Source organism: Pelagicoccus enzymogenes (assembly GCF_014803405.1).
GTDB lineage: Bacteria > Verrucomicrobiota > Verrucomicrobiia > Opitutales > Opitutaceae > Pelagicoccus > Pelagicoccus enzymogenes.
On record NZ_JACYFG010000035.1, the window covers coordinates 56,698 to 114,368 of the forward strand.

Consider the following 57,671-nt stretch of genomic DNA (forward strand, 5'->3'; position numbering starts at 1 on the left):
TAGACGAAAAAGTCGCCGTCCGCGTCGACGTATACGGGAGCGTAACTCGAAAGCGGCTTTCCACGCACGGAAACCGTGGCCAGCTGGCAACTCCGCACGGTGCGGCGCAGCTTCGCCAATTCTTCTTTCGCCCATTCCAACTCTTCGACTGTCTCTGCGCTCATAGAATCCAATTGTTTCAGTTTCGAACGAGCCTGCAGGCGTAGAGACGCCGCCCTATTCCGGTCACCGCCGCGCCGATTGCGAACAGCTCGCCTCCTTCTTTTAGTCCGAGTTTTTTGCGCAACTCCTCTGCAGTCATGCCGCTATTCCTTGAAATGACGTGCGCCTTCTTCTTCGGGAAGAGCCGCTTGCAGTCCTTGCCACCGATCGGCACGTCCTCGATGATCTCAAACACTCGGCCTTGAAATTCCTCAGGGACTTGATCGCAGCCGTAGAGTCGCGTACGCGGATTCAAAGCCTTCACGTTCCATTTGTTGGATACAGCTTTGAAGCCTCCCGCCTTCATGATCGAAGCGTTTGGCTCCAACAAATACCTGCCCGGAGGAGCGAAGTCACCTTCCGCCTCCTTTTCTTCCGACAAATAAAACGACAGCTGGTCGACGCCACCCCCCTTGCGCAGGTTGACGCAATGAATCTTCGCTTCTCCAACGAAGCCTTGCCGAGCGAGCACGAACAGCTCCTTGCAGTCATTCTCGACCGAAACCACATGGACCGACTCCACGCATTTCAAGTCAGCCAAGACACTCGTCACATCTAGACCGGGCGAAGTCTTGAGCGCCACCCGCCCAGCGCGAGAAAGCAAAAAATCCCAATGCTCCTGCACGTTCGGTTCGCACGACTCCAGTGCTGAAACCCTGAAACTGCGATTGTCCCGACGGGCTGGATCAACGAAAACCAAATCCAACTCACCTTGGTGATCCCTCAGCGCCTCCAAGCCGTCACGGTTCCTCACCGTAACCCTCTCCCGCAAGCCAAACACCGCGAAGTTGTGCGCGGCGATTTCGGCAAGCTCGCCGTCTTGCTCGTGGTAGTGGTAGCGGCTGAACTTTTCCGCCAGGAAACGCCCGTCCACTCCAAAGCCACCCGTCATGTCAAAGGCGGCAGAGCCGCCCGAAACCAGTTCCGCGCGAAATCGAGCGACTCGCTCAGAAGTGCACTGCTCCAAGGCTAGGGATTTGGGAAATACGACATCTTGGTTTTCGTGCCAACTGGGCAGCTTGGAACGCGTGCGTTCCCTGCCTTTGACCTGCTGGGCAATGAACGCCATCGGAAGTTCCGGAAAGCGGTTCGCCATCAAAGCCAGCTCCTCCGGCCGCTTCTTGGAATTCTCGGATATGAATTTCTTGATCTCGGCGTTCAACATGTCGCAATGCTGCAAACACCTGACGGAGCGCCGCGCCAAGGGCAATGCGATTCAACGTGGTCCAAGAATCGAACGCTACGGCAGCCTACGTTCCGATACCGCAAAGACGGCGGCAGCATGCGCCGCGAACACGTTTGCGGTCACATCCCCGAGCATCGCCACCAAGCCCGATGGGTCGCGGATTCAAACCCGTTTTCGATTCAGGCGAAACTCGGTAATAGCACGGTCAGACTGCCTTATCCTCGACAGCTTCGGCTCGCTTTGTACCGTTCCGTCGTAGGTTGGCCCTCAACGGTCACCTTCGCCATTCATGAGGTTTTCACGTCACATATTCGCCTACTCGATCCTAGCGCTAGCCCTCGCTGCTTCGCTTGCGGGAAACTATTTCCTCTTTGAAAAGGCGAAGCTGTTCTACGCGAGGGAAGCCCAAGTCCGCATCGAGCCGATCAGCGATCGCTACGCCGAAGAGAACGCGATGGTGCGTTCGCAAGCGAAAACCAAGCCGCGGATCGTAATGTTTGGCGAGTCTCGCTGCGGAATGTGGAGAGCCTATCCCGCCCGAAACTGGGGAGACGTGGAAATCATCAACCGCGGCATTGGCGGAGAAACAACCCCGCAGATCATGCGACGCCTGGAGGACGACGTCCTCTCGCTCGACCCCGACCTGGTCATCCTGCAAATGGGCGACAACGATTTGAAAACCATGGCGGTGCTGCCGGGAACCAAGTCGAAGACGATCGAGCTCACCTACGAAAACATCACATCCATCGCAAAACGGATAAGCGACCGAGGTATCCAAGTAATCGTTACGACGATTTTTCCGCCGGCTCCCATCGAGATCCTGAGGACACCTCTCTGGTCAGACGAGGTGAACGAATCGATCGACCTGGTTAATCGACGCTTGATTTCCTTTTCTTACCCTCGGGTTCAGGTAGCCGACTGCGACCCCATCTTGCGACAGGGGAAATACATCAAACCCGAGTATTCCATCGACACCCTGCATCTGAAGCAAGCTGGCTACGAGGCCCTCAATTCAGGACTTGAGGATCTTGTTAAGTCATCTTTGGCGAAATCGCAGTCCCGCTAGGCAATCGCTCTCCAAGCGACGCGAACCAACTCTCGACCCTCTTGTAGAATCCTCCCTTCGAAAAGAGCGCCTTCGGCCACCGCTCCCACGCCCTTGGGTGTACCAGACATCACGATGTCATGCTCTTCGAGGTCGGTGAGCTTGGATATCTCAGCAAGTATTTCTGCCGGTTTGAAGATCATCCCCGGCACGCCTCCCTCCTGAATCAAGTCTCCATCAATCCGAAGTTCCAGAGACAAGGTTTCAACCGCTCCTTCAAAGGGCACGAACGTGCTGAAAAGCGCCGAGCCACGAAACGCTTTGCAACGCTCCCAAGGCAATCCCTGACTTTTCAAGCTCCCCTGAAGCTGCCGCTTGGTCAGATCTAAGCCAAATCCAACGTAGCGAAAACGTCCCGACTCCACCCCAAAGCAAATCTCCCCTTCATAATGCAGGACCTCATTGTCTTTTGCCTTCAACGCGCGACCGATCGCAGCGTTTGGCTTGAAAAACAAGACCATCTCCTCAGGCACCTTGTTCTCTAGCTCCTCGATGTGCTCGAGATAGTTGCGTCCCACGCAGACGACCTTGGAAGGAGCCCTCTGCACGCCTGCGAAATCGACCGTTTTCATGGCCCGAAGCTAAACGAAGCAAAGCTCCAGCTTCCAAGGCATTTTTGGAAAAGTATCCAGAAAAGCGTCAATTTTCCTGACATCCGGAAATTACTCAGCGAAGATGAACGACATTACTCAAAACCACCTTAACGCCTCATTTCCAGCAACTTACAGACCTCGAAACGGGACTCCCTTTTTCTGGCGCACCGACTGCACAATCGAATGCGTGGGACCGCTTATCCCACGAATTGCTTAGGAGAAAAATCATGCGCCTTACTTACCCAATAAACGTTTCCAACTACACTGCTCTCGCATTTGCGGGGACGATCGCCTTCGCTTCCTCCGTTTCCGCGCAGGTCCGCTACGAGCTCGTCGTACCGGAGGTCATGGGAACCCCCGTCAATCACGTCAGCGCCCAAAGCAACGAGATAAACGAAAACGGCGAAACCCTCCTCAATCGCATCTCGACTTTCGCTGTCTGGAATGACGGAGCCATCACCCATATCGCCAGCGGCTTGAGCGAGTACCCAGCGACCTTCTCCAGCATCAACGCTTCTTCGATCAACCCGTTCCAACAAGTCGTTGGGTCCAAGACTTACCTGCATCGCGACGAAAGCGGCAACCACTTCGACACCTTCCCCTTCTACTGGGACCCGAGCAACGGTTTGGTCGATCTCGACGAACTCGGAGCAAGGACCGCGAACGGAGCGGGCAACACTGTCCTGTACGAAATCAACGAGGACGGACTCGCCCTCGGCTCCACGCAACTGGTTGCGGAAGACGGGCGCTCCGGCAGCCAAGCTTTCACCTGGTCTTTCGCCCAAGGTCGCGCCGACATCCAACCGCTGCATTCCTTTGAAAACCACAGCGTCACCACTCCCCACGGACTGAACGCGCTCGGCACCGTGGTTGGCGTTTATCGCCAATTTAACGGCTCCATAGACAGCTACCACGAACGAGCATTCATCTTCGACTCAGCGAACGGGTCTCGCGACCTCTCCGAGCTCGATTCGAATTTTTTCCAGTCTGACCACTACACCGCCCGTGACATCAACGACAGTGAAAACCTCGTCGGCGAACGGGATCGGGTTGCCTACTTCTACGATCTGCAATCGAAAGTCGGGCTCGAGATAAGGCTGAAGGAAGATGCTCACCGAGCCACCAGAGCCTTCGCCCTCAACAACAACGACGTAGTCGCTGGAACGGTCGAAAACGACTCCGCATCCGCCTCAAGCGGATTCGCGCCCTTCATTTGGACTCGCAACTCTGGCGCCGTCGAACTCCTGCCCCATTTCATGAGCGCCTTGGAGCAGATCCTCCCAGCCGGCGTGGACCCAATGGCCTGCAGGATCACTCCCAAATCGATAAACAGCAGCGCCACCCTTTCCGCTAGCTTGCAAACGCCAACGAGCTTCAGCAGGGAGATCGTCCTAAAACCCGTCCTCGATTTTCGTTGGAATTCGAATCAGGTAGTTGCTGAAAACGGCGTCGCTGGCGTGAAGTACACGCACGACAAAGAAGATCTAAACGGATCGATCCCCGCAGCCGCCCTCGGTTATGAAATCGCCTTCGAATGTAGCAGCGACATGAAGACTTGGCACCCAGTGTCTTCGGAAAACAACGGAATTCGCCACCTGGAAACAGAGACATCGATCGAGCTATTCCTGCCCTTCGCCCAGTGCACATTCGTTCGCCCCGTCCTCAAGAGAATCCAAGAAGGCGAACCTACCGGCTACTAAAACGCGGAGACAAAACTCACCCAACGGCGCGCCGAGCTGAGCTTCGTTCTGACGAGCGAGAGCAATCTCCCCATTCACTCTAGGCTCCATCCGCAAAATCGTCTGGGAAGACGGTCAATTACCGATAATGAGCCAATAACCAAAGCGGGTACCTAGACGCCTCTCTCTTTGAAGGCGGGAATTCAAAAAGTTTACGAATGGCGACAAAACAATCCTCATGCAAAAAGAAGCGCGGGCTCACCATCATCGAGCTCGTTGTCGTCGTCACCATCATCGGCCTCATCGCTGCCATCGCCATCCCCGCATACACCACTTCACGGAGAAGCTCCATCGCGGCCAAAACAGCCAACGACATGCGAAAGTTCGCCGACCAGTTCAACCTCTACAACCTGGAGAACGGTGCTTGGCCGAGTGACGGCTACCCCGCCACCATCCCCGGCGGCATGGAAGATTACCTCTCGAATGGAGTATGGTCGCAAAAGACGCCAATCGGAGGCTATTGGGACTACGATAACTCAGCGTTCGGGTTCACTTCTGGCGTTTCCGTCGACTCTGCTACCATGGGAGACGAGACATTTGCTGCGATAGACGCCCTCCTCGACGATGGAAACCTCACCACTGGCTTCATTGTGAAAACAGCCGGCGACCGCTTGTCCTACATCCTAGCGCCCTAGAGGCAGCCCCTCTGCCCTATTGACGGGACAACAATCCCACCCCATTGAAAGGGGTGCGTCGTCTTGCGAAATTCAACTTCAGACGGTGCTTAGCTACCGTGAATTTCCATACCCGAGTTTCCCTACCTGCAGCCAAGCGACGGTATTCGCATGCCCACCGGTTCGTAAGCCTTGGCTCATGTTTTGCCGACGAAATCGGGAAACGACTTTCTCGATCGCTTTTCGGCTGCGCTACAAACCCGCTGGGTAACCTCTTCAACCCGCTCGCCGTTTCGGAAATATTGATCCGTGCCACGGAGGGGCGGGACTTTCGAGAGGATGAATTCTTCGAGCACCAAGAGCTTTGGCGACACTTCCTCGTGCATAGCTCCCTTGCCTCTACCGATCGCGAACGAAGCATACAAACCGCTAACCAAGCGATCAAAATACTGGGCGAAAATCTGCTGTCATGCGATTTGCTCATCATCACGCTCGGCTCAGCATGGGTGTACCAAAAAAAGGAATACGTCGGCGCCATTGGCCATAACCACAAGCTTCCGCTTTCAAGCTTCAGCAAGAGAAGGCTATCGCCCGACGAAGTCTCAATCACCCTAAAACGAGCGATTCAACTGCTGCGAAAAGAAAACAAAAAGTTGGAAGTATGCGTCACAGTCAGCCCAGTCCGGCATCTGCGCGACGGCTTACACGAAAACAACCTCAGCAAAGCCTCCCTCCTTCTCGCTGTCGACCAAATGGTCGAAACGTGTCCAGAGATCCCATATTTTCCAGCCTACGAACTGCTCCTCGACGAATTGAGAGACTACCGCTATTTCGCAGAGGACCTCACCCATCCTAGCAATTCAGCAACGGAATATATCTGGTCTCAATTTCGAGAATCTTATTTTGACGACAAGACCACGGAATTGATTAGCGAGCTAGATCAAGTGCTCGCCATGCTAAACCATCGTACCCTCCACACGGATACGTCACAGTACGCCGCATTCAAGGCAGCCTTGCAAAAACGCATCCATTCGCTAGCGAACGAAATTCCTCAGGCCCAAAGCTTACAAGATGCCTTTCAGCAACTCCCATGAGCGATAGACGCCTTCCCAAAGAAATCGAGCTTTCGATCGATCGAAGCCTAGCCAAGCCAACACGCATTCACAAAGTAGCAACGCCATCCGCTTCACAGCTCTGGATCAAACGAGAGGATGAGCTCAGCTCAGGCATCAGCGGCGGAAAAGTACGCAAATACGCGAGCTTGATCCCTTATTTGAAGCAAAACGGCATCGATCTGGTTGGCATGATCGGAGGCCCGAACTCGAACAATCTCGTAGGCCTCGCCCAGCTTCTCAAGGAAAACCAGATAAGCCCATTCGCATTCGTGCGGGAAGCTGCCGCGCCAAACATCCATGGCAATGCCCTGCTCCTCGCAATGCTTCTTTCTGAGGAGGAAAGAATGCTCATCCCACGAGACAAATGGGATGCTGTAGAAAAAATAGCCTCGGAAGTCCTGCAACAACGTGAATCGCGCGGGCAGCACACACATTTGCTGAGGGAAGGTTGTTTCGGCGTTCCGGCATTGCTTGGATCCCTCACTCTCGCGGAAGACATTTTACGCAACGAATCTGAACTGGGACGAGCCTTCGATAGGATCTATATTGACTGCGGTACCGGCCTTAGCGCCATCGGCCTCGTACTCGGACTGCAAATGCTTCTAGGCGAAGCCGCGATCGAGCGAGAAATAGTCATCACCTTGATCGCCGAAACGGAAGCAAGGTTCTTGGAAAAGCTGAATTCCATAAAGATGCAGCTACACGCTTTGTATCCTATTGCTGCTTACAAGCAGGCGAACCTTCGCTTTCTCAAACCTGTTCTTTCACCTCGGTTTGGCTCCGTCAACAAAAGCCTGTTCCAGTCCTGCTGCAATGTTGCGAGAGAATCAGGCATGCTCATGGACCCCACATACTCCGCAAAGCACTTCGCAACCGCGCTGCAGGATCAAGCGAGTGCCAAAGCCCCGCTCCTTTCGCTATTCGTGTTCAATGGTTCAGCACTCGGCCTGATGGGCTTTCAAGATCAGATAGCTCGCTCTTCCATGGAAGGCATCTAAAAGTCAGTCCAATGGTACATACTAGTGGACGTGTCATGCATCAAACGTAGTGCCGAGCTTTAGCTGGCGTCCGCGCTGCAGGATTTGATCTCTGCGGTCGCTGGCTGAAGCTCAGCGCTACGTCGCATGCGACATTGGACGCGTGACAGGACACTAGCTAGCCTCTTCTGAGTAGGGCTGCAGCTTGCTGCAGACCGCAGCGCAAACCCGTTCACAACACGACGCGGTCTGGCCCAAGGTCCAACCCTGCAAATACTCGACTAATTGGACAGATTCTGAGGAACGAGGGCAAGGCTTAGCGATCACTCCCGAGTGGTTTGCCTCACTTCCTTGGTCCAGGTCAGCGGGTCGCTATCCTTAATGCGCGAAGGTACCGCTTCCGACTGACGCGAAGCATAAGTACCTAATCCGTCTTGCACGGCACACCAAAGACTTTGGTAAAACATTTCTCAATTTTCGCATACCTCTGGTAATTAGAAACTTAAGCATGTATAATTCGACCAAGCAACGCAGAGATGCACCCCCTCCCATACAACATACGCATGCTCGCAGCTGCTTTCGCGGTGTCGATTTCCCTCACCGCAAGCGCTGTGCACGGCACCCTCGAAGGCGAAGACTTAGCTACCGTCAAAAGCTGGCTGCCCTACTATCATAGTCGTCTGCAGTTGATCTTTGAATACGACGCAGAGGATCCAGCTAAATCTGGCAAAAGCTCGGAACATCTGCATGCATCGGTCGATCGTGCCGGCCCTACCGTCGTCATTCTGGAAGTTCAAACGCCTTACCACGATGAACCGCGACTCATTGGCGGCTACAATCCCTACAAATGGAAAACGTGGACCGGGCGGTACGAAAGCAATCCAGGCCGCTTCATTTTCGATCTCGATAAGGACAAAAAATGGGAGCGGACCGAAAAACGAAAAGGTAGTTTCCGAGCCAATACGTCTGAGTACGGCCTTCAGTTCGGCAACGGCGATCTCATCATCCATCCAGACCTTCGGAGCGGTAACGCTCAGAACCAAACCTTTGCTCCCCCTTCCAACCAATCCGTTCTCGTGGGACAAGCCGGTGACTTTCTCATTAACAACTTGAGAGTCTACAAAGTGATTAAAGAGCAAGACCCGGCTCCGCAACCAGCACCCTTGCCTCAGATAAGAACATACGAACCAATCGGCCCAGTCAGCCCCGTACCGGACCATGCGGGCTTTTTATTCGAGTGTTCTGCCGCCCTCGTTGGCCTCGCCCTCTTCACTTTGATTTTTCGCAGAAGTTAGGACTGTTGAACAAGTTAGAGGCTCCTTCGGCAAGTTGAGTGGAGATTCTGAGCAGGGATACGCGGCACATCGCAAGCGACGGGCAACAGGTAAACAGCCATTCCTCTGCTGTTGATGAACCTAAAAAAAGCGGCCCCGGAAACCGGAGCCGCTTGAGAGTAATGATTGAGCTGCGTATCAGAGCAGGGACTACATCATGCCGCCCATGCCACCCATACCGCCCATGCCACCCATGTCGGGACCGCCAGCAGCTGACTTCTCTTCCGGTAGATCTGTGATCATACACTCAGTCGTGAGAAGCAGGCCGGAGATCGAAGCAGCGTTCTGCAGCGCGGAACGAGTCACCTTTGTTGGGTCAACAACACCCGCCTTGAGGAGGTCCTCGTAAGTGTCTGTCGCAACGTTGTAACCCATGTTGCCTTCTTGCGAGAGAACTTCCTTGACCACGACAGAGCCTTCAACGCCAGCGTTGGCGCAAAGCTGACGGATCGGACCAGCAACAGCAGTCTTGATGATCTGGGCGCCGATCGCTTCGTCGCCAGTGAGTTCAAGGGCGTCGATAGCCTTGGCAGCACGGATGAGAGCGACACCGCCACCTGGAACGATACCTTCTTCAACCGCAGCACGTGTCGCGTGGAGAGCATCCTCAACGCGAGCCTTCTTTTCCTTCATGTCTGGCTCAGTCGCTGCGCCAACATTGATGACTGCAACACCGCCAGCGAGCTTGGCCAGACGCTCTTGGAGCTTTTCGCGATCGTAGTCGGAAGACGTTTCTTCGATCTGACGACGGATCAGCTTTACGCGGCCTTGGATGTCGTTTGCGGAACCAGCGCCTTCAACGATAGTGGTGCTTTCCTTGTCCACGGTAACGCGCTTTGCAGTGCCGAGGTCGGAGAGCTGAACGTTCTCGAGCTTGAGTCCGAGATCTTCAGTGATGCAGCGACCACCTGTGAGTACCGCGATGTCTTCGAGCATTGCCTTGCGGCGATCGCCGAAGCCAGGAGCCTTAACCGCACAAACGTTGAGGGTGCCGCGGATCTTGTTAACGACGAGAGCCGCAAGAGCTTCACCTTCGATGTCCTCAGCGATGAGGAGGAATGGCTTGCCAGTCTTCGCAACGGCTTGGAGCAGTGGAAGCAAGTCGTTAAGGTTGGAGATCTTCTTCTCGTGGATGAGGATGTATGCATCCTCGAGTACCGCTTCCATTGTCTCACTGTCAGTAGTGAAGTATGGAGAGAGGTAGCCCTTGTCGAACTGCATACCTTCGACAACGTCGAGGGTCGTTTCCATCGACTTGGCTTCCTCGACGGTGATTGTTCCGTCCTTGCCAACCTTGTCCATCGCGTCGGCGATGATGTCGCCAATGGTGGCGTCCCAGTTTGCGGATACAGTCGCGACCTGCTTGACCTCTTCGCGAGACTCAACCGCCTTGGAGATCTTGGCGAGTTCGGCTACGCAGGCTTCAACAGCCTTGTCGATACCGCGCTTGAGGTAGATCGGGTTGCTGCCAGCGGTTACGTTCTTGAGACCCGCACGGTAAACGGACTCAGCGAGAACAGTCGCCGTAGTAGTACCGTCACCAGCGGAGTCGGAAGTCTTAGACGCGACTTCGCGAACCATCTGGGCGCCCATGTTTTCGTATGGATCTGGGAGCTCGATTTCCTTGGCGACAGTAACGCCGTCCTTGGTTACGTTTGGAGATCCGAACTTCTTGTCGATAACGACGTTACGACCCTTGGGACCGAGAGTTACCTTTACCGCCTTAGCGAGTGTTTCCACACCGCGGAGAACCGACTGACGTGCCTTTTCGTCGAATAGCAATTGCTTAGCCATTATAGTATACTTTTGTAATTGATTGTTGGTTACTTAAGGAACGAATCGAACTTAACCCTCGATGACACCGAGAATGTCATCTTCGCGAACGAGAAGGTAAGTTTCGCCGTCGATCTTCACCTCTGTACCGCCGTACTTGCTGGTGAGAACCTTGTCGCCGACCTTGACGTTGAAGGCGATAGCCTTGCCGTCCGCGTCCTTGGCGCCAGTGCCGAGAGCGATAACTTCCGCCTCTTGTGGCTTTTCCTTGGCAGAGTCTGGGATGTAGATACCACCACGGACTTGCTCGTCTTCTTCGATGTGCTTGATCAGCACGCGATCACCTAGGGGTTTTACTTTCACTGATGTTGATGCGCTCATATTTTGAGTTAACAGTTAGTTAGATATGTTTGGTTAATTGAACGAATAGAAAGGGACGCCTCGAGCACTCTCGAAACGTCCCAAAAGTTTGAATACTAGTCTTTCTTTTTGTCGTCGTCGACGACTTCGAAGTCAGCATCCACTACGTCAGCTTGCTTCGGGTCCTTGTTGCCGCTGGATTCGCCGCCACCCTGAGGAGGTGGCGGAGCGCCCGCTCCTGCGGGATCGCCACCCGCAGCCGCTGCTGCCTGCTGGTAGAGCTCAGCGCCTACCTTGGTCAGCTTTTCAAGGGCAGCCTTGATCTCGTCGTTGTTGTCGGACTCGAGAGCCTTCTTGCCTTCAGCGATAGCCCCTTCGATCGGAGCCTTCTTGTCAGCAGGGAGCTTGTCTCCCGCTTCGCCCAACATCTTTTCCATCTGGTAGATAGAGGAGTCGAGCTGATTGCGGTTTTCGACCGTCTCCTTGCGCTTCTTGTCCTCTTCGGCGTGAAGCTCAGCGTCCTTGGTCATCTTTTCGACTTCGTCTTCGGAAAGGCCACCCGAACCAGTGATCGTGATCTTTTGGTCCTTACCTGTGCCCTTGTCCTTGGCGGAGACATTCAAGATACCGTTGGCGTCGATGTCGAAAGTAACTTCGATTTGAGGCGTTCCACGCGGAGCTGGCGGAATGCCGTCGAGGTGGAAGGTGCCAAGCACCTTGTTGTCCGTCGCCATCTGACGCTCGCCCTGCAACACCTTGATCTCAACAGACGGCTGGTTGTCAGAGTAAGTGGAGAAGGTTTGAGACTTCTTGGCGGGAATAGTCGTATTTCGTGGTATCATCGCTGTGGATACACCACCCGCTGTTTCAATACCTAGCGTCAGCGGAGTAACGTCGAGAAGAAGAACGTCACGCACGTCACCCTTCAGGACAGCGCCTTGGATCGCAGCACCGATAGCAACCACTTCGTCAGGATTAACGCCCTGATTCGGCTTCTTGCCAGCGAGTTCCTCAGCAATCTGCACCACCTTCGGCATACGTGTCATACCACCTACGAGGACGAGTTCGTCCACTTCGGAGGTGGACATGTCAGCGTCGCGCAAGCAGTTCTGGAATGGCACCTTCAAGCGGCTGAAGAGATCGTCGGTGATCTGCTCGAGCTTCGAGCGTGTCATGGAGATGTTCAAGTGCTTGGGACCTGACGCGTCAGCCGTGATGAACGGAAGGTTGATGTCGTAGGTCGTGGAGGAGGAAAGCGCGATCTTAGCCTTTTCCGCTTCTTCCTTCAAACGCTGGAGAGCCATGGGATCGCCCTTGAGGTCGATGCCGTTCTCCGCCTTGAACTCCTTCACGAGCCAGTTGATGATGTGCTCGTCCCAATTATCACCACCGAGCATGGTGTCGCCGTTGGTAGACTTTACTTCGAAAACGCCGTCGCCGATTTCGAGAATCGAAACGTCGAATGTACCGCCACCCAAGTCGAACACGGAGATTTTCTCTTCCGACTTTTTGTCGAGACCGTAGGCCAGAGACGCAGCGGTTGGCTCGTTGATGATGCGAAGGACATTCAATCCGGCAATCTTGCCGGCGTCCTTGGTGGCCTGACGTTGGCTGTCATTGAAGTACGCAGGTACAGTGATAACCGCTTCCGTGATCGTTTCGCCAAGGTAGGCTTCCGCATCCGACTTGAGCTTCGCCAAGACGAAAGAGGAAATTTGCTGAGGAGCGAACTTCTCGACCTTGTCGCCTACGTTACACTCGATGTAAGCATCGCCGTTTTCTGCTCCAACCACCTTGTAAGGAAGATTTGCGGCTTCCTCACTCAGCTCGGAGAAGCTGCGGCCAATCATTCGCTTGGCCGAAAAGATGGTGTTCTTTGGATTCGTAACTGCCTGGCGCTTAGCCGCCTGGCCCACGAGCCGTTCACCTGTCTTGCTAAACGCAACGATTGACGGAGTCGTACGTGCGCCCTCCGCGTTCGGTATAACGACTGGCTCATCGCCGTCCATTACTGCCATGCAGGAGTTTGTTGTTCCTAGATCTATGCCTAATACACGTCCCATGCCAACGCAGGAGCAAGCGATATACCAACCCGGCTTGATTTTCCTCAAACACCTGCTTATGTGTTACTTACAAACCTAAACCGCTAATTAACGCTATAGCTGCCCACTCAAAGCCAAAGCCGATGTCCCATATTCTGTCTCACTTTTTTACATTTATGAGACATCGCCCCCTTCCGCTGTCCCAAGTGTGACATGCGACGACGAAACCAGCATTCGCGTCGAAACATTATTTCGCTGAATCAATCTCAAAGCCTATGAACATCCCCGAGGAAGTGCCCGCAATGATACTGCCGGGCACCGTTTTACTCCCCAAAACCATCATGCCGCTGCGCATCTTCGAAGAAAGGTACCGCCGGATGCTGGCCGACTCCCTAGGAAGCGATCGCGTCTTTGCCATATCGGCCAGCCTTCCGGGAGAACCGAGCCTGCCTTTCCCTTCTACCAATGACGCGTGCGAACCGATTGCCACGGTCGGCCTGATTCGCATGAGCTCGCAAAATCCGGACGGCACCTCGCTGCTGATGCTGGAAGGAACCGAACGAGTGAGGATCGAATCCGTTGTGCAGCGAGAACCCTATCCCCTGCTCCGAGTCACCAAACTTCCCTCAACCCACCGTCCTCAGGACGAGTTCGAGGCTGAAATCGTTGTGGACCTGCTCGACAAGGTGGACGTGATCGACGAGATGCTGGGAGCTGAAGGCGGCGACGCCGCAGTCGCCTGCCATGCCATCGACGACCTAGAAATGCTGGCCCACTTCATAATGCAGACTTATTGCACGAGCGAAGAGACGCTGCAACGCACCTTAGAAACCACCAACATTATCGAAAGATGCAAGATCGTCTCCGACTACCTGCAGCTGCAAATCATGCTGATGAACGACTCCGAGGAATGAGCAGCTCCCACCTCGCCGCTAACTCTTGAGCCGCTCCAAAGCGGGACGTTTCTTGGCGAACGCCTCTTTCACCTCGGCCAAGCTCAATGTGTTGAATACATTGGCCGCGCTGAGCCAACCCTTGCGGGCGACGTTCACGCCAGCATCAACGAAATCGAAATGTTCCGCTCGATGCGCGTCCGGGTTGATGCTCGTCATCAGCCCCTTCTCGGCCGCCCGTCTCCAAAACCGCCAGTCCATATCTAAACGTCGCGGGTTAGCGTTGATTTCCACGATGACGTCGTTCGCAATCGCTGCATCCACGACCTTCGCAACGTCCACCTTGTAGCCTTCACGCTTCAGCAGGATCCGACCTGTCAAATGACCCAACATCGTCGTCGCCGGATGCTCGATCGCCCGGATCAGGCGCTTGGTCATCTCGTCCTCCGATTGACTCATCGAGATGTGCACAGAAGCGACGACGTAATCGAGGGCCATCAATGTGCTTTCCTCCAAGTCGAGACTTCCGTCCCCTAAAATGTCGCACTCGATTCCAGCAAAGACATGAGTGGAAAACTTGCCGGACGCATTCAAAGCCTCGATTTGTTTCAACTGCTCGAGCACACGTTCGTCATCCAAGCCGTTCGCCTGAAAGCTGGCCTTCGAGTGGTCTGCAGTCCCCCAATACTCCCATCCCTTAGCCTGAGCAGCCTCCGTCATTTCCTCGAGAGAACAACGCCCATCCGATGCGGTAGTGTGGTTGTGAAACACACCTCGAATCGCCTCCGGCTTCAGGAGCTCCGGAAGCTTCCCTTTTTCGGCGGCTTCAATCTCGCCCGAGCCTTCTCGCAGCTCCGGCAAGATGTATTCAAGATCCAAGCACCGGAAAAGCTCTTCCTCCGAAGCGATGACCTTGCTGTTGGAGAAATCCTCGTCGTCGACTGGCTTCAATCCCCACTCGCTCAAACTCATTCCGCGAGCCAAGGCTCTCTGCCGCATCGCAACATTATGGTCCTTGGACCCTGTGAAATGGTGCAGGGCGAAATAAAACTGCTCGGGAGGAACCACGCGTAAATCCGCCTGCAAGCCGCTATCGAAACGCACGCTCGACTTCGTTTCGCCATGAGCCGTCACCTCCTTCACCCCTTCCTGGCCAACAAACCAATCCATGATCGGCTTTGCGTCTCTTGAACCCACGATAAAGTCCAAATCGCCCACCGTGTCGCGCTTGCGACGTAGACTGCCAGCATGAGAAGCCTCCTCCACCTCCGGCAACTGCTTCAGGCCCTCCAGGATCGGCTTCGCAACTTCATTAGCGTCCCACCAGAGGTGACGCATGCCGTAAGCCTCCCGGTTTTCGATACCAACAAGAATCTTCTCGGCGGTCTTTTTGCCAAAGCCTTTCAAAGCTGCGACTTCTCCGTTCTCGCAGGCCGTCTTTAGCTCTTCGATACTGGCAATGCCAAGCTCTTTGTGCATCGCCTTGATTTTCTTTGCCCCCAAGCCTGGTATTTCCAGCATGGATACAAGCCCAGGCTCGACGGATGCCTTCAGCTTCTCGAAGAACTCTAAAGATCCCGTTTCGTGAAGCTCAGTAATCTTCTGCACGAGAGCGTCGCCAAATCCTGCGACCTCCTTGAGCTTTCCCTCCGCCACGAGTTCGCCCAAATCTGCGTCGAGCGTCTCTAGCTTTCGGGCTCCGTTTTGGTAGGCTCGAATCTTAAAAGGGTTCTCTCCCTTTATCTCTAGCAAAGTCGCTATCTCGTTCAGTATGTCCGCAATGTCGCTCTTGTTCATCTGTAATTTACTACGATCCAGTCCTTGCCTCGAGTTCACGCAACACCGGTTTTCCCGCCTCATTGCGAGGGATCTCGTCGAGACGTATCCATTTTTTGGGCATCTTAAAATTGGATAATTCCTTCGCTACAAGATCTTGCAGCGTCTCTTGACCGATAGCCTCGTCCTGAGGCACATAGGCAACCGCTAGCAACTCCCCCCACTCGCGGTCTGCCAGCCCAAAAGCGTATACGTCTTTCACCAAACCGGATCCTTCGAAGACAAGCTCTACCTCCCTCAGGTTCACTTTTTCACCTCCAGTGATAACGACTCGATCCGCCCTGCCCAGTACCGTCAAATGCCCTGCCGCATCCATTCGCCCGAGATCGCTCGTCAAAATTGAGAGGTTAGATTGCTTGGAACTGTCGCCCCAGTATCCACGAAACAGAGACAGACCGACCACCTTCACCAAACCGATCTCGCCTGCCGGCACCCTCTCGCTCGTAACTTCCTCGTTGACAATATCGATCCTTACATGCGGCAAAGCGCGGCCATGATGCAGCTCCCCTTTCAGAAAATATTCAGGAGCGAGGGTCGCAACCTGAGCTGCTGTCTCAGTCATACCATAGGTTGGGGCTAGAGGCAGGCGCAAGGACCTCGCCTTCTCCAGAAGCCCAATCGGAGCAGGTCCACCTCCAATAAAGATGGCGCGATAGGCTCGCAGGCGTTCCACATTGCTCTCGTCGCGCAACAGACGCTCCAATTGAGTTGCTACCAAAGAAAGGAATCGGTCCTCCCTGTTCTCCTTGAGCAGCAACTGATGCTCCCTCGCAAAAGTCTCCAAACGCCCGAAAACCACGCAACCCATAGTCAAGAGAGCGCGAACCAGCTGCATAAATCCGCTGACATGATAGAGCGGAAGCACGCAGTGTCCCGCCATCTTGTTGCAAGCCACATGCTGTTGGAAGCCATAAGCGGCGGCGGCTAGGGTGCTCCAGTCGTGGATCGCGAAACGAATACGTCCCGAAGTCCCTCCGGTTGGAATCATCACCCGCAATGGATTCGCCCCCATAACTACCGAATCCGGGGAGCGTGGACCTCCCGTTTGGCGGCAAGAAAAAGCGCCGGCATCCTGGTCAGCGATTTCGAAATGCGTTTCCGCCAATCGGCGGGCTGTATCCAGTTCTACCCTACCCCAAGTAGGATTGTAAAGAAAGAGGTCTACTTCCTCTCGAGCGAAGGCAAGGAACAATGCTGCGAAACTCAGGGGGTGCGTTGCGGTGATCGCGACCCGTTTCCGCCCATCACCGCTTCCTCTGACTCGATCCGCCAAATCGTGCGCAGACTGAAAAACGGGATCCCAAACTCCCTCAAATTGAGGAAATAAACCGCCGTGCGATTCAAAATCAAAGAGTCTATCTAGGTCAGGTTCCACAGGCTTTCGAAGCTACCGCTACTTGGTAAGCCACCATTCTGCAAGAATGGACCCAGCTCCAAACCGATATTCCTGTCCGCAAATAAGCGCTCCACGCCAAATCCAAGCGCCCGCTCCAATCCTTTTTGGCGGATCGCAAACTCAATCGCGTTAGCGGCCCCCACCATGGTCTCCAGCGAAGATGAGAAAACGCAATCGCTCGCCTCGCCCTGCAGCTCCGCTTCCAAATCGCTGAGCCGACCGCACAAGGACGGCTTGATCACGTACAAGCCTTCCCACTGCTCGTCGCGCCAACGTTTCAAGTCATCGACCGAAGCCACCGACTCGTCCAAGGCCAAAGCGGTGGGAAAGTCCCCCGCCAAGCGGCGCATCTCCCTCTCCTCTCCTCGGGGCAGGACTTGTTCGATGAACTCGACCGGCAACTCAGCCGTTCGCTCCAGCCAGGCAGCCGCCGTCCGGTAATCCAGCATCCCGTTGGCATCAAGACGGATCCCGACCTTCCCATCGCTGGCATCCACCACTCGATCGAGGGCCTTCAACTCATCCAGCAAAGCCCCCTTGCCAATCTTGAACTTGAGGCACTGGTAGTGCAGCGAGAGCTTTTCCTCGATCTCCGCGAGATTGTTGATGTCGGACACGAGACCACAAACGGGCCTCGGCTTCGCCAGTTCGGTCCAATGCCCCTCACGCGCGATCATGTCCAACGCCGACTCCATCGCCCAAGAAAAGCACGGGTAGCCGCCGAGCTCCGCCAGCGCTTGCTCTACCTCCACCTTTTCCTGCAGAGACTCCGCTACGCCGAGCGCCGATGCGAAGCTTTCGGTGCCGAAGCTAGGGATCGGAGCGACCTCGCCAAAGCCGACTCGCCCATCGCCGTCCTCCATCCGAATCAGAATCCCCTCTCGCGTGGCGAAACGTTCCTTCGCATTGGAGAAATCCCCCGCGAAACGGCGGCGATAAGCCTTGTATTGGAAGCGATGCATTGGCCCGCGAATTAAGGAGGCTCCTTGTCGCAGAGCAAAATTTTTCAGATATCTAAGCCAAAATTCTTGATTCCAAAGAACCCTCTCCCTAATCCGGACTATGGCCAGCCTGAGTGCAAACGACTTCAACGAGGACAAATACTATCTCGGCAGCGACGACTTCTTCACCGCGCAAAGAGATAACGCCCTGACATACGACGACGTGTCGTTGGCGACCAACTACACGGAGATCCTGCCGAGGAACGCTTCTCTAGCAACCTCGCTCTCCGACCGCCTGAAGCTCAACCTGCCGATCATTTCCTCGGATATGGATACGGTGACCGAGTACCAGATGGCGATCCACATGGCGCTATCGGGTGGCATGGGCCTCATCCACTACAACATGCCCTATCGGGAACAGGTTTCGCAGGTGACGCGAGTGAAGTACCATATCAACGGTCTCCTTCCCAATCCGATCACCATCCCCATCCACCTGCAAATCGGAGACGTGCTCGCTCTAATCGAGGAAAAGGGCTACAAGTTCCGCACCTTCCCAGTCGTGGACGAAAACGGGCGCCTCGCCGGACTGTTGAGCAGCCGGGTCGTCAAGGACCGCTACAGCCACCTCTCCGTGAAGGAGGCCATGGATTCAATCGAGCAGGTTCACACCATGAACCAAAAGGACGTGCTGCACGATCCTATCAAAGTCGCCGACTCATTCTTCAGCAAGCACATCGGCATCAACAAGCTTCTCGTCGTCGACGACGACCGCTTCCTCAAGGGCATCGTCTCCCTATCCGACATCGAACGCATCAACGCGGAGTCCCAGTCAGTCCTCAAGCCAGCCCGCGACTCGGACTTCCGACTCGTCGTTGGCGCCGCAATCTCGGCCATCCGCAAGCCGGACGGCACCCTCGATCACGACGCCATCGCCGAGCATGTCGGTAACTTGGTCGCCGAAAAGGTCGACGCAGTCGCCGTTTCCACCGCTCATGGCCATTCCGCCGGCGTCGGCGAGACTGTGAAGTTCGTTCGGGAGCAATTCCCCGAGCTGACCATCATAGCCGGCAACGTCACCTCCGCCAGCGGAGTCGAATACCTCGCCGACTGCGGAGCGAACGCCATCAAGATTGGCCAAGGTCCCGGCTCAATTTGCACCACCCGTATCGTAGCTGGGGTCGGCATACCGCAGCTCACCGCCCTTTACGTGGCCGCTCAAGGAGCCAAGAAGAAAGGGGTCCGCATCATCGCAGACGGTGGCATCACAAAATCTGGCGACATGGTCAAGGCCCTCACCCTCGCTGACTCCGTTATGCTCGGAGGCATGCTCGCCGGCTGCCGCGAAGCTCCCGGCGAACTGATTGAGATCAATGGCAAGCTCTACAAGAGCTACCGTGGAATGGGAAGTCTCAGCGCCATGGAAAAAGGCTCCGCTTCACGCTACGGCCAAGACAAGAGGGACACCACCCGCAAGCTTACCGCCGAGGGCATCGAAGGCATGAAGGAAGTACAAGGCACGGTCGCCGAGACCTTGGCGCCGCTGGCTGGCGGCATCCAAGCCGGCATGGGCTACCTCGGCGCCGCTACGATCCCCGAACTCAAAACCAAGGCCCGCTTCGTCCGCATCTCTGGAGCCGGCATGATCGAGTCAGCGCCCCACGACGTGATCGAGGTCTCCAAGCGCGGCTGAAACCAATTACCTACCCCGAAAAATAAAGCGGCGATCCCAATCAGGATCGCCGCTTTTCGTTTAAATTCATCTTCCGTCTCGCTAGGACCGCTCCCGGTACTTGGCCGAGCTTGGATCGGCTTTGGGAACCTTCGAGCGAAAGACTTCGCTCCAGACGGAGTACATCACCCAGATTCCGAAGACGCAGGGCGCCAGCGTGATCAATCCATGCGTGAAATCCGTAGGCCGAATGAACTCAAGCACAGTCGGAATCGTCAGGAAGAACGCGAAGCGCTTGCACGACAAAGCCTTCCGAGCCAAGCGCTCGGGAGATCCCTGAACGTCGACCAGCTTCAAGTCAGGCTTCAAACGCTTGGCCACATGCTTGAAGTAGCGACCGTAGAAAAGCGCATAGAAAATCCATACTGAACCCCATATCCAGCTGGAATCGGTGATGCCGTTCGTTTCGTTCATGATTGATAAGTAGTTTGATTTGCAGTGCGCATCGACTTTGTCAGGCGCCCAAGGAATAGATCGGCTTAAGCTCTAAGAACCTGAGGTCCCACCTTTGTTCCGCCTTCCTCAAACAACTGCCGCGAGACAAAAGGGTCCTTTTTTGCTGGAGTGCGCCTTTCCCGCTCTACAATTTCCCGCCATGCAATCCACGCAGGACGAAGTTCTAGATATTTTCAAACGTACCAAAGCGCTACTCGAAGGTCATTTCATCCTACGCTCCGGCCTTCGCAGCCAGTACTTCTTTCAGTGCGCCCAGGTGTGCCAGTACATCGGAGAAGTCACTCGCCTCATCGAGCTGCTCAAGCCGAAGCTCGACGCCGTTGAATTCGACACCGTGCTCGCACCCGCAATGGGAGGGCTCGTCGTAGGACAGGAAGTCGCGCGACAGTTCGACAAGCGCTACATATTCGTGGAAAAGGTGGACGACAAGCTAGCCCTGCGTCGCGGATTCAAGATAGCCGAGGGAGAACGCATCCTGATCGTCGAAGACGTCGTCACACGCGGCGGACGGGTGAACGAAGCGGTCGAAATCGTGAAGCAAAATGGCGGTGTGGTTGCCGGCATCGGCGTTCTGGTCGACCGCAGCCAAGGCAAGGTCAGCTTCGAAGCTCCCCTGCACTCCTTGCTGGAGATGGGATTTCCCACCTACGATCCGGAAAACCTACCGGACCACCTCAAGGATATCCCGGCGATCAAGCCTGGCAGCTAGCGGTGGACTGAGGACACACGCTGTGCGAGCAGCGATTTTGTGGCGAGGTTTGCAAGACAACGTCGCCGAAACCAGAAAGGCCCAACGCTGAGCGTCGGGCCTTTTTCCTATACGAAATGAAAGGACGCTAGGGGAAGCGGATGATCACGCCTCCTCCCCTGGAAGGCGGCGGTGGCGGAGGCAATGGATAGCGGTCCGACTCGTTGCGATCGATGTGATCGAGGTTGTCTCGGTTCATGCCGATGAAGGCTCCACCGTGCTCGTAGGTCAGGTCATGCATCAACTTGGCGAATTTGACTCCTGAGTTCTGCAGAATCATGGCCCCGTTATGAATGACGTTCGGAAATCCGATCGCGTTGATCCGAGCGATCCGATTTCCGTCCTTGTCCTTATTGAGCTTGCGGATCTCCTGCAAAACCGGTTCCGGCTTGCCCGTAAACTCGTCGCCAAAAACATACACTCCGAAGTGAAACTCCTCCACGTTCGGATCGTAGAGGGTTCGTATCGCCCGCCGTATTCCAGGCACCGGGTTACTCTCGCTTTCGTATGGGTAAAGCAGCACCTGACGCACCATCGCTTCACGCATTTCAGGCGAATCTTGCAGCCACTTTCCGCCCATGCGCGACCCCATGATGAAGTGGCCGCTCGCATCTAAAAGCTGGATGCCTTTCACCTCCGGATAAGACAAGACCACCTCCTCGAACTTACGCACCACGTGAGGATTGATTCGGTTCGTGCTGCTTTCGCGCATGCTACCGGAGGTATCGATGACGAATGCGATGTAGTTGCTTTCGACCGGCACGCCTATCGGCATGGGCTTGATTACCTTTTGCTCGATTTCCGGCTCCGTCTGGAAGGCAGCGAGCTCCTCCTTGATCGACTCCAGATCCGTGATGAACAGCTCCTTGGCCTTTTCCTTGTCGCTGATCTGCTGCCGCAGCTTAGCGATAAGCGCTTCCAAGGTATTCCGCTCCGCGTCCTTCTTCTTGCGCTTGGTCTTCTGCAGGTCCAAGTGCACATCCAGCTCGTCCTTCCGAATCTGGTAGTCGGCTAGCATCAGTTGCTTCTGCATTACCGTGTTCTCCAGGACCCGCTGCAGCTTCACGATCTCCGTCGCTTGCACGCCCATGGATACGATAAAGAGCAAGATGATCGCCCCGAAACCGCAACAAATGCAGTCTAGGAACGACAAGCTGAACGCCTCTGCCTTGCGCGTGCGACGACTCATATGTCTGGCCACCCCTCCGAAGGACTGATCATCGAGCCACCGCTCGAATTGGCGAGACGCCAAAAGTGCACTGCCGAGCCGGGATCCGGCATCAGCGGGTACATGATCGTGTTTACCGGCAAATCGATATCCAAGGCATTCTGCGCCATGCGCAGCATCGCCACGCGATCGTCGTACATCACCTGGCTGCTACCCGCATAAGAGTCAGCCAAAGTCGGAAGCCCATCGCAAATCAGCACCAAGCGATCCGGCTCGATCGGGAGTTCGTTGACGATGGCAAACGCCTTCTCGAGGTTGGCGCCCCCTTCCGGAGTGATGTCGTCGATGGCATTGAGCACCTCCACGGTCAGGTTGTTGTCCATAGGGTCGAACCAATCCCGGCCGAAGCCAACTTCCAGCGGTATGAGCTCCTTGTTGTAGAAGATGATCTTGTAGTTAGACCCTTCCTTCAAATTGGCAATGAGCCAACGCAAAGCCAGCTTCACCCGTTTCCACTTGGGAGCGTTACGGCGTTCCTTTTCGCTTTTCTCAGCGAATTCCGTGGCCTCCACAATCGTGTCGGCCGTCATACCGGCCGAAGCCTCCACGAGGAACAGGACTTGGTCGCCTAGAATGTCGAAACCGGTCAAGTACTGGCGACGGTCAGGATTGGGAATCGGGATCGGCGCCTTCTCCTCCTGCTTCGGCATGTTCTCCTTGTCGTCGATTAGCTTTCCTAGCTCTTCCTCGATTGCCGCAAGCTGAGCGAGCAGCAACTTGAGCATCTCATCCAGCTCGGTGTGGCGCTTCTTGGTCTCGTCGAGACGCGCCCCGCTGTCCTCGGCTCGCTTGGTTTCGAAGGCCAAGGTCAGCTTCTTGTCCTCTATCTCCTTGTCGTTCTTGGCGATTTCATCCTCCATCTCGCCGATAATTTCCATGATCGCCGCCTGAAGGTCGTCCATTTCCTCTGCTTTGCGACTCGCAGTCAGCACGAACAACAAGAGCACCGCCCCGAAACCGCAGCAAATGCAGTCTAGGAAGGAAAGGCTGAAAACCTCGGTCTCTTTTCTCTTACGCCTCATAGGTTAGCAGCATTCGTCACGACTTACTGGATACAGTGAATAAGCAGCAACTGCTTGCGTCGCCCGGGCAGGGCCACTTCGAACGAGTCGCCAGCCCGCAGGCTGGAGGTGGAGACCGATTCGATAATCGTACTCTTCGACTCCGACAAGATCCAGCGGTCCTCCTCGAACTTCAAGCGGCAGAGCTCCGCTGGGGCGGGCGTGAGGTCCCTTTCCACTACCAGGTGAAAGTCCTCCGATTCTCCAAAACCGATGATGAAATCCCCCGTACCCAGCTCATAGGCTAAGCCGTCGCAAACGATATGCGTAGGATTCAAGGACTTGCCCTGCTTGACCAAACGGATAGCGCCCACTGGGACGCGCGGGTGGAACTCGCCGGTATCACCCTCTTGGGGAACATCCAAATTGATTCCAGTTTCGACACGCACGTCCTCGATGCTCTCCGGCAGCTCCCAAGTCTTGCCGAGATTGGCCGCCCCGAAGGCGGCGCTTTCGGCCGGCAGTTGCTTCACGACTCCAACGCCTTGAGCCACGATCGCTTCTTTAAGTCCTTGGATCGCAGCGGCACGCTCGGAGAGAATGACCTGCACCGGCCTGTCGCCATCGCCATAGTCGTTGATGGCTCGCAACAGAATTTGCGTGAGAACCTTAACGTAAGGAGCGAGGTCCAGAGCCGCCAAATCGCGAGTCACCGTCATCTGGCGAGATTTCTCACGCGTCGAAACCTCCAAGCTCGCCTCTCCAGACTTGCCGAGATGGAAAAGCATCTCACGCGTCTGAGCGTGGAAGGCCTGCTCGATCTTGCGGTCCTCCGTGACGTCGAAGGATGTCTGCTTCAGAAAGCGACTGGCCAACGCGTTGGCGAAGCGCTCCTGCATCGAGTGGAAACCGTTTTGCGGTTGTCGCGAGAAGTAGACGCGCTCCAAACCGAAACGCTTGTTAAAAACAGTGATATGGGTCGCGTGCAGCAGCAAGTCCAAGTGGAAGAGGCGCTCTCCTTCAGCGACTCCCCACAGCCCTTCGCTGTAAAGCGAGGCCGCCGCCATGTCTACGACACCCACCACTGGAATCTTCAGGTCGTTAAGAATGCCCAGAAGTATACCGATGCGTTGCTCGGAAATCTCGTTCTGCTCGAGATAGTGTCCCGGTACCGCGATGACTACTCGCTCGACGTTCTCGACCTCCCTCCTTAGGCGCGCCACCAGTTCCGACAGGAATTTGTAGGCGATCTGCGAATACGCGATGCGCGATTGTCGGCCTTCGAAATTCGTCGTTTGCAGGGAGAGTTCGTCGATGAACGACGAATTCACGCGACGGGGAAAAACCTGCCCCAGCTCTTGGGCTTCGGTACCGAACACCAATGCGTCGGAATTGGACCCCGAAAACGCGTAAGCGGGCAAACGCTCCGTTTCGCTGTCTAGCTGAATAGTGCGCGAGGAGCCGTCATCATTAATCACGACGCCGTGCACTCCGACGTCACTCAGCTCAATACCTAGGGTTGCCATACGTTGGGAATAAATTGCGGGTTGCTGGGGCTCGACTAACGGAAGCTGATTTGCGTTTCCTCGTGTTCCGGCGTCTTCATCAGCGCCACCACTCGCTTCGTCGCGAAATCCTTCAGGTCGATTAGCAGCTTTTCTTGCTTCGACTGAAGCATGTGCAGGAAGAACATCAAAGCGATGCTGAGCAACAGAGCGATCAAGGTTGAGTTGAAGGCGAGGCCCAAGGCCGCCGTGACGCCTGAGATGTCGCCTCGAATCGCTTCGTCGGCCAAGGCCAGAGCCTCGCCGATACCGCGCACGGTCCCGATAAATCCTACGGAAGGAATCGCCCAAGCCAGGTAGCGAAGCAGCCCCAAGTTCGAGTCGAGTTCGTCGTAAGCCATCTCGGAGCGCTCGTGAACCGCAAGCGAGGCGTCTTGAATCGAGCGCGTGGAGTCAAAGCGGTGCAGGGCGGCGAGGATGATCTCCGGCAAGATCTTGTCCCGCAGTCGCGGCGTTCGCCTCACGTCTTCCTTGAGCTCCTTGTAGTGGGCCAAGGCGTCCTCCGGTATGATGCGCTCCCCCTTGGAAATTCCCAAAAAAGGATGGCTAACAATCGCCCGTTCCCTGGAGACCCCGTACGCCTTGTAGGCCAGGATGATCATGGCCCAGGACATCAACATGAGGCAGACCATCTGCTCCTTGTCCTTCAGGATAACTACGATCGAGCGGTTCGCCACCCGAGGCTTGTCCGGATTTTGGTTCGCCTCTACCAGACTGGCGATCTGGATGTCCTCCGCCACCGGCCAAACGTAGTACCGATAAGCTGAAAAGACGACTAGGACTGAAAAAACGAGGCCCAGAGCTAAAACGACGAACTCACGGGACAGAAAGCTGTTCCTCTTCATATAATTGCTAGGTGATCTTGCTGTTGTTGGGGCTTGGAGCGGCTACATTAGCTCAACTCGACGCGAAGTCCAGTATGGCAACGAATCTGTATACGAAATAGGAATCAACATAGTTTCATTGAAATTCTTGGCCAATCAGACTAACTATTCAGCTAATCCCATACCCATACCCCGAAAAAAAAATTTAGCGAATCCAATCCATACATCTCAACCGTAGTTAACTGTAATATGAACCGGAAGAACGCCCTTATCTCCACCCCCATCGCCCTTCTTGCTGCAGCGGCCCTCGTTTTCCAGACGGGTTGCGCCGGACCGGCGGCGTCAAAAACCGTCAAAGGCGGAACCGTTGGCGCCGGAGTGGGAGCCGTGGGCGGACTCATAGCCGGGGAAGACGCTGGCGGCATCGCCGCTGCCGGAGCCGCGGGCGCAGTGGTCGGTTCCGTCATCGGAGCCGTAGCCCAAAACCGCGAAAACAAACGTCAGGACACGCTCGCCCAGCAACGCGCCTACAACCAAGCCATCGCCATGCAGAAGCGGGCCCAGGAAAAAGAGAAGTCTCAGCTCCAAGAGGAGCTGGAGATCGCCGAAGGCTTCCGCATTACCGAAGAAGAGCTCGACGAAATGACAAGCCGGGCCGAATCCGCCGAAGAACGACTTGCGATCCTGCAGAAGAAACGGGACGCAGCCATCGAGCGTAAGCGCGAGCTCGACGAACTCGAGGAGCGTGAACGCGAAGCCCTCGCCGAAGCGGCTCGACTCGAAAAGGAACTCGCAGAACTCGAAGGTGGCACCGCTACCGCCTACAAGAAGACGACCGAGGAGCCGCAAGCGCCCCAACTTTAGCGACAACGCCGTCGTCTATCGCCTAACTCCCTAACAGCCACGCCATGACCAAACAAATACGCAACATTGCGGTCGGATTGTTGATGGCCTTCCTTTTGCAGGCCTGCAACACGACCTACGAGATGCAGGTAGACGCGATCAAGAATCCGCAGCCCATCGACCCGGACGCCGATTCCTACGTGCTCATCCCTCGCGACCCCGCCCAGGACACCACCGACCTGCGCTACCAAGAAACCGTGAAGTGGATCAAGACCGCTCTCTCTGCTAAAGGCATGTACGAGGCGCTGGACCCGCTGGAAGCGGACATGGTGATCGAAGTGGACTACGGGATGGAACCGCCTCGCCAAGAGATTCGCGTGGTTGAAGTTCCCGAATACCGAACCGTTCGCGGTCCCGGCCATTACGCCCTTCAGACCGTTTACGATCCCGTGACCAAGAAAACAAGGACTGTACGCGTCTACATTCCCGGCCGCACTTCGACAGAACTGGTCGGCTACTCGCAGCAAACTCAGACGATCATCATCAACGAGAAGTACATGGTGCTGACCGCCAAGCAGAACAAGCTCGCCGAATCTGGCGATACCGCCGCGGAGGAACTTTGGAGCGTAACCGTTCGCAACGAGGACTCCAGCACAGATCTGCGCGAATACCTTCCCATCATGGCTTCTGCCGCAACCGACTACATCGGAGAAGACACGGAAAAGTCTACCACCGTTCGCTTGAAGAGCGACGACGAGGTCGTGGCCTTCGTCAAACAAGGTCTCGCGAAGGAAGCCCTCTAAAGTGGCCCACCGCTAGTTTAAGCACCTCTCTTTTTGAAACCGGCTCGTGTCCCGCGAGCCGGTTTTCTTTTGCCAAGGCGAAAATGCTTCGCCACTGACGCATCAAGCTGCTCCAGCCAAAAAGGGGCCCGTGCTGCGGGTCATACATGTGGGTGGGCTCCGAAGTGATTCCATTGAGTTCGATGACTTTAATCCCTTCGCCACGCTTCAACGCATCCTCGTTGGGCACTCGCAAATCGTAGCGTCCGAAGTGAAAGCCCGCCACCCGGCGCGAAAAGCCGTCCACCGCTGCCTGCAATTCAGGCGTCATCAGGTGGCAACCATCCAAGAACACCGCTCCGCGACTATGGGTTCCGATTGATGCGAGCATAAACCGCTCGCCACGGGCAAGCACCGACTCCAGCTCGGATTCAAACTCCTTCAAGAAGAAGGGAGCCATGCAAACCGCACGCTCGTCCTTCAAAATCAGGGTCTCCAAATTCGACTCGCCATCGCCTTCGACCCAAGTGGTTCGCTTGTCAGTGATCGAGATGACTTCACCGCTCTCCTTGTTCGCGAAGCGTTGATAGAAGACGCCGTATTCACTGCCCTCCACGTACTCCTGGGCAATCGTAGCCTCCTCCTGATTTTCGAAAAAAGCTTCGGCGTCCGACTCGCAGCGAGCAATCACCACTCCTTGCCCGCGCTGGCCGACGTCCGGCTTGAGCACGACCGGATAAACCAGCCCCAAACGGGCCATAAAATCACGCAACTGCCCCAGCTTCTCGTCGACCGGACTCTCGAGAGGGATCGCAACAAATCGCGCCACCGGAACGCCGGCGCTTTGCAGATGGCTCAAAATCTGGATCTTCGATTCGTAGACAAGTCCGCTCGCTGGCATGCAGGGGTTCACCGAAAACGGCAGCGATATGGAACGATAGCGGACCGCCAGCCAAACGATCTGGGCGATGACCGGCGCATAAACGGCCCACATCGGCCAAAACTCCCAGCCTATGAGTCGCCGCCATCTGCAATACAACATCCTTCTTCCCTTCCAAGTCGATAGCTTGGCGAGTAGGCGAACCCCAATCGCAAAGCACACGATGACCGCTAGAATTCCGAGCCAGCCCCCGATGCCTAGCGACTCGAAGGCTGCCAAAAATCGTTCCCCGAAAAAGTATGCGGCGAGCACCAACAACGGCGTCCAGATCGCAGAGGCCAGAAGCAAAGCGAAGGTAAAACGTATCCAGCCTACCTTTACAACGCCTGCTGCGAAATAGGTGGGGACTCGGCTTCCTGGAAAAAACCGGGTCAGAACGACCAATCTCACCCCTTTGTCTTCGAACCACTCGGCGCTCCTGTTCATTGCCTTGGCCGACACGAGGCGCCGCAACACCGGCAACTCGAGCGCCGTAGCTCCAAAAACGCGACCGATAAAATAGATCCCGAGGTCGCCCAGAAAGATCCCCAGCAAACACCCCAATATTGCCGGAACCAATCCGACCGTGCCGGTCGCAGCCAACAAGCCACCTCCGATACATGCGAAGTCTTCGCTGGCGAGCGTGGACATAGCCAATAGGAAACCGCCCCACCAAGGGGAAAGCTGTACTCCGGAAAAATCGCCGAATTCAGCTTCGCTAGCTGTATCCAATTGAGAAACAGTGAAGCTCGCTCCCTGAACAGCGACCTTTTCAGCTAAGGTATCCAGATTGCCATAAGAGGCGGCTGCAGTGGCTGGCCTCACTTCCAAATACGCGTCAATGGCGCCCGAGCCCACGAACGAACCGCTTTCGGGATAGAGCAACTGCATCTTTCCCGCATAACTTTTGTAGAGGGATTCCGCCGCGCCTTGGTCCGCCTCAAAAACCCTGCGAGCTGTCTCAAGATTGAAGGGTAGCTCGCGACTGTATCCAAAATGCGGAACAGCGTTTTCCAGCACCCAGAACCAGGCCAGCTGAAAGGTTTTCAAAGCAGCGTTCAAACGATCGTCGCCCAACAACTCAAATCGGGTCGATAGCGCCGGATCCACCAGAACCAGCGAATCAGGAGCAATCTCGAGTTCCGAGGCCAAGAGCAGCGCTTCAAGGCTACCGTAGCCAATTCCCAACACCACGACAGAATCAGCCCTCGAACTCTGGACCGCGGTCGCTACGTCCTCCATCGAGAACCTTTCTTGCGACTGGAGGGGCGCCCAAACGGTTTTCAGCGGATCTTCTCCAAGCTTGCCAGCGATAGCCTGTAACTCTTCGTTGGCGCCGCCGGCTCGTCCCCAAAGCACGTAGAGACTTTGCCCCTTCCCCTCCATCTTCGGAAATACGCCAAAGGGCGGCATGTCTGCTTGTCTCGCCGTCCAGAGGTGCGAGGCCAGCAGCAAGAGGAGGTAAGCGATGAAAAAAACGGTTCTTCGTCCCATGGCCCAAACTCAGCGACTCGATAGGCTACGCAAATCAAGAGAAGCACCCCTCTCTTCTCCCAAAGTTCGCGTCTCATCCAAAACGCGCTGGTAGCGTAGACAAGCTCGGTGAAGGTCGAGCTCGACTCTGGAAACGCTCTGAGTCCTCGCATCCGCGCGTAGCATCATTGGGTTGAAAGCGGGATCGGGATGCGGGGTATCGAGATGCAAGGATCTTCGGCTCTTCTCGCTGAGCGAATCTCTCTCTCCCAGAAGGGCGTCGTATCGCGAAATCCGATACGACTGAACCTCGCGCGTCCGGAAGGATGAAGTGGTCAAAAAGGCCCGCGGCAATGCCAAAGAAGCGAGCTCCGCCCCGTCCCATGAAAAAGCCTCGGTCCCTTTACAGTCAGCCAAGACAAGCAGGAAGGGATGGTAGCTCGTTAAATCTTCGTCCTTTAAGCGACGCGCAGCCTCGCCTCGGCTGGGAATGCTGGCATAGCGTAATGGCAGCTTGCCGCGGCTCGTCGGATTCTCCAGCGCTTTGCCGAAAGCAGCCTCCGCTCCGTAATGATTGAGCAAAAAGACACAAAGGCCCCACTCGCTGACGGCCAGCCAAGTGCCGCCTCCGTCTGGATCGATGGCAGCCAACATGCGAGTCCCGTCAATTTGTAGACATTCGGGCGGCCTCGCCGCGCTGCGAGTCTTTCGCTCGTCGCGGTTGAAATAGAGCGACAGTCGCCCCTGCCCTGCGCTCCAAGAAGCGGTGCACATTAGCTCTGGACCGAATTCAAGAACTTCAAAGTAGAGGGAGCGACACCGAAGCCATCTTCCGGGAAAATCCCCTGCATACGACTCGCGATGGCTATTAGGGCGTAATGATGCACCGTGTGGCTTACGAGGAACTGCAGTTCTCGTCCAAAGCTGGAGACCGAATGCAAGTCGTCGCCCTCCGTGGAAGCGCAGACCTTCACCCGCACCGAAGTCTCAACGTCCACCGCCGCAACCTCCATCCGACGGGCAACCTCCTCCAAGGAGGCGAGAGCCACCGAGAGCTCCTTTTCCTCCGCCGTATCGCGCTCCCGATTGTCGTAATCGATGAGACCAAGGCTTACCCCTTCCAAAAACGAGCGATAGTGGTCGAGCACATGTCGAAAATGAGCCCCGATTCCCGAACCGTAGCTCGCCGGATCAGTGGCGTTGAAGGTACGATCGTCGTGGCGAGAAAGCAGCTGGATTCCTTGTTGCAGCAGTTCGCAGTTGGCGCAGAGCAGGTTCATCTAAAAGGGATTGGTAATGAGAGTCTTTTAGTGCCCCCTTATTCCGAGTAAACCCAGTTTTTCGTAAAATTGCCCCCTGTAGCCGGAAACGGCGCACCCCCTCAACCAGACAAGTCGCAACGGGTCATCGCCACACTCCCGCCAGCAGCGCGATCACGAGAGCGACGAAGTGCAATTTTCGTGGCAAAGCCTAGCCGCTCGCGCTGTTCACACTGAATAGCCAAAAGGCTTTGACCTAGCTTGACTTCAAGGTTTGCTGGTAGACCTTTGCCCACGCTTGCGCAGCGAAACAAGTCGCCTCTCCTTTACTGCTGTAGTTCTATCCCTTTCGTCCCACCGCACGGAAAATGACTCTCTCTCCTCGCCCCGAACTTCCCCGTACCCAGAGAGTTGAGCTGATCGCATTTCCTGACAAAGTTGGCGACGCCTTGCGGCGCGAAATCACCAACACCCACGGTTGCGACTGCCTGCGCTTTCGGGAGGTCAATCTCGCTCCCGACATCCTACTTGGCGATTCGCTTGTCCGCTGTACCTGGTTGCCGACCCAGTTCCCCATCCTAGGGACCGACTTCGCCGGCGCCCACGTCGCCTTCGGTCGTGATCTGAGCGCCGTCCGTATCGCTGAAATCATAGCCGCAGGATACACCGCTGCGATCGATTTGCGTAAGACAAGCGTGGAAGAAGCTGCTCTCATCGTCGTCGCATACTCGCGCCAAACCGATCCGCGCCAGCCGTCCCGCAAGCCATCTTCCAACGAAACAGTCCCAAACGCCCATCCCTCCTTCATAAAACTGGGAGATAGCGACAGCGGGACCGAGTTTCTCGCCGCAGCAGTGGAGATGCTTGATATCGGCGTCTACGTTCTCGAATTGCAGACCGACGGTCGCATCACCGTTTGGAACTCCGAAATGGAGCGTCTTTTTCTGCGCAACAAACAAGAAGTGCTCGGCAAACCGATCGCGAAGCTATTCGACGACCCGCTGGTTCAAGACGTCTTTCGGGAGATGCCAAACGGCTTCAACCGAAATCGAGCGATCTTTCCAAGCAAAGGCATAACAAGGAGCAACTTCATCGCGGATATATCGAAAACCCAACTACTCGACTCCGATGGAAACCCAGTTGCAGTCGTCGGCATCATCCAAGATGTCACCAATCGAATTCATTCGGAAAATCGACTCATCGCAGCATTCAACGAACTTGAGTCCTCCAAGGAAAAGCTAGAGCAAAGTAACATCGAAATCCGCAAGGGTATCGAAAAGGCCAAGAAACTCGCAGTAGTCGCCCAATCCTCGAACAAGGCGAAGTCCTACTTCCTTTCCAACATCTCACACGAGCTGCGCACTCCTCTCAATTCCATCGTCAGCCTCACGCACGCTCTCTTGGAAGGCACGTTCGGCGACCTCAACGCCAAACAGCACGAACACCTCGAGATCGTCACCGACTCCAGCAAGCACCTCCAATCGCTGATCAATGACATTCTCGACCTCTCGAAGATTGAGTTGGGGAAGATGAACCTGAAATTTGCCCAGACCAGCGTAGAGGATGTCGCAAGATCTTCGATACGAATGATCGAGCAAGAAGCTTCACTAAAAAACGTATCGTGTATCCTTGAGATAGATACAGAGCGAGACAGCCTTGAAGTTGACGCTAAACGCTTGCGCCAAATCCTGCTCAACCTTCTGGTCAACGCCGTCAAGTTCGCCAAACCGAACACCGATGTAACGCTGCGTATCCAGGAGGACCCTGACATGCAGGCCCTCGCCTTTCACATCATCGACCACGGCATCGGCATCAACGAATCCGACTTCGCAAAAATCTTCTCACCTTTCACTCAACTCGACGACTCCCTCTCCCGCCAATACGAAGGAACCGGACTAGGACTGGCGATCGCATCCAAATTCGTCGAACTGCACGGAGGCGGCCTCCGCGTACATTCCCAACCAGACCTCGGCTCCACTTTCACCGTAACCTTGCCGCTTCAGCAGCCACGCGACGACGGCGAATCCGCAGAGCGAGCCAGTCTCGCCGAAATCGCGAGCGACCCCAAGGCCGTACAGAACCTTTTGCTTATTGTAGACGAAAACGAGCTTTCTGCGCGGCGCATCGAAGAGCAAATCAAGCAATTCACCGACTTCACCCCCATCATCGCCTTGCCCAACGAGATATCCGCCTACCATGACCAAGTCGCCCCCCGGTCGATCATCGTCGACTTGAACATCATCGCCTCCCACGGGACCGACTGGATCGCCAGCGCTCAAAAGCTCCCCGCCTGGAAGCGCACTAAATGGGTCGCCATCGGATCTCTCGATTTACCCGACAACCACACCGCTGCCCGTCGCCTCGGCTTCGATACCTGCAGCTGCAAGCCCATTTCCCGATCCCTGCTCTCGCAGATCCTACGCTAATCCAATTCCCGCAATGCCCCTCAGCCCACTGTCCACGATTCTCGTAGTCGACGACAACCTCGGAGCCAGACGCTCAATAGAGGCTCTACTCACTCAAGAAAACTACCGTTTCCTCCTCGCGGACAGCGGAACCACCGCCCTCCAGGTGCTCGAAACGCACACCCCCGACGTCATATTGCTCGACGTCATGATGCCCGGCATGAACGGCTTCGAGGTTTGCCAAAAGATCCGCAGCACGCCCCATATCTCCGAAATACCGATCATCATGATCACCGCCTTGGACGACGAGGAATCGATGATCCAAGGCATCGACGCAGGCGCCGACGACTTTCTGTCCAAGCCCATAAGCAAGATCGAACTGCGTTCCCGAATCCGCAGTATCCTTCGCCTCAACCGATTCAGAAAACTCTGCGACGAGCGACAGAAGTTCGAGTTGGTCGTGGCCCAATCCCACCGCGGATATGTGGTTATCGACGCAGACAACCGTATCTTGTCCTCCAATACAGCGGCGGAAAACATGCTGCAACTCTCCCCAGAAGAGACTCAGCAAAATCCCCATTTTTTCGATACGGCGAGGAAGCTATTCACGATTCAACCCGATGACATCGAAACCAAGATAGAGCATCAAACGGAATCCAGAGAACTCGACCCCTTCATCCTCGTTCGGTCCGCCCAAAACGAACAAGCGGCTAAATGGATACGAGTTACCTTCCAAGATCTCGGCCTCAGCCAAATCGGACAACATTTCCTGCGCCTAGAGGACATCTCGGACCGAATCATATCGTTTCAAGAGAAGCACACCTTCTCCCGCATGATCACGCACAAGCTGCTCACTCCCCTAAACGCTATCAAGGCCGCCCACCAACTACTCGATACCAGGGACCCCACCCCCGAGCGCATCACCCAAATCCAAGCTATCCAAAAAAAAGGCATCGACCGCCTCGAGTACGACATCCACTCCATCCTCAGCTTCCTCGAAGCCGAACGCAATCCGCGCAATTTACTGAAAATCGCCGACGCCAGGATCCACATTCAACGCCTTGCAGAAACCTCGCCCTTCCACTTTGAAGTCTTCCAAGAAGCCACATTCGCTCCAGACGACTCCATCCACATCTCAGGGCATGCCTTCGATGCCTGCCTTCGAGAAATTGTGGAAAACGCGATCAAATTCCATCGCGGAGCCACCGTTTCCATCGATTGCTACATCAAAAAGGCAGAAGATCCGCAACGGGTTCTCATCGTGTTTCAAAACAACTCGTATCCATTGAGCAAGGACGAGCTCGCCAACGCTTGGAAGCCCTACTGGCAAGCCGATCGCTATGTAACAGGCGAAATAGCCGGCATGGGCCTTGGGCTATCGCTGATAGCCGCAAACGTATGGACTGCCGGCGGCACTTGCAAAATCGAGAACCACTCTCAAACCGACGGAGTGCAGCTCACCCTTTCTTTTCCCATCCAAGCCTGAGCAGCCGGCGCCTCTACCTCAAACCTAGCCAGAGAATCCCTACATCAGCTACGCCGCCCCCTAGAACCGCACCGACGACTGCTATCCGCCCGAAGCCATCCCGTCGTTCCTGGCCTCAAAGGTATCGCACCCCGGAGCGGCATCAGGCAGGTGAGCTGAGATGGGAACCCCCTCGTAATGCTGTGCTTTGACAGCCGTCGTTCCCCGCTACCCTTCGAACGGAAAACTGGTGGAGCCGATCGGGATCGAACCGACGACCTCCTGCATGCCATGCAGGCGCTCTTCCAACTGAGCTACGGCCCCAAAACAGAGTCGCTAAAACGGCAACGAATCAGTCCCTTGGCAAGAGAAATTTTGGAGAAAGTTGAAGGATTTTGCGCAAGCCGAGATTTTGGGCTCCGACAACCCTCCGATGAGAGCTCGCGCTCTAGCTCACTCCCTGCTCGGCGAGAAATGGGACCAGCTCCTCCACGCCGAAGTCCGCTAGCACTGCACCGCCCAACTTCATGGTGGGAGCTTTGCTTTGACCGGAGATCTCGACCATCTCCGCCATGGCAGCTGGATCGGACCGTACTTCCTTCACGGTGTATTCGATCCCTTTCTTCTTGAGGTAAGCTTCAGCTTCGATGCACCAAGGGCATCCAGACTTAACGTAAACGATTGGTTTCTCTTTCATGGTGTTCTCTACCCGATAGTGAACGTACAAATCGACTGAGGGCTGCATCTAGTCAAACCGAGAACGACCTCCCCAGTCATCAGAACGCTCGCGCGATTCATGGCATTCCTGGGGAAATCGAAAATCAAGGGCCCTGGGAGCAAGCCCAGTCCGACTCCGCTTCGTCTCGAGCGACGCGCCTAAGCGAGCGTTTCCTCGAGGCTAGGGTAATCGACGTAGCCTACGGGGTCCTCTTTCTTGGGGCTGTAGAAAGTGTCCGGATCGGGTTCGTTGAGCGGGGCATTTTCCTTGAGCCTTCGCACCAAATCTGGATTGGCGATAAAGAGCTGCCCGTAAGAGACTGCGTCCGCGATACCTTCCGACACAAGCTTCGCTCCGGATTCGGCGGTGAGCCCTTGGTTAGCGATGTAAGTACCGCCGAACTTCCGCTTCATTTCGAGACTCACGCTGTCCTCGCTCACAGACTCGCGGGTAAAGATGAAGGCGATTCCGCGCTTGCCGAGTTCTTCCGCAACGTATCCAAACGTTTCGGACGGATTCGAATCACCCATGTCATGGGCGTCACAGGCAGGAGCTAGGTGCATTCCGACCCGGTCCGACCCCCAAACGGAAATCACCGCATCCGCCACCTCGAGCATCAAGCGGGCGCGGTTTTCAACAGAGCCGCCATACACGTCGCTGCGCTTGTTGGTCGAATCCTGCAAAAACTGGTCCAGAAGGTAACCGTTGGCCCCATGGATCTCAACGCCGTCGAAGCCGGCTCGCTTGGCGTTCTCAGCCCCTTTTCGAAAGGCCTCTACAATCGCAGGAATCTCCTCCGTCTCCAATGCTCGGGGCGTCTCGAATTCCTTTTCCGGACGAATGTGGCTGACGTGGCCTGCCGGTTTGACGGCCGAAGGGGCGACCGGCAACTTGCCGTCCAGGTAAACCGGATCCGAGATGCGCCCCACATGCCAGAGCTGCAAAATGATTTGCCCGCCCGCATCGTGTACCGCCTGGGTCACTTGCTTCCAGCCTTCGACCTGCTCCTCCGACCAAATCCCAGGAGTGTTCGCGTAGCCAACCCCCATCGGATCGACGGACGTCGCCTCCGAAATGATCAAGCCGGCTGTCGCCCGTTGAGCATAGTATTCGGCCATCAAAGCGTTGGGAACGCGTCCTTCGCTCGCGCGGCAACGCGTGAGCGGCGCCATGATGATTCTGTTCGGGAGTTCCCAGGCTCCTATCTTAATCGGGTCGTGCAAAGTATTCATACTTGGATCTAAGTTGTTTTGAAGCTGCTTTCCTCTACGACAAGAACAGCCGCTCAACTGCAGGTGTTGCACGATTTCTTTGCCACGTCTCGGTCACAGCAGAAACGGACCCGCAATCGCTATCTACCGCTTTCGATCTTTTCCCACTCCCACGCGCTCCCTCGCCCGCAGGCACTGGTCGCTGCCACGCTCGAATCGACGGCAAACCTCCGGCCGGCTTTCATAGATAGCGCAGAGTTGGTTTTCGCCCAAAAAGGCGCAGCCCTGCGTATGGGCCAATGGATACATGCGATAAGCAACCTCTCCCTTCCCTAGAAAGTCGTCAACGCGTACGCACTTTTCCGATACGAGCGGTTCGCGTTCAGCATCGCTTACGCTTGCGAAAATAGGATAGCAACGACAACAGGCCCCGCAGTCCGTGCAATCGAGCGCATCCGTTTCGCCCGCCAGCGGCATATTCACATCTGAGGACATGGGGCTATACCAATCTGCAAAGCGAATGAGTCAAGGAGTCATCGTAGCCAATCATGAGGGCATCGAATCGAGAAAGCCGGCGATCTCGCGAAACAAGTGCTTCCGCTCCACGGGCTTCGTGAGGCAACTCTGGAATCCCGCGTCAAGCAGCGCATCCACGTCGTTCTTGAAGGCATGCGCCGTCAGCGCAATCGCGGGCACGTCCGGATCCATCTCGCGAATGGCTTTCAACGCTTCAATTCCTCCGAGATTCGGCATCGAAATATCAAGTAGCAACAGGTCGATCTTGCCCTCGAATTCACGGAACTGGCGAATCGCCTGCTCCCCGTCCAGAGCATGAATTAAACGGGCTCCAGTGGGTTCCAAGAAGCGTTCCAAGATAGTATAGTTGTTCACGATGTCTTCGGCGACGAGAATCCGCCGCCCCACCAAGTCCAACTCTGGAAGCAAACCGCCGAGCTGTTTGCTAGGTTTTCGAGATTGTGATGATTCCGCAACAAGCTCAACTGGTATCTCGACCGTGAATACAGAGCCTTTTCCAAGCTCGGACTTGAGGCTGAGCTGGAACCCGAGTTCGTCCGAAAGGCGCCGACAAATTGCGAGCCCCAATCCCGTGCCTTTGGCGAAGGACTTAGTGTTGTCGATGATTTTGTGAAAGCGTTCAAAGACAGCCTCGTGCTCAGAGGGGGCGATCCCAACCCCAGTATCTTCCACCCAATACTTCAATGTCTTCGTCTCTCGATTAAGCGACATCCCAAAACTCACGATGCCTTGCTCGGTAAACTTGCAGGCGTTCGTTGCAAGGTTGAGCAGAATCTGGCGAACTCGAACCTTGTCGGCTTCGAAGCGAACGGTAAGCCCGTCCCCTAGCCTGTCGTCCGCGACGTACTCCACCCCCGCGGGCGCTCGGCTCTTGACCAGCTGCCCAATATCCACGCTCAATTCGTGGAACAGCATCCAAGCGTCGATCGTCTCGTAGTTGAGGGTCAGCTTCTCCGACTCGAAAATAGAAAAATCGAGGATGTCATTGAGCAACTGAACCAGCATCTCCGTGTTCTCCCGGATACAATTGCTGTAGTTGTCGAATTCGCCTCGCCCCTCGGCCTCCATCGCTATCAACTGCGAGAAGCCCATAATCGCGTTCAAGGGAGTCCTGATCTCATGCGACATGTTACCGATGAATGCGGACTTCAAGCGATCCGAAACCTCCGCCTTGTCACGGGCTGCCTTGAGTTCCCTCGTTCGGGCTTCCACCAGCTCCTCCAGATGGGCCCGATGCACTTTAAGCTCTTCGTTCTGCAGCGACAGCTCCTCCTTGGCTTCCGCGAGCTCGCGCGTGCGATCCTCGACGCTTTTCGCGAGAGCGAGCCTCGAACGCTTCAGCGAAATCACGCGCAGGCGGTAAGCGAGAAAAAGAGCCAATCCCACCACGAGCAATCCGAACAAGCGGAACCAGATAGACTTCCACCACGCAGGAGCGATGGTAACGAAAATCGTCTCCGCATTGTCCCCCCAGATCCCATCGCTGTTCGACGACTTTACACGAAAGGTATAGCGGCCCGGGTCGAGATTCGTATAGATCGCGGTGGACGCCCCTCTCACATACTGCCAGGCTTCATCGAATCCCTCCAGCATGTAGGCATACTCGACGTCATCGTTGCGTGGATACACAAGCGACGAAAACCGAAAGGAGAAAACCGAGTCCTCGTACCTGAGCTTAACCTCATCCAAGAGATACGGTTCCTTGCTCAAGGGACCTGCTTCCGGGCTAGGAAACACCTTTCGATTCAATACGCTCAGGTCCGTGATTACGACCTTGGGCAAACTTAAATTGGGCTCGATCTCGTCCGGGCGAAAATGAGTCAAACCGGAGACGCCCCCCACCCATATTTGACCGTCCGCAGCGACAAAGCTGGAGCGCTTGACGAACTCCTTCGACTGCAAACCGTCCTTGCGGTCATAATTGATAAAGCGCGGTCGAGCCGGAACACTAACCCCATCGACGAACTGCGACAACCCTTGGTTCGTCGTGATCCAGAGGTTGCCTCTACTATCTTCGCTAATCGACTTGATCGAATTGTTTGGCAGGCCGTCGGATACGCTGTAGCGGGTATATCGTTGCGCGTCTGGGTCGAAAGAGATCAGCCCGACTTCGGTTCCCAGCCAGAGCTGGTTAAGGCTATCGAAGAAAACAACTTCCAGATCGCCGCGGTTTTGCGGCAAAGGATCCCCTGTATGACTAAAATGCTGAAAGTATCCAAGACCTGGATCATACTTATCGAGAGAGCTATAGGTAGAAATCCAAAGGTTTCCAATTTCGTCCTCTTCGATGTCGTTTATGTACTGGCTATTGATTGATCGACTGTCTTCAGGGTCGTGCACATGACGGACAAACGTCTCGTTTTCGGGATCAAACTGGTTGAGTCCCCCTCCTACCGTGCCTATCCACAAATAGCCATTTCGGTCTTCGTAGATGCAAAATACATTGTTGTTGCTCAGGCTATTCGGATCGCTTGGGTCGTTTAGATAGCGGACAAAGGAATCGCTCTCCGGAACGTATCGATTGAGACCTCCCGCCCACGCGCCCACCCAAATATCGCCTCTCGAGTCCTTAAAAATCTGATACACCGCATCCGCACCAATCGTGCTGGGGTCTTCCGCAATCGACTTGTATTCGTGGAAGGTGTCCGTCGTACCGTCATAGCGAACAAGTCCACGTTCTGTCCCCACCCAACGTTGCTCGCCATCGATCAGCACGGAATTCACCTGTTCCCCCACGTCGAGATCTCCATCGGTATCATGGATTTTTGTGGTCACGAAACGCTTCTGAGCGCCCGAGAAGTAGTTGGCTCCGTTTCCATAGGTGCCAATCCATACCCCTCCCGTATCATCCACGTAAATACAATCAACCCCATCCGCGCTTAAGCTCCGCTCGTCGTGAAGTCGGTTGAAATAGCGCTCCTTCTCCAACAGGTCCCCCGTTTCGTCAGCTATTTCCCAAAAGGTGAGCCCCTGCGCCGAAGCATGCCCGAGCCAGATGTCCCCGTTCTGGTCTTCAGCGATACATTGCCCTCGAATATCCATCACCTTCTCGACCTTCATGCTGCCCCAATCCCCTAATTCGTAGAGGTAAATGGAGTCCTCGGTCCCGACCCAAACGCGGCCCCAATCGTCTTCCAACATCGATTGCACCCAGCGATCTCCCGCCCCCTGAGCGTCGTCCAAACGAGTGAAGGAGTCGTTTCTCCGGTCGTAGAGGCAGAGCCCTTCATCCGTTCCGATCCACAGGCGCTTCCTCCTGTCCTCGAGCAAGTTCCATACGATATTGCTCGGCAAACTCGCGGGGTCGTCCGCCTCGTGCAAATAACGCTTCAACTCGCCCGAATCCGGTTCGTAGCGAAACAATTCGTTGGGCGTGCCAAACCAATAGCTGCCATCCCAGGCCTGAAGCACCGTACTCACCGTGGCCCGTCCAATCGGCTCGAAAAGCTCGAAGCGATCCAGTTCCTCGTCGTAACGGAAGACCCCGCCCAAAGTGCAAACCCAAAGCGTCTGGGCCGCGTCGAGGTAGAGCTCGTTGATCGATCCGCTTTCGAGGCCACGCATGTTTTCCGACTCGGGCCGGTAGACCCTGAAGTCCCGACCGTCGTAGCGATTCAAGCCGTCCTTGGTGCCGAACCACATGAAGCCGTGCGAATCTTGGGCCAGCTTCCGCACCCAACTTTGGGACAAGCCGTCTTCCACTCCGAGACGCGTGAACTTCTTGTCGCCCTGCGACCAGGCTACTCCGATAGAGGAGCAGAGGAGCAAACAGAACAGCAACGATCGAAAACGCATGGGAAAATCCGTGAAATCAGCGTCCTAGGCTCCTCCGAGCGCCCTCGCTTGTCAACGCGCTCAAAGGCGGCGCCCCCCTTGCAAGGGGGCATCGTCAAACGATTATAAGTTTTTTCACAAAGGCCCGTAGGCCGGGTTCCAAGAACCTTTACAAGTCGACAGGCAGGGTCTCCAAAAATTCGTAACGGCTCCGGTGCGTATCCAGCTGAAGCTCCGGGCTCTCGTCGATGTGCAACACTGGCTTGTCATTTTCCGCCGCGTAGGCGGGCCATCGGGGAAGCCCCTCAGCATTGGGATCGCCCGTCTTGGCGAACTGGGTCCAGTAAGAGGACATCAATCGAGCGACCTCGTAGTCTTCGCTCCGCCATGGAAGGTCCTTGGAATCGATGACATCGAAAACGTACTCTATCTCCCAGGAGTGGGCCGCCCTCGCTTGGGCATCCGCTCGAGCGCCCTCCGGCAGCGGCAACAGCTGGTCGAAACGATAGCGATAAACGGGAGCGCCCGAGGTCCGAGCGTGCTCCTCGGCAAGCTTCCAAGTGCCGAAGCCTATGAAACGATCCCCCGCGTAGTCCGCTGCGGCGCGCTTCACTTCCTCCGGAGTGGCGGCCGCATAGACTTCCAGAAACGCATCCGCCCTTTCACCAAATTCCTCTTTGGCTCGAGCCTGGAAACCTTCCGGAGTCGCAGGCGCCCCTCGCAGGAAGCCCTCCGGTCCGCTCTCGTCCAGATTCCAGCCAACCACCAAGGGCACAGGGCGCTGTTCGCCTCGGGCGAAGATCTCGCTCGGGGACTTCGGGAAAAAATAGCCGTCCTCGCAAACAGAGAATTTCCCAAGCCCTTCCGCCCAGAAGACGTCGATCAACTTGTCCGCCGGGAGCTCCCGAAGCGATTCCAAGGTGGCCCCGCCGAAGTGCTCTTCGAGAAATCCCACCGCGGTCGCTTCGGCCTCCAATCTCGAGGGTGGCTGCCGCCACGGGCTCAACACCGCCCCGCTTTGGGCAATCGCCTTGTGGAAAAGTCCCTCGGACAAGGGCGTGGCCATCAGGGAGCTGACCGCCCACGATCCCGCTGACTCTCCAAAGATGGTCACGTTCCCCGGATCGCCGCCAAAAGCCGCGATGTTTTCCTGCACCCACTCCAATGCCGCCACCATGTCGAGCAGGCCATAGTTACCGGAGGCTCCAACGGCTGACTCCTCCGTCAATTCCGGATGGGCCATAAAGCCAAAGATCCCCATGCGGTAGCCGACGCTGACGACGATCACCTCCTTGCGAGCCAACTGGTGCCCATTCTGCCGAGGCTCCGATGTGCCTCCCGCAAAGAAGCCTCCCCCGTGGATCCAAAACATGACCGGCAGCTTCTTTCCTTGCGGCGCCGCAGGGCTCCAAACGTTGAGGTAGAGGCAATCCTCGCTCGGTCCCTCGTCGTAGAAAAACATGTCATCCCAGATGCGCTTTTGCATGGCCCGCGGACCAAATTTCGTGGCATCCCGCACGCCCTGCCATGGACGGACCGGCTGGGGCCGCTTCCAGCGCAAGTCGCCCACAGGCGGCGCCGCGTAAGGAATGCCTTTGAAGGAGAGAACCTCCCCGTCAGGACTCGCTTCCCCCTCCACGATGCCACCCGTCACTTTCACCTGACTGGCCTGGGAGTGAGCGGAGAGCAGGCAAAAGAGAAATGCCAGCGAAAAGGGACGGACGAGCGGGAGCAGTCGTTTCATAGGAGCTTCGGGGTAAAACTAAAAGGAGTGACGGCTCCACAAAGCGCCATGCTTGCGTGAAAGACAAGACGCGGCGCCGGAACCGCCCCTTCTCATTCACTATTGCAGTTTAATCCTGCTCCCTCGGCTCAGGGCTTTGGGGCAAATGGAGCGACCGGCTCTCCCGACTCGAAGATCGCGTTCACCTCCAGCTCCTTCGCTTCCTTGCGCGAAAGCTGGCGTGCCCAGCTCACGCGTTCCCCCATGTCGCCGCCCTCCCCGTAGCTGCCGTATTCCGCATAGCGAGCAGTCTTCTCGCGCTCCGGTCCCGTCCAATTGTGCCAGCCCGCCGAGCGGACCACCTCCGACATTTCCGTGCGAACAAAAACCGTTTGGGCGTGAGCCCGCCAAGGCCGTCCCAAATAGGTTCTAACCCCCGGCTCACCCGTGATGCGACAGTCCAGAAACACCATGCCATATTCCTGCTGGGCTGGAGTCGCCGCAGCCGTGATGTATCCGTCCTTGAGGCAGTGGATGTGACAGTTTTCGAAGACCGAAAGCCCTCCGCCGAAGATGAAGTCAACGTGCCCCTCGATATAGCAGTTTTCAAAATAGTGGCGGCCTCGGTTCACGAAAATCGTGTCCTGCCAACCTTTGAAGACGCAATCGCGGAAAACCACGCCATCGCCGTCCACGCGCAGGGCCAAGGCTTGGCCAACCGGCCCGGCGTCGTTGGCGATCGTCATAGAGTGTACCTGAAAGCCTTCCCCGTCGACCTGCAGGGTCGGCGTGCGAAAGGTGCCCAGCTTCTTCCCGTCGGGTCCGATCATGTTTGCGTGTATCCCTTCCACCAATACAGTCGTTTCCGGAGAATCTCCCACCAAGCGGATGTTGCCGCGCTCGCGCTGCACGTAAGCCCGCTCGCGGTACTCTCCGTGCTTGACGCGGATGATCCAGCGCGGCGATCCCTCCGGACCTTGCGGCGCCTTATAAATTGCCTGCTCGACCGAATCCCAGTCCCCCGAACCGTCTCGGGCCACGAGCGCGTCGGCGAAATACCGAGCGATCGGCAGCTCCAAGCGCCGCATTTCCCCGATGGCCAACGCAGCCACCTCGCGAGCTCCCAAGCGCGAGTAGTGGGTGTTGTCGCTCAGCCCCTCGGGCCGGATCGCCAGTTCCCCCGCCTCGAACCAGAGGTGCAATTTCTTGGACCCCTCGACGCCCTTCGACTCCTCGAGTGCGGTGGTCAAGGTTTCCATCTCCAGCATCGGCACCTTTTCAGCCTCAGCAACCTGCCGCACTACCAGAGGGTAGTCGCCATGAGTGGGCACCATGCGCTCGCCCGCGTCGTCCCACTTTCGCCGCGCCACGGAGGTGGCGAGGATGGGATTCGCCCCCTTCGCCCGCGTCTCGCGGACCATCCGCCTCAAATTGTCCCGATAGCTGGTATGCGCCTCCGCATAGACCGACGGCTTGTGCTCCTTCTCGTCATTGTGGCCGAACTGGATCAACACCCAGTCCCCTTCCTTGAGTCGGCTCACCACCTCGTCCCAGCGCCCTTCATCGATGAACGACTTGGTGCTGCGGCCATTCCTCGCATGATTGTCGACCCGCAGCGGCAACAAGGCATACTCGCGCAGCAATTGCCCCCAGCCTTTCTCCGGCGTGGTAGGACGTGGCTTGTCCGCCATGGTGGAGTCGCCCACCAAGTAGAGTACGGGACCTTCCGACTGCAGGGCCAGGCGACTGCGCCATTCCGGGTATTCCTTCGAAATCATATCCTTCGGCCAGCTTCCGTAGTACCCGTAGCCTCCGCGACGCTCTTGCTCGATCTCCGATAGCTCGTAGCGAACCACGCTGTCCCTGCCCACAAAAATGGGGCGATTCGTTCCAATTTCATAGAAGCGGGCCCAGAGGTCCTCTCCCGGAGACTCCTTCAGAATCCGGTCCCTCTCTCCATTGGCATCTCGGACCAATTCCGAGCTCATTCCAGGTATGGCCACCTTGCTGAACCAAGCGACCGCGCCTTCGATCGCGGCGACCACCCGCGGGGACGGAGTTTCGATGTCCATCAAGAAACGCACGATCTCCACCGATTCGCCGCCGGAAAGCGAAACAAGCTCGAAAGCCCGAGCCTTGGCGGGAGCCAAGGTTTCCACGTCGTGTTGGGCGCACCAAACCGTCAATTGCCCATCCACTCGCACCTGGGTCGCCAAAATGCACTCAATTCCCTTCTCAACCGCTGCAGCTGCCTGCTGCTTGGTCGCCTCGTCTACCCAGGTCCAAACCGATTCTCCACTGCTGACTTCTTCCAGTACCCGCATCACCCGCACCATGGCGTTGTCGTTGTAGGTGATGTGAGAGTAGTATCCCTCGCGCAGCGGATAAAACTGGGGCCAGCCCCCATTCTCGTACTGGGCCTCCAGCAAGTAGTCGATGCCACGCTGCATGGCAGCCCGCCACTTCGCGTCTGGCTGGGCAGCGTTCACGCGGGCCAAATAAAACAGGGGCGTTGTCGTGCCGCCATTGTCGATGGTCGGATAGCGGGCCTTTTCGCTACCTGTAAGATAGGCCTCGGAAGGCGGTTCCGCCAAGTTCAGGTTCTTGGGCCAGCCTCCGGAATCCGTCTGGTAGGCCAATACCGAGTCCGCCACTTGGGCGGCTTCCGCGGAGCCGTACCAATCGCTCGATTGCCTGAGCGCATCGTCCCAATCCGGAAAGGCTTGCAGAGAAACGGCAGCCCACGCCGCCGCGAATATCGCTTGAAAAAATCGGTTCATAAAACTCTGAAACTTTGGGGTAAACGCGTGAGGGAGCTGACTTCGGAACGCAAAACCCTACACGTGTTGCAAACTACTCGAAGCCATCCGCAAAGGTCACGAAGAAAAGCGCCGGGCCTTTCGATTCTAGCGGATTGCCGCGTCGGCAAGCGCCCCCCAAAAAACGAAGTTGCCGCTCCCGCGCAAGTTCCCCACAAGCAAAGCAACGATCCGTTCGTCTCCCCCCACATGAAGAAATTCCTGCAACTGCTCACCCTCTCCGCCATGTCCCTCTCCGCTTCCCTTTCCTCCGCTGCCCTCGAGGTCGGCAGCGAAGTCGCCAATTTCGCCGCCAACGACGACACGGGCGAAATCTGGACCGTCGCCGAGCACCTCGGCAAAAAGAACATCGTCGTCTACTTCTACCCGGCGGCTATGACCGGAGGCTGCACCGCCCAAGCCTGCGCCTACCGAGACTACTCCACCAACCTCGACAAGGCAGACGCCATCGTAGTCGGCGTGAGCGGCGACTCCGTCAAAGGCCTATCCCTCTTCAAAGAAGCGCACAACTTGAACTTCCCGCTTCTCTCCGACCCCAACGGCTCAATCGCCGCCATTTTCGGCGTTCCTACCCGTGCCGGCGGCTCGCTGGAACGCGAAGTCAATGGCGACATGCACACCTTTTTCCGCAACCTCACCACTTCCCGCTGGACCTTCATCATCGGCAAGGACGGCAAGATCATCTACAAGAACGAGGAAGTGAACGCCCGCGAGGACACCGCCACCGTGCTCGCCGTTCTCGAGAAGAATAAGTAGATGCCCCTGCGCGAGCGCCACCTCGAGCTCACCAAGGAACCGCTTTCCCCCAAGGTCCGCAGCTTCCTCGAAGCTGCGGACCTGTTTTGTAACGACTTTTTCGATACGGGAGCGAACAAGAGGATCCCTCGCTTCTTGCCCGCCGACTACGAGCTGGTCTGCCGCGGCTTGAAAACGTTGAAGGACGGTGAGCTCCTTCTCGGCAATCGCTTCTGCGAATGGGGCAGCGGACTGGGCATTGCGACTTGCTTGGCATCGTTGTCAGGATACGAGGCCCATGGCATCGAGATCGAACCCGAACTTGTCAAACGCTCCCGAACCCTCGCCGCTCAACAGCAAGTTCCTGCCCTCTTTCTGGAAAGCAGCTTCTTGCCGAAAGGTTTCGACTTTTTGCAGACGCAAGGCGGACGCGAGCTGATGACGCCCGCAAACGCCCGCAGCGAGAGCTTCGCCTACGAGGACTGCGACTGGCAGCTCGACGATATCGACCTCTTCTACGCCTACCCTTGGCCGGAGGAGCAACAGTCCCACCTCGACCTCTTCGAATCCGTAGCAGCGGACGGAGCGTATTTGCTCTGCTATTACGGCGACAACGATCTCTGCGCCTATCAAAAGGTGTGAAAATCCGTAGCGCTGTTCCAAGCCTCAGGCGACACCCCTCACCTTAGCCAGGGCCCGCATGGCAGGATCAGGCGCCGACGATAATGTTCACGCCCCCTCTCATTCAGCCGAGGTAGGGCTGTCTGGCCCAGACAGCCGCAGCGCGCGCAAACGTATCGCTCCGACCATGATCCATTATCATGCAACGCTGCGGACAGGGCCCTTCGACGGAGCTCAGGCTGAACCAGTCCGCCCTACCACTGCTGCACGAACTCGATCTGCAAGCCCATCAAAGCCTGGCCCTTGGGCGGCGGAACGTAGGAAGCGAGACGTCCGTAGCCGGCCAGCACCTTGTTGTCGAATTCCCGGTCTCCGCTGCTGCGCACGATACGCACGTTGCGCACCGAACCGTTGGCCAAAATATCGCACACCACCAAGGCCGAGAGCTTCGCCCCGCGCGAAGGATGGCTCGCGACCGCTCGCTTGAGCGACGCTTTGAAACCAGCAATGTAGCTGCCCAAGGCGTCTTGGTCTGCTTGGCTGTAGCTAGCAATCTCCGCGGCGGGCAGGCTGCCGATCTGGATCCCTTCGAATTGCGGAACGTTGATCTTGGGACGACGGTTTGTGGTAGGAGCCGGGTTCTTGCGCACGTTCTTGATTTTGTCCGCATCCGGATTCTGGTTCAAAAAGTCCTCGAGACTCATCTGCTGCTGCTTGGGCGGAGTCACTTCCACCACTGGCTGCTCGCGCCTGACTACCGGCTCGGGCTTTGGTTCGGGCGGGACCTCCACCTCGATGGTGCGAACCGGACGCTCGGGCACCTGGATGTCGTCGAGCGTGGGCATGCTGTCTTCCACCGGGTCGTACTTGATGTCCTCGAGGGTCGGCTGCGACTGCGATTGTTGCTGCTGGGCAGCTCCTCCCGACGGTGGCGGCACCAGCTCGAATTGAAAAGGTTCCTTCTCCTGCTCGGCAAAGAACAGGACCCAGATCGCAGTCACCACCAACAGGGCCAAATGCACGCTCGCCGAGAAGACCAGCGGTCCCCTTTGCTCGTAAAACATGTTGGCGAGGCGAACGTCGTTCATCGCTTTGCTACCCTATTCCTTCTCCTTCGTGACGAAGTGAATCTTGCCGAGCTCGTACTCTTTGAGCAAGTCCATCAAGTTCATGATGCGCTGGTACGGCGTCTCCGCGTCCCCGCGAATGCTGATAACCGGGGCTTTGCTCATGGTGGCAAATCCCGCCAGCTCCCGCTCCAGCTCAGGCTCGCCCATCAGGTTTCCGTCCACCCGGTATCCATCTTTCAATACCGTGATGTCCACCGACTTCGGTTGCGCCTTCTCGCTGCTCTGCCCCGAAACCGGCAGGTCCACTTCCATGACTTGCTCCTTCTCGATGAGCGGCGTGCTGATCATGAAGATGATCAACAGGGCGAAGCCCAAGTCGATCAAAGCCGTCACGTTCAGCTCGGAGTTGGGCTCCAGCGAGCGTTTTCTATGAAAGGAGCGTGCCATCAGAAATCCGTTTCACTCTTTACCGTTCGAAATGCCCTTAACGGCTCTCCAGCTCGATCACGTCGGCCAAGGCGCTGGCGAAGTTCTCCAGCTCCGTAACCAAAATCTTGGTACGCGACAAAAGATAGTTGTATCCAAATACCGACGGGATCGCCACGCACAAACCGGCAACCGTGGTGAGCAAGGCTCCCGAAACGCCCGGAGCGAGGTTTTGCAGGGTCGCGTTCGACTGCAGCCCCATGGAGCCAAAGGCGTCCATCACGCCCCAAACCGTACCGAGCAGGCCGAAAAACGGGGCGCCGGAAACGATGGTTGCGAGGAAAACCATGCTCGACTCGTAGCTTAGCGTCTTGTTCGCCAAGGCCCGCTGCAAGGCGTTCTCCACATGCTCCACCCGAGCCGAGCGCAGCTGCTCGTCGGACTCGCCGTTCTTCGCTTGGATGCGGTGATAGGCATCCACCGCGTCGAGATAGAGAGCGGCGTAAGGCACTTGGCGCGGAGCCTTGAAGCTGGCGGGCGGGTTGAGGATGGAGGTCTGCCGGTGCAGGTTATGCTCGAATCCAAGGTTGAGCAGACGGAACTTTTTCAGCTCCCAATACTTCCCGATCATCACGGCCCAAGCGCAGACGCTGAAGAAGGCCAAGGCTATGATGATGAATTTACCTGCCAGGTTACTCTGGCTGAAATAAGTGAAGAGGCTCGCGGATTGGGCTAGAAGCACGGCGGTGATGAATTTGTTGTAGACGAAAAGGGACGAGCCGGAGGCATTCCGACACCCCTTTGAACGCAAGCGGAGCAATACGTTCAACAAATTTTCAACCGCTCCGTAAAATAGCTGCCATCCCTCAGGCTTTTACATCCAGCCTACACAAACAAATTCTATTGCGCTACCCGCCGCCCGACGCTTACTTCAGCGCTTTCTCTACCCCCTCTAATTTATGGACTACCGTCAAAGAGCTCTTCAGGAACTATCGGAAAATCGCAACAACCAGGCGGGCAAGCGCGTCGTGGTCGGACTGGATGGATTTGTGGATACAATCCTCCATCTCGTCGACAAGCGAAACGGCGCCGGGGAAAACTTCACCCGCCTGGAAACCATTTCCGACTTCGGCTCCCGCATCAGCGCGGCCGCCGGCAAGAGCGCCAACATCGAGATGTTCCCCCGCATGGAAAAGCTCGGCGGCAACGGCCCCATCATGGCCAACGCTCTTGTGGCCGCCGGATTCCCCCTCCGCTATATCGGCTCGCTGGGCAAGCCAAACGTCCATCCCGTCTTCCAAGAGTTCGCGGAAAAGACCAACACCGTCTCCATCTCCGACCCAGGGCTCACCAACGCGGTCGAGTTCACCGACGGCAAGATCATGATGGGCATCACCAAGTACCTCGAAGACATCACCTACGACGCCATCGTGGAAGCCATGGGCGAAGGCGCCCTGCTGGACGAGCTCTCGCGCAGCTCCCTCATCTCCTTGGTCAACTGGACCATGATCCCCAACATGACGCAGATCTTCGAGGACCTGCTCTCCAAAGCGCTGCCCAATCTCCCCCCGCTTGACGGCGGACGCTCCTTCTTCTTCGACCTGGCCGATCCGGAGAAACGCTCCACCTCCGACCTCGTTTCCGCGCTCAAGGTCATCTCCAAATTCCAGAATCACGGCAACGCCGTGCTCGGCCTCAACCTCGCCGAGGGCCAGCAGGTCAGCGAAGCCTTCCACATCGACGAATCTGGCGACGACGCGGATTCGCTCAAGCGCATGGCCGCCAAGATCCGCCGCGAGCTCGACCTCAAGATGGTCGTCGTTCACCCGAAGGAACGCGCCGCTTGCGCCACCAAGGACGGCGAATGGTGCGTCGAGGGGCCGTACGTGCAAAAGCCGAAGATCACCACCGGCGCCGGAGACCACTTCAACGCCGGCTTCATGACGGGACAGCAGCTCGGGCTCTCTCCCGAAGCCTGCCTCACCGTCGGCGTCTGCTTCTCCGGCTACTACGTGCGCACCGCCGTCAGTCCAAATCTTGACAACATCGAGACATTCCTTCGCGAGTGGAAGTAGTCCCATCGCTTATGAGCAAGAAGATTTCCTATCCCGGCACGTTCTTTACCTTCGAAGGCCCAGAAGGCAGCGGCAAGTCCACCCAAATCGAGCTCCTCGCAGAGGAGCTCCTCGGCATGGGCCACGAAGTCGTGGTCACCCGCGAGCCGGGTGGCACCGCGATCGGAGAGGAGATCCGCCATTTGCTCATCCACAGCGCCGCGGGCAAAGGCATGACTCCCGAAACCGAGCTGCTCCTCTTCGGGGCCGCTCGCGCCCAGCTCGTTCGCGAGCTCATCCTGCCTTCGCTCGAAAAGGGCTGCGTCGTCATCTGCGACCGCTTCCTGGACTCCACCACCGTCTACCAAGGCGCCGCTCGCAGCATCGCGACCGACCCGGTTTCCTTCATCAACCAGTTCGCCGTGGGCCCGGTCACTCCCGACCTCACCTTCATCCTCGACGTGCCGCACGAGGAATCCATGCGTCGCGTCAAGCGCCGCGCCACCGACATTCCGGACCGTATGGAGGAAGAAAACAGCGAGTTCTACAAAAAGGTACGCGACGGATACCTCTTGCTGGCAGGCTCCATGCCAGAGCGATTCCATGTCGTCGACGGAACCCGCCCTCTCGAAATCAACCAAGAGGAAATCCTCAAAACCGCCCTCGAGAACCTCTAGAATCGCGTGGGAAGCGGCCTTGCGCCGCGATCCTCCACCCGCTTTTCCTCCGCCGACAGTGACCGAAGCCACCGCGCCCACAGATCCACAAGCTCTCATCAACCGGGCCATGGCCGAAAACCGGCTCGCCCACGCCCTGCTCATCCACGGGCAAAACCTGTCCGTGGTCGAACGCTTCGCCACCGAGCTCTCCGCCCGGCTACTCGGCGTGCAGGCCTACGGCGACGAGCTGGAGGAAAAGCTCTTTCGCCATCCGGACGTCTTCACCCTGCGCCCTTCCAAGAAGTCCCGCGTCATTTCGGTGGACGACACCCGCGAAGCCATTCGCCAGATCCAGCATTCCCCGCAAGCGGGCGAGCGTAAAGTCGCTATCGTTTTCGAAGTCGACCGCTTCAACACCAGCGCCGCCAACGCCTTCCTCAAAACACTGGAAGAGCCGCCGCTGAACACCACGATCCTGCTGCTCACCACCCGCCCCCACTCCTTGCTGGCTACGATCCGCAGCCGCTGCCAACTCTTCCGCCTTCCCACCGCGGCCCACACTTTCGACGACCCCAGCGCCCAAGCTTGGCTCGAAGCCTACAAAAAGTGGCTGGAAGACCTGTTGACCGGCGGCCCCGGAGGCAAGCAAAGCATACCCCACTTCATCATCGGAGCCTATTCCCTCGTCGAACGATTCAGCGCCATCATCGGCGAACTCGGCAAGGCAGCCTGGAAAGACCAGTCCAAGAATTTGCCCGAAGACATGAAGGACGACGAGCGAATCGCCCTCGAGTCCCGTATCAGCATTTCCATACGTCAGGATTTTCTGGCCGCGATGGAGAACGCCACCGAGGTCCTCGCCCGCAAGAAGCTCTTCGACGATACCACGGTCCCGCAAAAGTTCATCGAGTCCGTGGAAGCCCTCGAAAACTCCACTAACCTGCTTCGCCTCAACATGAAGACCGAGGCCGTGCTCGAGTCCTACCTCCTGCGCACCCTCCGCATCTGGACGGCTAAAGCCTCCTGACCCAAAGCGTGCAAAGGTGGCGCGGCTTCTCCGAAGACGCTCTTTCCCTACAACCGCTCGCCGCAATTCCGGCAATACTTCGCCGTGTACTTGTGCCCGGTCTCCCCACAGGTTTCGCAGCGCCGCTCGTTCTTCTCCGTCGTCGTCGCCAAGGTCAGCTCCGCGGTCACAATCCCGGTGGGAACCGCGATCACCCCGTAGCCCGTGATCATGATCAGGGACGCGAACATTTGCCCCAAGGGAGTTTGCGGCGAGATGTCGCCGTAGCCCACCGTCGTCAAGGTGACAATCGCCCAGTAAACGCTCTTGGGGATGCTAGTGAAACCGTGTTCCGGCCCCTCGATCAAATACATGATCGAACCGAGAATCAGCACCATCGTCACCACCGCCATCACGAAAACGATGATCTTGCGCAAGCTCGCCTTGATCGCAGCGTAGAGCTGGTTCGCCTCCCCCACGAACTGCACCATCTTCAAGACCCGGAAAATCCGCAGCACGCGCAAGGCGCGGAACAGCATCAGGTAATGGGCGCCCGGCAGGAAAAGGTCCACGTAAGTCGGTAAAATCGACAGCAAGTCCACCAAACCGAAAAAGCTGAAGATATAGCGTAAGGGCTTTTTCGATACATAGATGCGAACAAAATACTCTAGGGTGAAGAGCCCGGTAAACACCCACTCCACAGCGTAAATCAGACCACCGTATTCCGCCCGTATCAACTCTACGCTGGCCAGCATTACGGTGATGACGCTCACAATAATCGCCAGAATCAGCAATACGTCGAAAAGCTTCTCCGCCGGCCGCGTCGAGTGAAAGATAATCAATCGACAGCGTTCGCGAAATTTGGACCAATGTTCAGGCGTTTCCTCTGGTTCCGGCATACCCCCAATGCAAAGCGCTTTTTTACCAAGCGACAAACCTTGATTGCATCAGTCGCTACAAGCCTCAGGGCGCGTCTTTAATCTAAGCTATTAGAAAGCGCAATTTTCGGGCCACCATCTCCTCGCCTCGCTTGCCCTTTGGGCAGATTCAGATTAACTTATACGCGCATCAGACGATGCAGCGACTACCCCGAAGCAACCCGCCTGGGGCCTTCCCCGCGAGCATTCGGGACAGCCGAAAAACGAGAACTCTTAAGCAGAAAGAGGGGGTATCATGTTTGGCAAGAAAAGCGTAGAAACACTCGTGGTCGGAGCAGGTCCGTGCGGCATGCTTGCCGCCTTGGCACTAGCGGATGGAGGCGATGACGTCATGATCGTCGATTCCGCCCCGCGCACCTGCACCAGCAGCAACGCCACCATCCTGCACCCCGAGACCCTCGTGCTGCTGCAACGCTTCGGCATCGCCGATCGGGTCGTCGCCTCCGGATACGCCATCCATCAGGTATCTATTTACGACGACGTCTGCCATCGCCAATCCGTGCACCTAAACCTTCATCCGCACGGTTTCCCCTTCGCCCTCAGCATTCCGCAATCCGAGTTGGAGGCCATCTTGGAGGACGAACTCAACGAAGCAGGCATGCACATTCTCTGGAACCATCGCGTTTCCGAATACGAGCCTGAGGATGGCGCCGTACAAATCACCGCCGACCGCTACTCGGACCGCGGCACCGGCTATGCGATCTCGCATATGGAACGTGTAATCGTAAAGTCGATACACCTCCAAGCCAAGACCCTCGTCGCCGCAGATGGCTACAATTCCATCCTCCATCGGCTAGCTGGACTCGAAAGCCAGCCGCTGGGCGAAGACCAGTTCTTCGTATCCTTCGAATTCGAGACAGACCGCGACCCTAGCCACACCTGCTTCTTGAGCATCAAGGAAGGACTGGCAACCGCCCAGCAACCGATAGAGGACGGCATCGCTCGACTCCAATTCCAGTACAAGGGGCTCACCTTACCGTCCCGCAATCGCGAAAAGGAACGCTCCTTCCTGCAGGACGCCGCAAACCTCCCCGACTATCTCGACGAAGAGCATTTCCACCAACTCGTCAAAGAACGCGTGCCCTGGAATGTTGGATACGTGAACAAACTGCGCTACCGAGCCGCCGTGCCCTTCAAGAAGCGCTACTTGCCCACGCCTCGCGCCGGGAACGTCTTCTTCCTGGGCGACTCCGCTCGCACCTTCGCGCCCCTCGGCAACCTTAGCCTCAATCTCGGCATGCAGGAGGCGGAAAGCCTCGCTCGCGTCCTGCTGGAAACGAAGGAGAGCGAACCGCGACTTCGCCAGCGAAAGCTCGACGAGCTTGGCGAACAGATGGCGCAAAATTGGAAGCGCTTGGTGAACCTCGACGCGACCACCCGCCCCGGCGTATCCGCCGATCCTTGGGTCGCAAACAACCGGGCCCGTATCCTCCGGGCGATGCCCGCCTCTGCGGAGTCGCTCGACGAACTCGCCCGACAACTGCGACTCGAGGTCAAAAGCGCCAAGGACCACCACGTCTTGGCCTAGCGAACGCCCACTGAGTTTCCCGAAAGCCGCTTCTCGGCAGGAAGCGGCCTCGCGGCGCGATTTTCAGTACTGATAATCACGCCGCGTTCTATGAGGAGCGATTCCTTTTTGGTCGCCAACATTGCCACCCTGCCTAGCGTCCTCCGGCGTGAAAGATCTTAGCGAGCCAGAAGCGCAACTCGTAGCCGAACACCAAGCCAACCTGCTCTTCTCAGCAGAGCGATTCTTCGAACGCGGCCGCATCCCTAAGGCCATCCGCCGCGCCTTTCTCAAAACGCCGCGCCACAGCTTCGCCCCCAAGTTCTACTCCTCCCAAAAGCGCGAATGGATCGACCTCTCGAAAGCGCCGATCAAAGAGCATATCGCCGAAATCTATTCCGACCACCCGCTTTGCATCTATCGCGACGCTAACGGCCGCTCCCTCTCGACCGTCTCCCAACCTTCCCTCGTGCTCTACATGCTCGACCTGCTCGAGCTGGAGCAAGGTCACCGCATCATAGAACTCGGTGGCGGCAGCGGATGGAATGCGGCCCTCATGGGCCGTTTGGTCGGCGATTCTGGATACGTCAAAAGCATCGAAATCATCGAGGAGCTTGTAGCAGCAGCTCAATCAAGCCTCGCTGCCATGGGCCTTTCCCAAGTGGACTTTTGCGCCGGCGACGCCAGCCTTAGCGCCGAAACCTCCGAGCCCTTCGACCGCGGCGTATTCACAGCGAGCGCCTGGGAACTTCCTTCCTGCTTCTTTTCGCAGATCAAGGACGATGGACTATTGCTTTTCGTACTGAAGGCCCAACCGCACTACGACTTGCTCTGCCTCCTTAAAAAAACGGAATCAGGCGTATTCACGAGCGACCTACACTTCCCCTGCAGCTTCGTCCCCGTGACCGGGTCACAAACCATCCCCGAGCAATCGCCTCGCCCTATTTCCGAAACCGGCCTGGCCCTCGCGAGCGAGTTAACTTGGGACTCCATCAAGATTCCCGCCCCTTCCATCCCCCAATTCCTCGAATTTCTAAAACTGGTTTACGACTGCCAGCACACCTACTTGCTGCCGAACCACGGACAGGACTTCGACGAAGAGTTCTGGGGAGTCCTCGATCCGTCGGGAAAAAGTCTCGTCATCTTCAACGAGGATAGACTGCTCGTCTACGGAGAAGAAGATTGCCTCATCCAAGTACGCCGGGCCGCGAAGCGCTGGCAAAAAGCGGGCTGCCCCGAAATCGAGGATCTCAAGCTTTCTTTCCACGCGAGCGCCGCCACACTGGCCCCCAACAACGATCAATGGCTCGTGAAACGGGGCGAAACGACACTTCTCTGGAGCCTCTAGGAAAAAGGAGAACAACCCCACAACCGATCATCCCCCATCCCTAATCGATCCAGCCCGCTTGACAGCAAAGACTACAGATGTAGTCTTATTGTGATGAAACGCTTACCCCTCTTGTTTTGCTCCTCCTTCCTGGCCTTGGCCGAAGCTTCGGAATTCATCCCGCCGAGTAATCTAAAATGCGTCGAAGCGCTCGGTAATATCGAATCGATTCCTTCGGAGCTCCGTACCCTCTTTCTCGATACAGTTGATATCGCCCCTATCCCCGCGCCGGGTAGCAACGACTGGCTCGCATCGCATCGCGAACGCGGGCAAACCTTCCCTCAGTTCAAGGCGGGAAACTTCAACGTACCGGACAAGGACCGCCCCTACCTATACCTTCAACCCATCGGAGAAGAGAGCATCAGCGACGCAGACAAAGAGCTTCTCGCGAACTACTGTAGCGACTTCTTCAATACCGAGGTCCGGCTCATGGACTCCCTTCGCGTCGACCCCAACCGTATCCGCAGCCGCGTCAACGCCTTCACCTCCGAGCCTCAGCTCAACGCAAAGGATATTCTTACCGTTCTCGACTTGAACAAACCCAAGGACGCCTACGCGATTATCGCTTTCAGCGAAACTGACCTCTATCCTGACGAGTCCTGGAACTTCGTATTCGGCATGGCGAACCTGCAAAAAAGCGTAGGCGTTTTTAGCTTCGCTCGCTACGGCGACCGCGACAAAGACGGCACGCTCTATTTACAACGGGCCCTAAAAGTGATGACCCATGAAATCGGCCACATGTATGGGATGATGCACTGCACCTACTACCACTGCCTCATGAATGGATCGAACAACCTGAGCGAAACCGACCGCTCGCCCATGCACCTCTGCCCCGTCTGCTTGCGCAAGCTTCATGAAGCCACCCAGCCCGACCACATCATGCGCTACACCAAACTCAAGAAGACCTACCAATCGCTCGAATTCACCGACGCTGCCGACTTCGCCCGCAGCCGCGTAGAGCAACTCCTGAAAGCAGCCCTCCAGTAATCTCCAAAAAATCGAAAGCTCCCAGCCCCGCTAAATCATCCCCAAACCCCAATGAAAAAAACGCTCGTTCCGCTGGCGCTACTCTTGGCCCAATCCCTCTTCTCCTGCATCAATCCCGGCGATCCACGCTACGCGGAGCTGCTCGCCGATAGACACATGCACCAACTGCTGGAGGAATTGAGCCCTCCCAACCATTCGGATACTCCAATCGATCTGCCAGCATTGAAAGCAGAGCTGAAACTCTCCGTTCCGGATGCGGAAACAACAAGCATCGGGGACGTTGACCCCTCGAATTTCTCGATTGATTCCAATTTCGAGGAGTTGGCGGAAAGCTTGAAACGCAATCCAAACTACTGGCAGTTGCGAGCAGAGACGCTCCAGAGGGACGCCACCGAAAAAGAGCCCAAATTCTCCGTCATGAACGAATACGCCTCCGCCCTCATATTCACCGGCGAATACAAAGGAGCGATCCAAACGCTAAAAAAACAGGAACGACTCTACCCAAACCAATATCAGACCGCAACCAACCTGGGCACCGCCTACGAATTGAGCGGCAACCTGAAGCAGGCCAAAAAGTGGATCGCCGAGGGACAAAAGCGAAACCCAGCATCCCACCAAGGTTCCGAATGGATACACAGCGCAATTCTCGACGCCAAAATTGCTCTCGGTAAAAATTCCCGCTGGCTAGATACCCACT

Annotated in this window: 49 protein-coding genes and 1 tRNA gene (2 of these 50 only partly in view); 22 read left to right on the forward strand and 28 right to left on the reverse strand. The window is 56.5% G+C overall.

Features of this window, described 5'->3' with window-relative positions:
• A protein-coding gene (locus tag IEN85_RS12045; protein ID WP_191617336.1) for a HugZ family pyridoxamine 5'-phosphate oxidase crosses the window boundary here: on the reverse strand, positions 1-164 show its 5' portion. It extends 361 nt beyond the left edge of the window; only the first 164 of its 525 coding nucleotides appear in the window; its start codon is at positions 162-164; its stop codon lies beyond the left edge, outside the window.
• A 14-nt stretch (positions 165-178) separates the two neighbouring features.
• Positions 179-1,366 (reverse strand): class I SAM-dependent methyltransferase, encoded by a 1,188-nt coding sequence (locus tag IEN85_RS12050; protein WP_191617337.1) that lies wholly within the window; start codon positions 1,364-1,366, stop codon positions 179-181.
• A gap of 310 nt (positions 1,367-1,676) precedes the next feature.
• On the opposite strand from IEN85_RS12050, the gene IEN85_RS12055 reads away from it, so the two are divergent.
• Entirely contained in the window at positions 1,677-2,453 is a 777-nt protein-coding gene (locus tag IEN85_RS12055; RefSeq protein WP_191617338.1) for an SGNH/GDSL hydrolase family protein, read from the forward strand.
• On the opposite strand, the gene IEN85_RS12060 is transcribed toward IEN85_RS12055, so the two are convergent.
• Entirely contained in the window at positions 2,450-3,064 is a 615-nt protein-coding gene (locus IEN85_RS12060; protein ID WP_191617339.1) for a fumarylacetoacetate hydrolase family protein, read from the reverse strand. The genes IEN85_RS12055 and IEN85_RS12060 overlap by 4 nt on opposite strands.
• Positions 3,065-3,312: 248 nt before the next feature.
• Here IEN85_RS12060 and IEN85_RS12065 point away from each other — a divergent pair, with 248 nt between their 5' ends.
• The 5 genes from IEN85_RS12065 (at position 3,313) to IEN85_RS12085 (ending at position 8,825) form a co-directional block, all read left to right on the forward strand.
• A complete protein-coding gene (locus IEN85_RS12065; protein ID WP_191617340.1) occupies positions 3,313-4,785 on the forward strand; it encodes a hypothetical protein in 1,473 nt (490 codons plus the stop codon).
• A gap of 197 nt (positions 4,786-4,982) precedes the next feature.
• The gene (locus IEN85_RS12070; RefSeq protein ID WP_191617341.1) at positions 4,983-5,459 is read left to right on the forward strand and encodes a type II secretion system protein; all 477 of its coding nucleotides are present in this window, start codon (positions 4,983-4,985) and stop codon (positions 5,457-5,459) included.
• Positions 5,460-5,557: 98 nt separating this feature from the next.
• The gene (locus IEN85_RS12075; RefSeq protein ID WP_191617342.1) at positions 5,558-6,532 is read left to right on the forward strand and encodes a GSCFA domain-containing protein; all 975 of its coding nucleotides are present in this window, start codon (positions 5,558-5,560) and stop codon (positions 6,530-6,532) included.
• On the forward strand, positions 6,529-7,551 hold the full coding sequence (locus IEN85_RS12080; protein ID WP_191617343.1) for a pyridoxal-phosphate dependent enzyme: 1,023 nt from the start codon (positions 6,529-6,531) through the stop codon (positions 7,549-7,551). The genes IEN85_RS12075 and IEN85_RS12080 overlap by 4 nt, the downstream gene beginning before the upstream one ends.
• A gap of 515 nt (positions 7,552-8,066) precedes the next feature.
• Positions 8,067-8,825, forward strand: a complete 759-nt coding sequence (locus IEN85_RS12085) for a TLD domain-containing protein (protein ID WP_191617344.1) — start codon at positions 8,067-8,069, stop codon at positions 8,823-8,825.
• Between the two features lie 189 nt (positions 8,826-9,014).
• Here IEN85_RS12085 and groL read toward each other — a convergent pair whose 3' ends face one another.
• The 3 genes from groL to dnaK all read right to left on the reverse strand — a co-directional run bounded on the left by groL (position 9,015) and on the right by dnaK (position 13,060).
• Positions 9,015-10,658 carry a chaperonin GroEL gene (groL, locus tag IEN85_RS12090; RefSeq protein WP_191617345.1) on the reverse strand — a complete coding sequence of 548 codons (1,644 nt, stop codon included), beginning with the start codon at positions 10,656-10,658 and terminating at the stop codon, positions 9,015-9,017.
• A gap of 51 nt (positions 10,659-10,709) precedes the next feature.
• Entirely contained in the window at positions 10,710-11,000 is a 291-nt protein-coding gene (gene groES, locus IEN85_RS12095; RefSeq protein ID WP_191617346.1) for a co-chaperone GroES, read from the reverse strand.
• A gap of 113 nt (positions 11,001-11,113) precedes the next feature.
• Positions 11,114-13,060, reverse strand: a complete 1,947-nt coding sequence (gene dnaK / locus IEN85_RS12100; RefSeq protein ID WP_191617347.1) for a molecular chaperone DnaK — start codon at positions 13,058-13,060, stop codon at positions 11,114-11,116.
• 254 nt (positions 13,061-13,314) lie between these two features.
• Between dnaK and IEN85_RS12105 the strand changes: the two genes are divergently transcribed.
• On the forward strand, positions 13,315-13,953 hold the full coding sequence (locus IEN85_RS12105) for an LON peptidase substrate-binding domain-containing protein (RefSeq protein WP_191617348.1): 639 nt from the start codon (positions 13,315-13,317) through the stop codon (positions 13,951-13,953).
• Positions 13,954-13,971: 18 nt separating this feature from the next.
• Here the strand turns inward: IEN85_RS12105 and polX are convergent, their stop codons facing one another.
• From polX to menC, 3 genes are all read right to left on the reverse strand, one after another.
• Positions 13,972-15,729, reverse strand: coding sequence for a DNA polymerase/3'-5' exonuclease PolX (gene polX, locus IEN85_RS12110; protein ID WP_191617349.1), 1,758 nt, complete (start codon positions 15,727-15,729; stop codon positions 13,972-13,974).
• A 10-nt stretch (positions 15,730-15,739) separates the two neighbouring features.
• Positions 15,740-16,960, reverse strand: a complete 1,221-nt coding sequence (locus IEN85_RS12115; RefSeq protein ID WP_191617350.1) for an AMP-binding protein — start codon at positions 16,958-16,960, stop codon at positions 15,740-15,742.
• A gap of 167 nt (positions 16,961-17,127) precedes the next feature.
• Positions 17,128-18,126, reverse strand: a complete 999-nt coding sequence (menC, locus tag IEN85_RS12120) for an o-succinylbenzoate synthase (RefSeq protein ID WP_191617351.1) — start codon at positions 18,124-18,126, stop codon at positions 17,128-17,130.
• 100 nt (positions 18,127-18,226) lie between these two features.
• Between menC and guaB the strand changes: the two genes are divergently transcribed.
• Entirely contained in the window at positions 18,227-19,795 is a 1,569-nt protein-coding gene (guaB, locus tag IEN85_RS12125; protein WP_191617352.1) for an IMP dehydrogenase, read from the forward strand.
• An 81-nt stretch (positions 19,796-19,876) separates the two neighbouring features.
• Here the strand turns inward: guaB and IEN85_RS12130 are convergent, their stop codons facing one another.
• Positions 19,877-20,248, reverse strand: a complete 372-nt coding sequence (locus tag IEN85_RS12130; protein ID WP_191617353.1) for a hypothetical protein — start codon at positions 20,246-20,248, stop codon at positions 19,877-19,879.
• Positions 20,249-20,429: 181 nt separating this feature from the next.
• On the opposite strand from IEN85_RS12130, the gene pyrE reads away from it, so the two are divergent.
• Complete coding sequence (pyrE, locus tag IEN85_RS12135; RefSeq protein ID WP_191617354.1) at positions 20,430-20,999, forward strand: orotate phosphoribosyltransferase; 570 nt, start codon at positions 20,430-20,432, stop codon at positions 20,997-20,999.
• A gap of 127 nt (positions 21,000-21,126) precedes the next feature.
• On the opposite strand, the gene IEN85_RS12140 is transcribed toward pyrE, so the two are convergent.
• Genes IEN85_RS12140 through IEN85_RS12155 form a run of 4 tightly spaced genes read right to left on the reverse strand, consistent with a single transcriptional unit; the run spans position 21,127 to position 25,677 of the window.
• Entirely contained in the window at positions 21,127-22,227 is a 1,101-nt protein-coding gene (locus IEN85_RS12140; protein ID WP_191617355.1) for a hypothetical protein, read from the reverse strand.
• Positions 22,224-23,288 carry a hypothetical protein gene (locus IEN85_RS12145; protein WP_191617356.1) on the reverse strand — a complete coding sequence of 355 codons (1,065 nt, stop codon included), beginning with the start codon at positions 23,286-23,288 and terminating at the stop codon, positions 22,224-22,226. Before IEN85_RS12145 ends, IEN85_RS12140 begins: the two co-directional genes overlap by 4 nt.
• Before the next feature lie 23 nt (positions 23,289-23,311).
• On the reverse strand, positions 23,312-24,793 hold the full coding sequence (locus IEN85_RS12150) for a hypothetical protein (RefSeq protein WP_191617357.1): 1,482 nt from the start codon (positions 24,791-24,793) through the stop codon (positions 23,312-23,314).
• A 35-nt stretch (positions 24,794-24,828) separates the two neighbouring features.
• Positions 24,829-25,677, reverse strand: coding sequence for a MotA/TolQ/ExbB proton channel family protein (locus tag IEN85_RS12155; protein ID WP_191617358.1), 849 nt, complete (start codon positions 25,675-25,677; stop codon positions 24,829-24,831).
• A 228-nt stretch (positions 25,678-25,905) separates the two neighbouring features.
• Between IEN85_RS12155 and IEN85_RS12160 the strand changes: the two genes are divergently transcribed.
• Entirely contained in the window at positions 25,906-26,520 is a 615-nt protein-coding gene (locus IEN85_RS12160; protein ID WP_191617359.1) for a hypothetical protein, read from the forward strand.
• Positions 26,521-26,564: 44 nt separating this feature from the next.
• Positions 26,565-27,302, forward strand: coding sequence for a hypothetical protein (locus IEN85_RS12165; protein ID WP_191617360.1), 738 nt, complete (start codon positions 26,565-26,567; stop codon positions 27,300-27,302).
• Here the strand turns inward: IEN85_RS12165 and IEN85_RS12170 are convergent.
• The 3 genes from IEN85_RS12170 to IEN85_RS12180 are packed head-to-tail and all read right to left on the reverse strand — an operon-like array spanning position 27,271 to position 30,953.
• The gene (locus IEN85_RS12170) at positions 27,271-29,694 is read right to left on the reverse strand and encodes a DedA family protein (protein WP_191617361.1); all 2,424 of its coding nucleotides are present in this window, start codon (positions 29,692-29,694) and stop codon (positions 27,271-27,273) included. The genes IEN85_RS12165 and IEN85_RS12170 overlap by 32 nt on opposite strands.
• Before the next feature lie 9 nt (positions 29,695-29,703).
• On the reverse strand, positions 29,704-30,447 hold the full coding sequence (locus IEN85_RS12175) for an NRDE family protein (RefSeq protein ID WP_191617362.1): 744 nt from the start codon (positions 30,445-30,447) through the stop codon (positions 29,704-29,706).
• A complete protein-coding gene (locus IEN85_RS12180; protein ID WP_191617363.1) occupies positions 30,447-30,953 on the reverse strand; it encodes a DinB family protein in 507 nt (168 codons plus the stop codon). Before IEN85_RS12180 ends, IEN85_RS12175 begins: the two co-directional genes overlap by 1 nt.
• Before the next feature lie 347 nt (positions 30,954-31,300).
• Between IEN85_RS12180 and IEN85_RS12185 the strand changes: the two genes are divergently transcribed.
• Together IEN85_RS12185 and IEN85_RS12190 are read left to right on the forward strand one after the other, a co-directional pair.
• The gene (locus tag IEN85_RS12185; protein WP_191617364.1) at positions 31,301-33,358 is read left to right on the forward strand and encodes a sensor histidine kinase; all 2,058 of its coding nucleotides are present in this window, start codon (positions 31,301-31,303) and stop codon (positions 33,356-33,358) included.
• Positions 33,359-33,371: 13 nt separating this feature from the next.
• Entirely contained in the window at positions 33,372-34,823 is a 1,452-nt protein-coding gene (locus IEN85_RS12190) for a response regulator (protein ID WP_191617365.1), read from the forward strand.
• A 227-nt stretch (positions 34,824-35,050) separates the two neighbouring features.
• Here IEN85_RS12190 and IEN85_RS12195 read toward each other — a convergent pair.
• The 7 genes from IEN85_RS12195 to pelA all read right to left on the reverse strand — a co-directional run bounded on the left by IEN85_RS12195 (position 35,051) and on the right by pelA (position 45,545).
• Positions 35,051-35,126 (reverse strand) — tRNA-Ala (locus IEN85_RS12195).
• Between the two features lie 124 nt (positions 35,127-35,250).
• Positions 35,251-35,499 (reverse strand): glutaredoxin family protein, encoded by a 249-nt coding sequence (locus tag IEN85_RS12200; protein ID WP_191617366.1) that lies wholly within the window; start codon positions 35,497-35,499, stop codon positions 35,251-35,253.
• A gap of 179 nt (positions 35,500-35,678) precedes the next feature.
• Positions 35,679-36,752 (reverse strand): alkene reductase, encoded by a 1,074-nt coding sequence (locus IEN85_RS12205; protein WP_191617367.1) that lies wholly within the window; start codon positions 36,750-36,752, stop codon positions 35,679-35,681.
• A gap of 123 nt (positions 36,753-36,875) precedes the next feature.
• The gene (locus tag IEN85_RS12210) at positions 36,876-37,226 is read right to left on the reverse strand and encodes a YkgJ family cysteine cluster protein (RefSeq protein ID WP_224772599.1); all 351 of its coding nucleotides are present in this window, start codon (positions 37,224-37,226) and stop codon (positions 36,876-36,878) included.
• A gap of 51 nt (positions 37,227-37,277) precedes the next feature.
• The gene (locus IEN85_RS12215) at positions 37,278-41,063 is read right to left on the reverse strand and encodes a hybrid sensor histidine kinase/response regulator (RefSeq protein ID WP_191617368.1); all 3,786 of its coding nucleotides are present in this window, start codon (positions 41,061-41,063) and stop codon (positions 37,278-37,280) included.
• 148 nt (positions 41,064-41,211) lie between these two features.
• A complete protein-coding gene (locus IEN85_RS12220) occupies positions 41,212-42,786 on the reverse strand; it encodes a carboxylesterase/lipase family protein (RefSeq protein WP_191617369.1) in 1,575 nt (524 codons plus the stop codon).
• 128 nt (positions 42,787-42,914) lie between these two features.
• Complete coding sequence (gene pelA / locus IEN85_RS12225; RefSeq protein ID WP_191617370.1) at positions 42,915-45,545, reverse strand: pectate lyase; 2,631 nt, start codon at positions 45,543-45,545, stop codon at positions 42,915-42,917.
• A 228-nt stretch (positions 45,546-45,773) separates the two neighbouring features.
• On the opposite strand from pelA, the gene IEN85_RS12230 reads away from it, so the two are divergent.
• The gene (locus tag IEN85_RS12230) at positions 45,774-46,340 is read left to right on the forward strand and encodes a peroxiredoxin (RefSeq protein ID WP_191617371.1); all 567 of its coding nucleotides are present in this window, start codon (positions 45,774-45,776) and stop codon (positions 46,338-46,340) included.
• Positions 46,341-46,961 (forward strand): hypothetical protein, encoded by a 621-nt coding sequence (locus IEN85_RS12235; protein WP_191617372.1) that lies wholly within the window; start codon positions 46,341-46,343, stop codon positions 46,959-46,961.
• 233 nt (positions 46,962-47,194) lie between these two features.
• On the opposite strand, the gene IEN85_RS12240 is transcribed toward IEN85_RS12235, so the two are convergent.
• From IEN85_RS12240 to IEN85_RS12250, 3 genes are read right to left on the reverse strand one after another with little or no spacing between them, the layout of a single operon-like run.
• On the reverse strand, positions 47,195-48,028 hold the full coding sequence (locus IEN85_RS12240) for an energy transducer TonB family protein (RefSeq protein WP_191617373.1): 834 nt from the start codon (positions 48,026-48,028) through the stop codon (positions 47,195-47,197).
• A gap of 12 nt (positions 48,029-48,040) precedes the next feature.
• Positions 48,041-48,457 carry an ExbD/TolR family protein gene (locus IEN85_RS12245; RefSeq protein ID WP_191617374.1) on the reverse strand — a complete coding sequence of 139 codons (417 nt, stop codon included), beginning with the start codon at positions 48,455-48,457 and terminating at the stop codon, positions 48,041-48,043.
• Positions 48,458-48,494: 37 nt separating this feature from the next.
• Entirely contained in the window at positions 48,495-49,265 is a 771-nt protein-coding gene (locus IEN85_RS12250) for a MotA/TolQ/ExbB proton channel family protein (RefSeq protein WP_224772600.1), read from the reverse strand.
• A 130-nt stretch (positions 49,266-49,395) separates the two neighbouring features.
• Here IEN85_RS12250 and IEN85_RS12255 point away from each other — a divergent pair, with 130 nt between their 5' ends.
• Genes IEN85_RS12255 through IEN85_RS12265 form a run of 3 tightly spaced genes read left to right on the forward strand, consistent with a single transcriptional unit; the run spans position 49,396 to position 52,176 of the window.
• Positions 49,396-50,511 (forward strand): PfkB family carbohydrate kinase, encoded by a 1,116-nt coding sequence (locus IEN85_RS12255; protein ID WP_191617375.1) that lies wholly within the window; start codon positions 49,396-49,398, stop codon positions 50,509-50,511.
• Positions 50,512-50,522: 11 nt separating this feature from the next.
• Positions 50,523-51,167: a dTMP kinase gene (tmk, locus tag IEN85_RS12260; protein WP_191617376.1), complete on the forward strand. Its 645-nt coding sequence runs from the start codon at positions 50,523-50,525 to the stop codon at positions 51,165-51,167.
• A 58-nt stretch (positions 51,168-51,225) separates the two neighbouring features.
• Positions 51,226-52,176 (forward strand): DNA polymerase III subunit gamma/tau, encoded by a 951-nt coding sequence (locus IEN85_RS12265; protein ID WP_191617377.1) that lies wholly within the window; start codon positions 51,226-51,228, stop codon positions 52,174-52,176.
• A gap of 47 nt (positions 52,177-52,223) precedes the next feature.
• Here IEN85_RS12265 and IEN85_RS12270 read toward each other — a convergent pair whose 3' ends face one another.
• Positions 52,224-53,054 (reverse strand): ion transporter, encoded by an 831-nt coding sequence (locus IEN85_RS12270; RefSeq protein ID WP_191617378.1) that lies wholly within the window; start codon positions 53,052-53,054, stop codon positions 52,224-52,226.
• Between the two features lie 274 nt (positions 53,055-53,328).
• Between IEN85_RS12270 and IEN85_RS12275 the strand changes: the two genes are divergently transcribed.
• From IEN85_RS12275 to IEN85_RS12290, 4 genes are all read left to right on the forward strand, one after another.
• Positions 53,329-54,621, forward strand: coding sequence for an FAD-dependent oxidoreductase (locus IEN85_RS12275; RefSeq protein WP_191617379.1), 1,293 nt, complete (start codon positions 53,329-53,331; stop codon positions 54,619-54,621).
• A gap of 148 nt (positions 54,622-54,769) precedes the next feature.
• Entirely contained in the window at positions 54,770-55,948 is a 1,179-nt protein-coding gene (locus tag IEN85_RS12280) for a protein-L-isoaspartate O-methyltransferase family protein (RefSeq protein ID WP_191617380.1), read from the forward strand.
• 93 nt (positions 55,949-56,041) lie between these two features.
• Complete coding sequence (locus tag IEN85_RS12285) at positions 56,042-56,974, forward strand: archaemetzincin (protein WP_191617381.1); 933 nt, start codon at positions 56,042-56,044, stop codon at positions 56,972-56,974.
• A 51-nt stretch (positions 56,975-57,025) separates the two neighbouring features.
• Positions 57,026-57,671, forward strand: partial view of a tetratricopeptide repeat protein gene (locus IEN85_RS12290; protein ID WP_191617382.1) — the 5' end (the start) only. The gene runs 1,223 nt beyond the window's last position; 646 of the gene's 1,869 nt are visible here — the first part of the coding sequence; its start codon is at positions 57,026-57,028; the stop codon falls past the right edge of the window.

What these genes read in the sequence shown, in the direction of transcription:
- IEN85_RS12050 (WP_191617337.1), bottom strand. Translation starts at nt 1,366, where the DNA reads ATGTTGAACGCCGAGATCAAGAAATTCATATCCGAGAATTCCAAGAAG.
- IEN85_RS12055 (WP_191617338.1), top strand. Translation starts at nt 1,677, where the DNA reads ATGAGGTTTTCACGTCACATATTCGCCTACTCGATCCTAGCGCTAGCC.
- IEN85_RS12060 (WP_191617339.1), bottom strand. Translation starts at nt 3,064, where the DNA reads ATGAAAACGGTCGATTTCGCAGGCGTGCAGAGGGCTCCTTCCAAGGTC.
- IEN85_RS12065 (WP_191617340.1), top strand. Translation starts at nt 3,313, where the DNA reads ATGCGCCTTACTTACCCAATAAACGTTTCCAACTACACTGCTCTCGCA.
- IEN85_RS12070 (WP_191617341.1), top strand. Translation starts at nt 4,983, where the DNA reads ATGGCGACAAAACAATCCTCATGCAAAAAGAAGCGCGGGCTCACCATC.
- IEN85_RS12080 (WP_191617343.1), top strand. Translation starts at nt 6,529, where the DNA reads ATGAGCGATAGACGCCTTCCCAAAGAAATCGAGCTTTCGATCGATCGA.
- IEN85_RS12085 (WP_191617344.1), top strand. Translation starts at nt 8,067, where the DNA reads ATGCACCCCCTCCCATACAACATACGCATGCTCGCAGCTGCTTTCGCG.
- groL (WP_191617345.1), bottom strand. Translation starts at nt 10,658, where the DNA reads ATGGCTAAGCAATTGCTATTCGACGAAAAGGCACGTCAGTCGGTTCTC.
- dnaK (WP_191617347.1), bottom strand. Translation starts at nt 13,060, where the DNA reads ATGGGACGTGTATTAGGCATAGATCTAGGAACAACAAACTCCTGCATG.
- IEN85_RS12105 (WP_191617348.1), top strand. Translation starts at nt 13,315, where the DNA reads ATGAACATCCCCGAGGAAGTGCCCGCAATGATACTGCCGGGCACCGTT.
- polX (WP_191617349.1), bottom strand. Translation starts at nt 15,729, where the DNA reads ATGAACAAGAGCGACATTGCGGACATACTGAACGAGATAGCGACTTTG.
- menC (WP_191617351.1), bottom strand. Translation starts at nt 18,126, where the DNA reads ATGCATCGCTTCCAATACAAGGCTTATCGCCGCCGTTTCGCGGGGGAT.
- guaB (WP_191617352.1), top strand. Translation starts at nt 18,227, where the DNA reads ATGGCCAGCCTGAGTGCAAACGACTTCAACGAGGACAAATACTATCTC.
- IEN85_RS12130 (WP_191617353.1), bottom strand. Translation starts at nt 20,248, where the DNA reads ATGAACGAAACGAACGGCATCACCGATTCCAGCTGGATATGGGGTTCA.
- pyrE (WP_191617354.1), top strand. Translation starts at nt 20,430, where the DNA reads ATGCAATCCACGCAGGACGAAGTTCTAGATATTTTCAAACGTACCAAA.
- IEN85_RS12140 (WP_191617355.1), bottom strand. Translation starts at nt 22,227, where the DNA reads ATGAGTCGTCGCACGCGCAAGGCAGAGGCGTTCAGCTTGTCGTTCCTA.
- IEN85_RS12145 (WP_191617356.1), bottom strand. Translation starts at nt 23,288, where the DNA reads ATGAGGCGTAAGAGAAAAGAGACCGAGGTTTTCAGCCTTTCCTTCCTA.
- IEN85_RS12150 (WP_191617357.1), bottom strand. Translation starts at nt 24,793, where the DNA reads ATGGCAACCCTAGGTATTGAGCTGAGTGACGTCGGAGTGCACGGCGTC.
- IEN85_RS12155 (WP_191617358.1), bottom strand. Translation starts at nt 25,677, where the DNA reads ATGAAGAGGAACAGCTTTCTGTCCCGTGAGTTCGTCGTTTTAGCTCTG.
- IEN85_RS12160 (WP_191617359.1), top strand. Translation starts at nt 25,906, where the DNA reads ATGAACCGGAAGAACGCCCTTATCTCCACCCCCATCGCCCTTCTTGCT.
- IEN85_RS12165 (WP_191617360.1), top strand. Translation starts at nt 26,565, where the DNA reads ATGACCAAACAAATACGCAACATTGCGGTCGGATTGTTGATGGCCTTC.
- IEN85_RS12170 (WP_191617361.1), bottom strand. Translation starts at nt 29,694, where the DNA reads ATGGGACGAAGAACCGTTTTTTTCATCGCTTACCTCCTCTTGCTGCTG.
- IEN85_RS12175 (WP_191617362.1), bottom strand. Translation starts at nt 30,447, where the DNA reads ATGTGCACCGCTTCTTGGAGCGCAGGGCAGGGGCGACTGTCGCTCTAT.
- IEN85_RS12180 (WP_191617363.1), bottom strand. Translation starts at nt 30,953, where the DNA reads ATGAACCTGCTCTGCGCCAACTGCGAACTGCTGCAACAAGGAATCCAG.
- IEN85_RS12185 (WP_191617364.1), top strand. Translation starts at nt 31,301, where the DNA reads ATGACTCTCTCTCCTCGCCCCGAACTTCCCCGTACCCAGAGAGTTGAG.
- IEN85_RS12190 (WP_191617365.1), top strand. Translation starts at nt 33,372, where the DNA reads ATGCCCCTCAGCCCACTGTCCACGATTCTCGTAGTCGACGACAACCTC.
- IEN85_RS12200 (WP_191617366.1), bottom strand. Translation starts at nt 35,499, where the DNA reads ATGAAAGAGAAACCAATCGTTTACGTTAAGTCTGGATGCCCTTGGTGC.
- IEN85_RS12205 (WP_191617367.1), bottom strand. Translation starts at nt 36,752, where the DNA reads ATGAATACTTTGCACGACCCGATTAAGATAGGAGCCTGGGAACTCCCG.
- IEN85_RS12210 (WP_224772599.1), bottom strand. Translation starts at nt 37,226, where the DNA reads ATGTCCTCAGATGTGAATATGCCGCTGGCGGGCGAAACGGATGCGCTC.
- IEN85_RS12215 (WP_191617368.1), bottom strand. Translation starts at nt 41,063, where the DNA reads ATGCGTTTTCGATCGTTGCTGTTCTGTTTGCTCCTCTGCTCCTCTATC.
- IEN85_RS12220 (WP_191617369.1), bottom strand. Translation starts at nt 42,786, where the DNA reads ATGAAACGACTGCTCCCGCTCGTCCGTCCCTTTTCGCTGGCATTTCTC.
- pelA (WP_191617370.1), bottom strand. Translation starts at nt 45,545, where the DNA reads ATGAACCGATTTTTTCAAGCGATATTCGCGGCGGCGTGGGCTGCCGTT.
- IEN85_RS12230 (WP_191617371.1), top strand. Translation starts at nt 45,774, where the DNA reads ATGAAGAAATTCCTGCAACTGCTCACCCTCTCCGCCATGTCCCTCTCC.
- IEN85_RS12235 (WP_191617372.1), top strand. Translation starts at nt 46,341, where the DNA reads ATGCCCCTGCGCGAGCGCCACCTCGAGCTCACCAAGGAACCGCTTTCC.
- IEN85_RS12240 (WP_191617373.1), bottom strand. Translation starts at nt 48,028, where the DNA reads ATGAACGACGTTCGCCTCGCCAACATGTTTTACGAGCAAAGGGGACCG.
- IEN85_RS12245 (WP_191617374.1), bottom strand. Translation starts at nt 48,457, where the DNA reads ATGGCACGCTCCTTTCATAGAAAACGCTCGCTGGAGCCCAACTCCGAG.
- IEN85_RS12255 (WP_191617375.1), top strand. Translation starts at nt 49,396, where the DNA reads ATGGACTACCGTCAAAGAGCTCTTCAGGAACTATCGGAAAATCGCAAC.
- tmk (WP_191617376.1), top strand. Translation starts at nt 50,523, where the DNA reads ATGAGCAAGAAGATTTCCTATCCCGGCACGTTCTTTACCTTCGAAGGC.
- IEN85_RS12270 (WP_191617378.1), bottom strand. Translation starts at nt 53,054, where the DNA reads ATGCCGGAACCAGAGGAAACGCCTGAACATTGGTCCAAATTTCGCGAA.
- IEN85_RS12275 (WP_191617379.1), top strand. Translation starts at nt 53,329, where the DNA reads ATGTTTGGCAAGAAAAGCGTAGAAACACTCGTGGTCGGAGCAGGTCCG.
- IEN85_RS12285 (WP_191617381.1), top strand. Translation starts at nt 56,042, where the DNA reads ATGAAACGCTTACCCCTCTTGTTTTGCTCCTCCTTCCTGGCCTTGGCC.